Annotated in this window: 44 protein-coding genes and 1 tRNA gene (2 of these 45 cut by a window edge); 31 read left to right on the forward strand and 14 right to left on the reverse strand. The window is 49.5% G+C overall.

Going from position 1 to position 57,671, the window contains the following annotated elements; translation table 11 throughout:
* From H164_RS0104130 to H164_RS0104140, 3 genes are all read left to right on the forward strand, one after another.
* On the forward strand, positions 1 to 177 hold the 3' portion of the coding sequence (locus tag H164_RS0104130) for a DUF1015 domain-containing protein (protein ID WP_019967448.1). It extends 1,071 nt beyond the left edge of the window; 177 of the gene's 1,248 nt are visible here — the last part of the coding sequence; its start codon lies off the left edge, out of view; the stop codon is at positions 175 to 177.
* Positions 177 to 770 carry an IMPACT family protein gene (locus tag H164_RS0104135; RefSeq protein ID WP_019967449.1) on the forward strand — a complete coding sequence of 198 codons (594 nt, stop codon included), beginning with the start codon at positions 177 to 179 and terminating at the stop codon, positions 768 to 770. Before H164_RS0104130 ends, H164_RS0104135 begins: the two co-directional genes overlap by 1 nt.
* A 90-nt stretch (positions 771 to 860) precedes the next feature.
* Positions 861 to 948, forward strand: a tRNA-Ser gene (locus H164_RS0104140).
* A 400-nt stretch (positions 949 to 1,348) separates the two neighbouring features.
* Here the strand turns inward: H164_RS0104140 and H164_RS0104145 are convergent.
* Both H164_RS0104145 and H164_RS0104150 read right to left on the reverse strand, forming a co-directional pair.
* The gene (locus tag H164_RS0104145; protein WP_019967450.1) at positions 1,349 to 2,809 is read right to left on the reverse strand and encodes a PepSY domain-containing protein; all 1,461 of its coding nucleotides are present in this window, start codon (positions 2,807 to 2,809) and stop codon (positions 1,349 to 1,351) included.
* A gap of 207 nt (positions 2,810 to 3,016) precedes the next feature.
* Entirely contained in the window at positions 3,017 to 4,351 is a 1,335-nt protein-coding gene (locus H164_RS0104150; RefSeq protein WP_025830244.1) for an NADP-specific glutamate dehydrogenase, read from the reverse strand.
* Positions 4,352 to 4,706: 355 nt separating this feature from the next.
* Between H164_RS0104150 and H164_RS0104155 the strand changes: the two genes are divergently transcribed.
* Positions 4,707 to 6,188, forward strand: a complete 1,482-nt coding sequence (locus tag H164_RS0104155) for a Do family serine endopeptidase (protein ID WP_025830243.1) — start codon at positions 4,707 to 4,709, stop codon at positions 6,186 to 6,188.
* Between the two features lie 366 nt (positions 6,189 to 6,554).
* On the opposite strand, the gene H164_RS0104160 is transcribed toward H164_RS0104155, so the two are convergent.
* Complete coding sequence (locus H164_RS0104160) at positions 6,555 to 7,775, reverse strand: MltF family protein (RefSeq protein WP_019967453.1); 1,221 nt, start codon at positions 7,773 to 7,775, stop codon at positions 6,555 to 6,557.
* 129 nt (positions 7,776 to 7,904) lie between these two features.
* Between H164_RS0104160 and hisG the strand changes: the two genes are divergently transcribed.
* Genes hisG through hisC form a run of 3 tightly spaced genes read left to right on the forward strand, consistent with a single transcriptional unit; the run spans position 7,905 to position 11,092 of the window.
* Positions 7,905 to 8,756: an ATP phosphoribosyltransferase gene (hisG, locus tag H164_RS0104165; RefSeq protein WP_019967454.1), complete on the forward strand. Its 852-nt coding sequence runs from the start codon at positions 7,905 to 7,907 to the stop codon at positions 8,754 to 8,756.
* Between the two features lie 2 nt (positions 8,757 to 8,758).
* Entirely contained in the window at positions 8,759 to 10,045 is a 1,287-nt protein-coding gene (gene hisD, locus H164_RS0104170) for a histidinol dehydrogenase (protein WP_019967455.1), read from the forward strand.
* Positions 10,046 to 10,057: 12 nt separating this feature from the next.
* Positions 10,058 to 11,092 (forward strand): histidinol-phosphate transaminase, encoded by a 1,035-nt coding sequence (gene hisC / locus H164_RS0104175; protein ID WP_019967456.1) that lies wholly within the window; start codon positions 10,058 to 10,060, stop codon positions 11,090 to 11,092.
* A 495-nt stretch (positions 11,093 to 11,587) separates the two neighbouring features.
* On the opposite strand, the gene H164_RS0104180 is transcribed toward hisC, so the two are convergent.
* From H164_RS0104180 to H164_RS0104205, 6 genes are all read right to left on the reverse strand, one after another.
* Positions 11,588 to 12,634 (reverse strand): zinc ribbon domain-containing protein, encoded by a 1,047-nt coding sequence (locus tag H164_RS0104180; protein WP_019967457.1) that lies wholly within the window; start codon positions 12,632 to 12,634, stop codon positions 11,588 to 11,590.
* Positions 12,635 to 12,659: 25 nt separating this feature from the next.
* Positions 12,660 to 13,358 carry a glycoside hydrolase family 25 protein gene (locus tag H164_RS0104185; protein ID WP_019967458.1) on the reverse strand — a complete coding sequence of 233 codons (699 nt, stop codon included), beginning with the start codon at positions 13,356 to 13,358 and terminating at the stop codon, positions 12,660 to 12,662.
* A gap of 146 nt (positions 13,359 to 13,504) precedes the next feature.
* Positions 13,505 to 14,185 carry a hypothetical protein gene (locus H164_RS0104190; RefSeq protein ID WP_019967459.1) on the reverse strand — a complete coding sequence of 227 codons (681 nt, stop codon included), beginning with the start codon at positions 14,183 to 14,185 and terminating at the stop codon, positions 13,505 to 13,507.
* 17 nt (positions 14,186 to 14,202) lie between these two features.
* On the reverse strand, positions 14,203 to 15,432 hold the full coding sequence (locus tag H164_RS0104195) for a Na+/H+ antiporter NhaC family protein (RefSeq protein ID WP_373278022.1): 1,230 nt from the start codon (positions 15,430 to 15,432) through the stop codon (positions 14,203 to 14,205).
* 73 nt (positions 15,433 to 15,505) lie between these two features.
* Positions 15,506 to 17,002, reverse strand: a complete 1,497-nt coding sequence (locus tag H164_RS0104200; RefSeq protein WP_019967461.1) for a UxaA family hydrolase — start codon at positions 17,000 to 17,002, stop codon at positions 15,506 to 15,508.
* A 25-nt stretch (positions 17,003 to 17,027) separates the two neighbouring features.
* Positions 17,028 to 18,092 carry a LacI family DNA-binding transcriptional regulator gene (locus H164_RS0104205; RefSeq protein ID WP_019967462.1) on the reverse strand — a complete coding sequence of 355 codons (1,065 nt, stop codon included), beginning with the start codon at positions 18,090 to 18,092 and terminating at the stop codon, positions 17,028 to 17,030.
* A 433-nt stretch (positions 18,093 to 18,525) separates the two neighbouring features.
* Between H164_RS0104205 and H164_RS15860 the strand changes: the two genes are divergently transcribed.
* From H164_RS15860 to H164_RS0104225, 3 genes are all read left to right on the forward strand, one after another.
* Complete coding sequence (locus H164_RS15860; RefSeq protein ID WP_019967464.1) at positions 18,526 to 19,176, forward strand: hypothetical protein; 651 nt, start codon at positions 18,526 to 18,528, stop codon at positions 19,174 to 19,176.
* Between the two features lie 154 nt (positions 19,177 to 19,330).
* Positions 19,331 to 21,010, forward strand: coding sequence for a hypothetical protein (locus tag H164_RS14390; protein ID WP_202898939.1), 1,680 nt, complete (start codon positions 19,331 to 19,333; stop codon positions 21,008 to 21,010).
* 356 nt (positions 21,011 to 21,366) lie between these two features.
* Positions 21,367 to 21,801 carry an HU family DNA-binding protein gene (locus tag H164_RS0104225; protein ID WP_019967466.1) on the forward strand — a complete coding sequence of 145 codons (435 nt, stop codon included), beginning with the start codon at positions 21,367 to 21,369 and terminating at the stop codon, positions 21,799 to 21,801.
* Positions 21,802 to 22,093: 292 nt separating this feature from the next.
* Here the strand turns inward: H164_RS0104225 and H164_RS0104235 are convergent, their stop codons facing one another.
* Positions 22,094 to 24,124 (reverse strand): M13 family metallopeptidase, encoded by a 2,031-nt coding sequence (locus tag H164_RS0104235; protein WP_019967468.1) that lies wholly within the window; start codon positions 24,122 to 24,124, stop codon positions 22,094 to 22,096.
* A gap of 17 nt (positions 24,125 to 24,141) precedes the next feature.
* Positions 24,142 to 26,082, reverse strand: coding sequence for an ABC-F family ATP-binding cassette domain-containing protein (locus tag H164_RS0104240; protein WP_025830086.1), 1,941 nt, complete (start codon positions 26,080 to 26,082; stop codon positions 24,142 to 24,144).
* Positions 26,083 to 26,472: 390 nt separating this feature from the next.
* Between H164_RS0104240 and fmt the strand changes: the two genes are divergently transcribed.
* The 15 genes from fmt to tsaA all read left to right on the forward strand — a co-directional run bounded on the left by fmt (position 26,473) and on the right by tsaA (position 43,860).
* A complete protein-coding gene (fmt, locus tag H164_RS0104245; protein ID WP_019967470.1) occupies positions 26,473 to 27,453 on the forward strand; it encodes a methionyl-tRNA formyltransferase in 981 nt (326 codons plus the stop codon).
* Between the two features lie 66 nt (positions 27,454 to 27,519).
* A complete protein-coding gene (locus H164_RS0104250; RefSeq protein ID WP_019967471.1) occupies positions 27,520 to 28,089 on the forward strand; it encodes an L-threonylcarbamoyladenylate synthase in 570 nt (189 codons plus the stop codon).
* Between the two features lie 25 nt (positions 28,090 to 28,114).
* Entirely contained in the window at positions 28,115 to 29,890 is a 1,776-nt protein-coding gene (locus H164_RS0104255) for a chloride channel protein (protein WP_019967472.1), read from the forward strand.
* 101 nt (positions 29,891 to 29,991) lie between these two features.
* Positions 29,992 to 30,972 (forward strand): ROK family protein, encoded by a 981-nt coding sequence (locus H164_RS0104260; protein WP_019967473.1) that lies wholly within the window; start codon positions 29,992 to 29,994, stop codon positions 30,970 to 30,972.
* 65 nt (positions 30,973 to 31,037) lie between these two features.
* Positions 31,038 to 31,730, forward strand: coding sequence for a LysE family translocator (locus tag H164_RS0104265; protein ID WP_019967474.1), 693 nt, complete (start codon positions 31,038 to 31,040; stop codon positions 31,728 to 31,730).
* 27 nt (positions 31,731 to 31,757) lie between these two features.
* Positions 31,758 to 32,309, forward strand: a complete 552-nt coding sequence (locus tag H164_RS0104270) for a DUF4924 family protein (RefSeq protein WP_019967475.1) — start codon at positions 31,758 to 31,760, stop codon at positions 32,307 to 32,309.
* Between the two features lie 30 nt (positions 32,310 to 32,339).
* Entirely contained in the window at positions 32,340 to 33,212 is an 873-nt protein-coding gene (rfbD, locus tag H164_RS0104275) for a dTDP-4-dehydrorhamnose reductase (RefSeq protein WP_019967476.1), read from the forward strand.
* 43 nt (positions 33,213 to 33,255) lie between these two features.
* The gene (locus H164_RS0104280; RefSeq protein ID WP_025830088.1) at positions 33,256 to 34,842 is read left to right on the forward strand and encodes a peptide chain release factor 3; all 1,587 of its coding nucleotides are present in this window, start codon (positions 33,256 to 33,258) and stop codon (positions 34,840 to 34,842) included.
* Between the two features lie 21 nt (positions 34,843 to 34,863).
* Complete coding sequence (locus H164_RS0104285) at positions 34,864 to 35,454, forward strand: UpxY family transcription antiterminator (protein ID WP_019967478.1); 591 nt, start codon at positions 34,864 to 34,866, stop codon at positions 35,452 to 35,454.
* A 23-nt stretch (positions 35,455 to 35,477) separates the two neighbouring features.
* Positions 35,478 to 36,707, forward strand: coding sequence for a hypothetical protein (locus tag H164_RS0104290; RefSeq protein WP_025830090.1), 1,230 nt, complete (start codon positions 35,478 to 35,480; stop codon positions 36,705 to 36,707).
* Positions 36,708 to 37,134: 427 nt separating this feature from the next.
* On the forward strand, positions 37,135 to 39,696 hold the full coding sequence (locus tag H164_RS0104295; protein WP_019967480.1) for a transglycosylase domain-containing protein: 2,562 nt from the start codon (positions 37,135 to 37,137) through the stop codon (positions 39,694 to 39,696).
* 26 nt (positions 39,697 to 39,722) lie between these two features.
* Positions 39,723 to 40,163, forward strand: coding sequence for a hypothetical protein (locus H164_RS0104300; protein WP_019967481.1), 441 nt, complete (start codon positions 39,723 to 39,725; stop codon positions 40,161 to 40,163).
* A 531-nt stretch (positions 40,164 to 40,694) separates the two neighbouring features.
* The gene (locus tag H164_RS0104305; protein WP_019967482.1) at positions 40,695 to 42,506 is read left to right on the forward strand and encodes an LTA synthase family protein; all 1,812 of its coding nucleotides are present in this window, start codon (positions 40,695 to 40,697) and stop codon (positions 42,504 to 42,506) included.
* The gene (locus H164_RS0104310) at positions 42,503 to 43,180 is read left to right on the forward strand and encodes a phosphatase PAP2 family protein (RefSeq protein WP_019967483.1); all 678 of its coding nucleotides are present in this window, start codon (positions 42,503 to 42,505) and stop codon (positions 43,178 to 43,180) included. The genes H164_RS0104305 and H164_RS0104310 overlap by 4 nt, the downstream gene beginning before the upstream one ends.
* Entirely contained in the window at positions 43,177 to 43,860 is a 684-nt protein-coding gene (gene tsaA / locus H164_RS0104315) for a tRNA (N6-threonylcarbamoyladenosine(37)-N6)-methyltransferase TrmO (RefSeq protein WP_019967484.1), read from the forward strand. Before H164_RS0104310 ends, tsaA begins: the two co-directional genes overlap by 4 nt.
* Positions 43,861 to 43,862: 2 nt before the next feature.
* Here the strand turns inward: tsaA and tatC are convergent, their stop codons facing one another.
* Together tatC and H164_RS0104325 are read right to left on the reverse strand one after the other, a co-directional pair.
* Entirely contained in the window at positions 43,863 to 44,621 is a 759-nt protein-coding gene (tatC, locus tag H164_RS0104320) for a twin-arginine translocase subunit TatC (protein ID WP_019967485.1), read from the reverse strand.
* A complete protein-coding gene (locus tag H164_RS0104325) occupies positions 44,621 to 44,818 on the reverse strand; it encodes a Sec-independent protein translocase subunit TatA/TatB (RefSeq protein WP_008566543.1) in 198 nt (65 codons plus the stop codon). Before H164_RS0104325 ends, tatC begins: the two co-directional genes overlap by 1 nt.
* 713 nt (positions 44,819 to 45,531) lie before the next feature.
* Between H164_RS0104325 and H164_RS0104330 the strand changes: the two genes are divergently transcribed.
* From H164_RS0104330 to rhaD, 5 genes are all read left to right on the forward strand, one after another.
* Complete coding sequence (locus H164_RS0104330) at positions 45,532 to 46,416, forward strand: helix-turn-helix domain-containing protein (protein WP_008566545.1); 885 nt, start codon at positions 45,532 to 45,534, stop codon at positions 46,414 to 46,416.
* 19 nt (positions 46,417 to 46,435) lie between these two features.
* A complete protein-coding gene (locus H164_RS0104335) occupies positions 46,436 to 47,974 on the forward strand; it encodes a rhamnulokinase (RefSeq protein WP_019967486.1) in 1,539 nt (512 codons plus the stop codon).
* Between the two features lie 149 nt (positions 47,975 to 48,123).
* Positions 48,124 to 49,377 (forward strand): L-rhamnose isomerase, encoded by a 1,254-nt coding sequence (locus tag H164_RS0104340; protein WP_019967487.1) that lies wholly within the window; start codon positions 48,124 to 48,126, stop codon positions 49,375 to 49,377.
* Between the two features lie 3 nt (positions 49,378 to 49,380).
* A complete protein-coding gene (locus H164_RS0104345) occupies positions 49,381 to 50,412 on the forward strand; it encodes an L-rhamnose/proton symporter RhaT (protein ID WP_019967488.1) in 1,032 nt (343 codons plus the stop codon).
* 29 nt (positions 50,413 to 50,441) lie between these two features.
* A complete protein-coding gene (gene rhaD, locus H164_RS0104350) occupies positions 50,442 to 51,251 on the forward strand; it encodes a rhamnulose-1-phosphate aldolase (RefSeq protein WP_026356234.1) in 810 nt (269 codons plus the stop codon).
* A 939-nt stretch (positions 51,252 to 52,190) separates the two neighbouring features.
* On the opposite strand, the gene H164_RS0104360 is transcribed toward rhaD, so the two are convergent.
* Positions 52,191 to 56,201 (reverse strand): hybrid sensor histidine kinase/response regulator transcription factor, encoded by a 4,011-nt coding sequence (locus H164_RS0104360; RefSeq protein ID WP_019967491.1) that lies wholly within the window; start codon positions 56,199 to 56,201, stop codon positions 52,191 to 52,193.
* Positions 56,202 to 56,630: 429 nt separating this feature from the next.
* Here H164_RS0104360 and H164_RS0104365 point away from each other — a divergent pair, with 429 nt between their 5' ends.
* On the forward strand, positions 56,631 to 57,671 hold the 5' end (the start) of the coding sequence (locus H164_RS0104365) for an alpha-L-rhamnosidase (RefSeq protein ID WP_025830094.1). Its footprint extends 1,659 nt past the window's final position; only the first 1,041 of its 2,700 coding nucleotides appear in the window; its start codon is at positions 56,631 to 56,633; its stop codon lies beyond the right edge, outside the window.

Raw genomic sequence — 57,671 nt, forward strand, 5'->3', positions numbered from 1 at the left:
TTGCAGGAACTTCGCCGTCGAGTAGACAGCGGTGAGATGCGAATGGCATTGGCACTCTATCCCGTCAGCATGCAACAAATCATGGATATTGCCGACAGTGGGAAGATCATGCCGCCCAAAGCCACGTGGTTTGAGCCTAAACTGCGCAGCGGTTTGGTCATACATCAATTGCAATAATGGCGGAAGATCAGTATAAAACCATTTCTGAAGACGGCTTCGGCGAGGGATTTTACAGTGAGAAACGAAGTAAATTCCTCGCTTTTGCGCATCATGTTACGTCTGTAGACGAGGTGAAAACCCTTCTTGCTTCCTACAGAAAGAAGTATTATGATGCCCGTCATTGCTGCTATGCCTACGTACTTGGGCCCAAACGGTCGGTATTTCGCGCCAATGATGACGGCGAACCGAGTTCCACAGCAGGTAAACCTATCTTGGGACAAATCAACAGTTGCGGGCTTACCGACGTCCTTATCGTCGTCGTTCGCTATTATGGTGGCGTGAATTTAGGCACAGGTGGGCTGATAATTGCTTATAAAACGGCAGCGTCTGATGCCCTTGCACATGCCACAATAGAGCTGCGGCAAGTGGAAGAAATCGTTACGTTTGATTTCAGTTATCCAATGATGAACGAGGTGATGCACGTCGTGAAAGAGATGCAGGCACGCATCATCAGTCAGCAATTTGACAATACATGCAGCATTACTTTGCGCATTCGAAAGGGCGAAGCCGACCAGTTGAGGAGCCGATTGAACAAGCTTTCGTTCCAATAACAAATGTATAATGTCTGTTAAATCGCTGTTTTCCGTTTGCATATCATGTGTGTCTTTCATCTTTTTTTATTACTTTTGCAAAGCATTTCAGGAAGATTGGCAGAGTGACCGAATGCGCTGGACTCGAAATCCGGTATACGCTTTCCGCGTATCGGGGGTTTGAATCCCTCATCTTCCGCTTCTTGGGTGAGTGTTATCGTTGTGGGGGCTTGTCTCCTGCAACGATTTTCCATTTTAAAGGCGTTTGATTGCGAGCGGAGTATCAGTGAAATCGGCGATGTAGGGACGCGCGGCAATCCACTTATCCACCCGTTTACTTGTCAACAGTCAACTATAATGTGAGCGGACGCACGAGCCGTGCGTCCCTACATGCATTCGATTGAGCTTCAACGACTTATACCTCGCGTTCTAATCTCAGCTATTTTATCGTGTAATATGGTTGAGATTAGCGTGCAATATGGCTGATATTGCACACTAATATAGCTGAAACAAGAATGCGATTCTATTTTAATGGTCAGATAGAGGCAGTTTGCTTCAAAAACGAAAGTCGTTTTTCAGACAATAAGTTTTTGCAATATCTACTTGTTGCCTTCACTTTCTTCGGGGGCTTTCCTCGCCTGATGGCGTATCTTCCAACCGCTCCAAAGGCACCAGATGATGCCCATTCCGATGATGAAAATGTAGAGTAGGGTACCCGACCCGAGGAAGGTATAGATGCGTCCCGTGTGGATTTCGAGGCAAACATTGCGCAGCGACATCGGCAACGTTCGCATTTCTGGGGGCATGTTCAGGCCAGGACAGCCGTCATTATAGTCCGCAATGCGTTCGTGTTCGCCAAAATCATTGGTGTAACCTGCTATGGCATGCGTTCCGAAAGGCATACCGTTGTTTGGCAAGGCGGGTGCATGAGTGTAGTAATCGGCAATGATATCGGTCGTTCGGTCCCAAATATACATGCCGCTGAACGAGCCTATCAGCCAATAACCGTTGGTATCTTGCGTCTCGACATTGATGCCCATGACGCTCACGGGAGGCTGAACAGGCACGGATTGTGGGGCAGATTGCAGTGTCTGAAGCACATAAAATCCGTCGGAACTGTAGAGCAACCAGTCGCCTTTCACGGCATCATAGCGGAGCGAACGCAGCCGGTCGGTCCAGCTATTTGGGTTGTCTAAGGTCGAAAAAGGCAGGGGCGGAACCCTTCCCGAGGCGATGGCAAGCAGCGCGGGAGGGCGTAACAGCCAGCCCGTGAGGCAGAGAAAGAGCGTGAAGACAAGGCTTATCTTCCCTATTTTGTCGTGCCATTCGGACAGAAACCGCCTCCATCGGGATTTGTTTTGGTGGGGCAGCAGCCAATAAGCAATGCCCGTGACGCAGAGGAACAGGAGAACAAGGACGATGAAGTCGACAAACAAGATGCCGACCGTGCCGAAAATCGCACCGCTATGCAGCAGCCATACCGTGCGAAAGAGTGAAACTTTGCCGTCGGAATGGCTTGCCGGGCGCAGCATGATGCGCCGGAACAGGCGGTAGGGTGGGGTGGCGAGATAGACGAACGAGCGGCTTGTGACAATCAACGAGTCGCCTTTAGCGGTGATATCGCATAGCTTTTCGTCCTCATCTTTGGGCAGACTGATGTGCGTCCAGCGTTGCCCCGTGCGTTCATAAAGTCCGTATTGGCCCGCGGCGAACAGTCTGTTGCCCGGCAATAGGGCCAAGCCTCGAATGTTTCTGTGGTCTGTGCCCGACGGAAACCCTTGGTTGTCGTCCTTGAAAGTCGTTGCCGTGCTGTCCGTCAGCCATATTCCGTTGTTACCATAAAGCATGATGTGGTCGTTCCATTTGAGGCTTCCTCGGAGCAAACCTTGGTTCCATTGATGGTATTGATAGCTTGCGGGAAGGTACTTCCTGCTCACATTGAGGGCGGAAAATAGGGTGGGATGATTGAGAACAAGCCCCGAAAGGCAGAACATCAACAAGAAGAAGCCGAGGACAATGCCCAGCCATTTATGATGTTTGTGCCATGTTGATTTCTTCATGATTGCCGATATACTGTTTCATTGTGCTGCAAAATTACGATATTTCCCTAACATATCCGCATGCTTCGCCCATGATTTTGCTGTCCAGTATGCCTTATTTCGGTATGCAAGACGAGTGGAGGGAGATTGAAATACAGGCCAAATGAAAGCGGATAGAAGCCCGTTTCGGTTTCTATCCGCTTGTCGATGGGGTGCTGAATACTGGGCTTAGACGATGCCCTGCGCCATCATTGCCTTGGCAACTTTCAGAAAACCGGCAACGTTGGCCCCCTTCACATAGTTGATATAGCCATCGGCTTCGGTGCCGTATTTCACGCAGTTGGCATGAATATCGTCCATGATGTTGCGGAGTTTGTTGTCAACTTCTTCACGACTCCACTTCAACCGCTCCGAGTTCTGGCTCATTTCGAGTCCCGAAACGGCCACACCTCCGGCATTGGAAGCCTTACCCGGGCAATAAAGTATCTTGGCATCTTGGAACACTTTCGTTGCTTCGGGCGTGGTAGGCATGTTGGCTCCCTCGGTGACGGCAATCACTCCGTTGGCCACGAGTGCCTTTGCAGCCTCTTCATTGATTTCGTTCTGCGTGGCACATGGCGTGGCGATGTCGGCCTTTTCAAACCAAGGCTTAGCTCCTTCGACGTATTTAACACCGTATTTCTCGGCATATTCTCTGATACGTCCACGCTCCACGTTCTTCAATTCCATGATGTAAGCGAGCTTTTCCTCATCGATTCCGTCTGGATCGTAGATGTAACCGTCGGAGTCGGAGCATGTAAGCGGTTTCGCACCCAGCTGAAGCAGTTTCTCAATCGTGTATTGTGCCACGTTTCCTGCACCTGAAACGAGCACCGTTTTGCCTTTCAGGTCGATGTTGCGTGTCTTGAGCATGTTCTCAAGAAAGTAGACATTGCCGTATCCCGTGGCCTCGGGACGAATCAAAGAACCGCCGAACTCTTGGCCTTTACCTGTGAGAATGCCCACGAATTGATGCGTCAGTTTCTTGTATTGTCCGAAGAGATAGCCCACTTCGCGGCCGCCGACACCGATGTCTCCGGCCGGAACATCTTCGTCAGGGCCGATGTGTCGGTAGAGTTCATTCATAAAAGCCTGACAGAAACGCATGACTTCTGCATTGCTTTTTCCACGGGGTGAGAAGTCGGAACCGCCCTTTGCGCCTCCCATGGGGAGTGTTGTCAGCGAGTTCTTGAAGGTCTGTTCGAAGGCAAGGAACTTCAAAATAGAAAGATTCACCGACCGGTGGAAACGCAGTCCGCCTTTATATGGGCCGATAACATTGTTGTGTTGGATACGGTAGCCCATGTTGGTTTGCACATTGCCTTTGTCGTCTACCCATGTGACACGGAACTCAATGAGTCGGTCGGGAATGCAAAGACGCTCGATAAGATTGCTCTTCTCGAACTCCGGATGCTTGTCATACTCCTCTTCAATGGTGGCGAGTACCTGACTGACAGCCTGGATATACTCCGGCTCATTAGGGAATCTGCTTCTCAGCTTTTCAATAACTTCTGCTGCTTTCATCATCTTTTTCCTTTTAATTGATTAAGTAAATATCGTTCTTTTTATTTGGTTGCAAAGTTACATGTTTTTGATTAAAATGCAAACAAATAGTAAGTTTTTTATTCATAATAGTAGAAAATAGTTAGTTTTTCGTACTTTTGATGTCTTTTAGATAGTCGTATGGATTGCAGATTAACAAGTGTAAAAAAGGAAACGACTCGTTTAAGAGCCGTTAAAGTGTTAAATCAAATAGTTAAAATCGAATAAAGAATTAATGGTTTTCATGTATATTCTTGGTTTTACTTTTATATTTGCAACCAATTACTTGCAGAAGTAAGAAGTTGAAACTTGAAATATAAACTAACAGAATAGGATTATGAAAATGTATGGTAAGTATGTTTTTAGTGCCATGTGCATAGCTGCACTTGGCCTTTCTGCCGGAGCTTTCATCAAAGCGAATGCGACTCCGGCCATCGAATCCGTTGCCGCAGGGCAGCCGGTAGACCTGACTTATGCTGCGGAGAAGGCACTCCCCGCAGTGGTTCATATCAAGTATGTGCAGAATTCCAAGGTGCAAACGGTGGAAGTAGAGGAAGACCCGTTCAGCGACTTCTTCGGTCCGTTCGGCTTCTTCGGCAATCCCGACCGCGGAAACGGCGGAACGCAGAAGCGCAGAGTGCAGACCCCGAAGAAAGAAGCCACGGGAAGCGGCGTAATCATCAGCCCCGACGGCTACATCGTGACCAACAATCATGTGGTGAACGGTGCCGATGAACTGACGGTTACGTTGAACGACAACCGCGAGTTCTCTGCCCGCATCATCGGAACCGACCCCAATACCGACCTTGCACTAATAAAAGTGAACGGCAAGAACCTGCCGACGCTGCCCATCGGCGACAGCGACAACCTGAAAGTAGGCGAATGGGTGCTCGCAGTGGGCAATCCTTACAACCTCAGTTCAACGGTAACGGCAGGCATCGTCAGCGCAAAGGCCCGTTCCATGGGCGGAGAAGGCACCAACGGACCGCAGATATCGAGCTTCATACAAACCGACGCAGCCATCAATCCAGGAAACTCCGGCGGCGCATTGGTCAATGTCAAGGGCGAACTCGTGGGCATCAATGCCATGCTCTACTCGCAGACGGGCTCATACAGCGGCTACGGCTTTGCCATTCCAACCACCATCATGAACAAAGTGGTGGACGACCTCAAGCAATACGGCACCGTGCAGCGTGCTGTGCTGGGCATCAAGGGAGGCGACGTGCTGAACTACATCAACGCACAGAAGGAAGACAACAAGACGGTTGACCTCGGAACGAACGAAGGCGTCTACGTGGCCGAGGTGGTCGAAGGCAGCTCTGCCTCGGCAGCCGGCATCGTCAAGGGCGACGTTATCGTCGAGGCCGACGGCAAGAAAATCACGAAGATGGCCGAACTGCAGGAACTACTCTCCAAGAAACGGCCGGGCGAGCAAGTCACGCTGACCTATTTCCACAACAAGGCAAAGAAGAGCAAGACCGTCACCTTGAAGAACGCGCAAGGCAACACGAAGGTCATCAAGACGGCCGACCTCGACGTGCTCGGCGCAAGCTTCCGCCCCATAACGGAGCAACAGAAGAAGGAATACGACTTGGGCTTCGGACTCGAAGTGACCAAAGTGGGCAAGGGAGCCATCAAAGACGGCGGCATCGGACAAGGATTCATCATGCAATATGCCAACGACACGCCGCTGAAGAGCATCTCAGACCTGCAGGAGCTCGTGAAGAGCGTATCGACGAGCAAAGATCCCGTGCTGATTATCAAAGGCGTTTGGCCGACGGGAAAACGAGACTATAAGGTAGTTAAAGTATCAGAATAACCGCAGATGATTGATTCGAGGGGGCAGGTAGCGATACCTGCCCTCTTTTGTTGTCGGATAACGTCCATCTCTGTGCGCTCCCGCATAGAGGTTTTCTCTTATTCCCTATGTAGATGCCACGTCTTTTACATAGGGAATTCTCCTCGCCTGATAGTAGGATAGCTGGTTTCCCGCCATGGTGGGAATAGCGTCCCGCCATGGCGGGAATAATGTCCCACCGTGGCGGGAATGTTTTCCCACCGTGGCGGGAAGCCCGATATCCTTATAGCAAAGCGCATGGAGATACGCTTTGCTGGGCGACTACTGCTTAAGGAAGAGTGAGGATAGTTATGGAAGTGGAACGGGCGGACAGGCTTTGCCGAGCGGCTACAGCTTAAAGCGGTTGTGATGTTTGGCACGCGAGGGCTTCATGTTGCCGAAACCGTCGCCGAAGCCCTTGAAGCTGCCGCCCATCGTGCCGGTGCTTCCGCCATGCGTAAAGCCGCGGTATTGCGCCCAGCGGTCGATGATGCGGTTGACATAGTTGACGGTCTCGCTGCCCCGCATGTAGCCGTATTTCACGACGGGGTCGTTGTAGTAGGCAGGGGTGCTCAGGCGCAACACATACTCCCTGACGTCGCTCCAGCGGTTGGGGTTCCGGCCTTGCTTGCGCGCCAAGGCCATGGCGTCGCGAATGTGGAAGAAGCCTCCGTTGTAGCTTGCCAGCACGTAACAGCACCTTTCGATGGGGTTGCCAACGTCGGAGAACCGGTCTGACAGTTCGCGGATATATTTGGCTGCGGCGGCGATGTTGCGCTCGGGGTTGTACAGGTCTTCGCGGGGAAGCCCCAAGTGGTCAGCCGTCCGGGGCATGATTTGCATCAGTCCGCAGGCTCCGGCCCACGAGTGTGCCTGTGGGTCGAAGGTCGACTCCTGATAGCATTGTGCAGCCATGAGTCGCCAATCCCAGCCGGCAAGTGGGGCATACTGCTTGAAGTGAATGTCCCAGCGCGAGATGATGCCGCCCGAGCGGTCGAGCATCGGCGAGTAGACGTGGCGCGTCACGCTGCGTGTGGACAAAAGGAAGGCCTCTTCTTTCTTCAGCTCGGCAATCATGCGGGGGCGGAACCAGCTGTTCAGCGAGTCGGCCAGTTCTTCGTTGTGCTGTCTGACGGCCCATTGTGCGTGCTGTGCTTCCATCTTTGCGCCGCAGTATTCGATGTGCTTATAGCCACGTGGCAGCGGAAAGGCTATCAGGTCGCCATCGCCGGCAAGCAAGCGGCGCACGAGCTCGAGCGTGTCTCTGCAGACTTCTACACGGAGCGAAACGCCCAGCTTCTCGGCGAACTTCTCGGCCAGCATGTATTGCAGTCCCATTCCGCGTCCTCTGTAGTCATAATAGGTCTCGGGCCCCGACATCGTGAGCACGATGAGCTCGCCGTTGCTCTGAATGTCTGTCAGCGTGAAGCCGCCTTGCTTGGGCAAGGAGTCTTCGCTGCCGACTTCCTCTCCCCAAGGCGTCAGCACCTTTTCTTTCTTTCCGTTGCATGATGCCAGCATTGCCACCGTCAGCAGGCCCGCCGTCAACCCAATCAATAAATAGCGCATAAACGTTGATGCTTTCTTATAATATATAAGGAATAAGCCCCTATGGGGCACAAAATTACAACATTATTTGCAAATATCTTTAGAAAAGCGTACTTTTGCATCGTATTTTTCATTCAATCACGACGCAACATGTTACGTATTGCTATACAATCAAAAGGTCGTCTCTATGACGACACGATGCATCTGCTGGCCGAGGCCGACATCAAAGTAAATGCCAACAAGCGTAGCCTTTTGGTGCAGGCTTCCAACTTTCCGCTCGAAATCCTTTATCTCAGAGACGATGATATTCCGCAAAGCGTGGCAAGCGGTGTGGCCGATATCGGTATTGTGGGTGAGAACGAGTTCATGGAGCGTGACGAGAACGCTCAAATCATTGACCGGCTCGGCTTCAGCAAGTGTCGTTTGTCTTTAGCCATTCCGAAAGATGTGAGCTATCCGGGGCTCAGTTGGTTCAATGGCCGGAAGATAGCCACCTCTTATCCCGTCATTCTCTCGAAGTTTATGAAGAAGAACGGCATCAATGCCGACATTCATGTCATCACGGGTAGTGTGGAGATTAGTCCGGGTATAGGATTGGCCGACGCCATCTTTGATATTGTCAGTTCGGGCAGCACGTTGGTGAGCAATAATCTGCGCGAAGTGGAGGTGGTTACCAAGAGCGAGGCCGTACTGATAGCCAATTGGCAACTGGACGAAGATAAGCATAAGATACTTAACGAGATGTTGTTCCGCTTCGGGGCTGTGCGCTCGGCGCAAGACAAGAAGTATGTCATGATGAATGCGCCCAAGAGCAACATCAAAGCCATCACCGAAGTGCTCCCGGGCATCAAGAGTCCAACGATTATTCCGCTCGCCGATGAAGCATGGTGCTCCATTCATACGGTTCTCGATGAAAAAAGCTTCTGGGAGATTATCGGCAAACTGAAAGAGTTGGGTGCGCAGGGAATCTTGGTTACGCCTATTGAAAAGATGATTCTATAAGCATGAATATCATTAAATATCCGGCACGTGCCGAGTGGGGCGACCTTGTGAAGCGTCCGCAACTCGACGTCTCGCAGCTCAATGCTGTCGTGGCAGAAGTGCTGGCCCATGTCAAGGAGCATGGCGACGCGGCCGTGAAAGGCTATGAGCAGCAGTTCGACCATGCTGTTTTGCAAGACCTCGCCGTCAGTAAAGCAGAAATGGATGCGGCCGAGACACTCGTCTCGTCTGAACTGAAGGAAGCCTTGGCGTTGGCTCATCGCAATATCGCAAAGTTTCATCGGGCACAGCAGTTTGAAAGCACTAAGGTTGAAACCTCACGCGGTGTCACCTGTTGGCAAAAGAGCGTGCCCATCGAGAAAGTGGGGTTGTATATCCCCGGCGGAACGGCTCCCCTCTTCTCAACGGTGCTGATGTTGGCCACCCCCGCAAAGATTGCAGGCTGCAAGGAGATTGTGCTTTGCACGCCACCCGATAGCCACGGCAGGGTGAACCCGGCCATTCTGATGGCTGCAAAGATTGCCGGCGTTGACAAGATATTCAAGATTGGAGGCGTGCAGGCCATCGGAGCCATGGCCTATGGTACGGAGAGCGTGCCGAAAGTCTATAAGATATTCGGGCCGGGCAACCAATATGTCATGGCGGCCAAGCAACAGGTGAGCTTGCATGATGTTGCTATCGATATGCCTGCAGGCCCGTCGGAGGTGTGCGTCATCGCCGACGACACGTGCAATCCCGCATACGTTGCGGCCGACCTTCTCTCGCAGGCCGAGCACGGCACCGACTCACAAGTGCTTTTGATTGCCACTTCGGAAGAGGCTTTGCTGGCCATCGAAAGCGAAACCGACAAGCAATTGCAACGGCTGCCCCGCAAGGATATGGCCGAAAAGACGTTGGAACATTCACGGTTCGTCTTGGTGCACGACACTGATGAGGCCATGGCCTTGAGCAATGCCTACGCACCCGAGCATCTCATCCTTGCTGTCGAAGATGCCGAAAACCTTTCAAAACAAGTCACGAATGCGGGCAGTGTCTTTTTGGGAAACTATGCCTGCGAGAGTGCAGGCGATTATGCCAGCGGAACCAACCACACCCTGCCAACGCACGGCCATGCAACGGCATACAGCGGCGTGAATCTTGACAGCTATAATCGCAAGATTACCTTCCAGCACCTGACGCGTGAAGGCGTCCGGAGCATCGGAAAGGCCGTGGTGTGCATGGCCGAGAACGAACAGTTGGAGGCCCATGCCAACGCGATGCGCATCAGAATCAATGACACCAACCCCTAAAGCAGGCCTAAGATGAAAGAAATCAAGGCACTTTGCCGCCCCAATATATGGCGTTTGGCCGCCTACAGCTGTGCTAGAACCGAGTTCTCGGGCCGTTCGGCCACCGTGTTTCTCGATGCGAACGAGAACCCCTTCAATAAGCCGTTCAACAGATATCCCGACCCTTTGCAGCAGGAATTGAAGCAGTTGCTCTCTGCCGTAAAGGGTGTTCCGGCAGAGAATATCTTTCTGGGCAACGGGAGCGACGAGGCCATCGACCTGCCTTATCGCATCTTCTGCGAACCCGGCATCGACAATGTCGTGGCTATCGCACCCACCTACGGCATGTACGAGGTGTGCGCCGATGTCAACAACGTGGAATACCGGCCCGTGTTGCTTGATGCCGATTATCGGATAACGGCAGACAAACTTTTAGGAGCCTGCGATGCGCACACGAAACTGATGTGGATTTGCTCGCCCAACAATCCGACGGGAAACCTGATCGACCGTGAGGCGATAGAGAAAGTGTTGCAAATGTTCCAAGGCATCGTCATCATCGACGAAGCCTATAGCGACTTTGCCAACGCCCGCCCGTTCAGACATGAATTGGCGAGCCACCCCAACCTCATCGTGCTCAACACGATGAGCAAGGCGTGGGGGTGCGCGGCCATCAGACTGGGCATGGCCTTTGCCTCTAAGGATATTATCGGCCTGTTCAACAAGGTGAAATATCCCTACAACGTCAATGCGTTGACCCAGCGACAGGCTATCGATGCACTGAAAGACCCGTTCGCCGTGGACAAATGGGTCTCCATCATCAAGCAAGAGCGAACGCGCGTCATGCAGGCCTTTGAAGACCTTCCCATTTGCAAGAAGGTTTATCCCACGGAAGCCAACTTCTTCCTTGCACGGGTGACCGATGCACAGGGCATCTATGATTATCTCGTCGACCGAGGCATCATTGTGCGCAACCGTACACGCATCACGCTTTGCGACGATTGCCTGCGCATCACCATCGGGACGAAATCCGAGAATCAGGAACTGCTGGCCGCGCTAAGAAAGCTGTGAGTGGCTTTCCCGCGGCATTCGGGGCATCTGATATGAGTTCTTAAGGGAAGAATTACCCCCAATCAGTCATAAAAAAGATTGCGCTCCGGGGCGCAATCAATATTTCTTTCGTTTTGGCACTTGCGCGCTGTGCGCAGTTAACACAGCTTAACGGGCGAGACTTCTGTACCCCTACGATGTTAACGCAGCTTAACAGGCGAGACTTGCGTACCCCTACAATGTTAACGCAGCTTAATGGGTGAGACTTGCGCACGTTGCGCACTTAACATAGCTTAACAGGCGGAACTTGCGCACATTGCGCAGTTAACACAGCTTAACAGGCGGGACTTTCGTACCCCTGCAATGTTAACGCAGCTTAACGGGCGAGACTTGCGCACGTTGCGCAGTTAACACATGTTTACGTTTGAGACCTTCGCCCGGGTGCGCAAGCTATATTTTATTCGTTTTGAGGCTTGCGCATGCGGGAAAAGCGAATAATCGGTTTAGATTCGAATGTTATTCGAGTATCTTGACCATGTTGAACGAGCTGATTTTGTCGTTGGGGCTAACTTTTGCGCTGATGCGGAAAGTGCTCTTGCCGCTTTTCGATGCGTCTTCGGACTCTTTCAGCTGGACGGCGGAGAATTTCACGGTGTATTCGTATTCGCCCTCGCCCACTTCTTTCTTGTCGATGGAATAGTCGTTGTTGATGCGCCAGTTCATGTTGGTGATGTCGTCTTTCCACAGTTTGTTGAGGAATGTTGACACGTCGCTTCGGGTGGCGTCCGACTTGCCGAGGAACGAGGTCATGATGCTTTCGCAGGTGCTTGTCAGTGCGGTTTCGTCGCGCGAGTTGATGCTTTGGAAGAAGTGGCGGAAGAGGCTGGCGATCATAGTTTTCTCTTCGGGTTGCACGGTCTTGGCATTCACGTTTTTGATGCCGTCTTTAGCCTCGTCCACGTATTCTCCGTTGGGATGGCGTTGCAGGTAGCTGTTGTAGGCATCGGGCGTGTTGGTCGTTGAGGCGGTGATCCAGTCGAGCGAGTCGATCTTGTGCTCAGCCTCGGCTTTGTGGGGAGAGTTGGGATGGTTTGCAAGATAGTCTTCGAAGACCGACTTCGAGTTGCTCACCAAGGCGTTTGTCCAGTCTCTGTCGCTCTGCATGAGCAGCGTCAGGTGGGCCTGAATGCTGTCGATGTGCGCTCTCGGGGCATCGGTGAAGGTGTCCAAGTAGGCCTGCAGCACGGCAGGGTCAGACGACCTCATGGCATATTCGTATTCGTCTTGCTCCTTGCCGGCCTGTGCATCGTGATAGAAATAGAATCCTGCGGCGCAGGCGACCAGTGCGATGACGAGGCAAATGATGAGCAGATTCTTCGTGTCTTTTTTCTTTTTTTCGTTGTCGGGCCGTTGCGGTCTGTCGGTTTCCGACGTTGGGGGGACAGGTGGAGGAGTTGTCGTTGCGGGCTTGACTTTCCCTGCTATTTCCACACCACATTTGGGACAAATGGGAGCCTTGTCGCTGACAGGGTTCCCGCATTCCGGACATTTTATTATTGCCATACTGTTGTTGTTATAAAGGTTATTGTCAGTGTTTGAATCTTATTTCACGCAGGCTGTGGCGGTCCATAAACCGGCTTTTGTCCACATAGCCGTTGATACCGTTGATGCGGCCTTTTCCGGTGTATTGCCACAACGTGTATTCGCGGTCGTCGGCAAGGACGGGCGTGCGGTCGGTGTATTGTGCAATCATCAGCTTGTAGCCGTCGATTTTGCCTTGCAGATAGTTGTTGTAGAAGTTGACGAACGTGTAGAGCAGCGGCCTCTGGTTGTAGGCCTTCTCTACCATGGCGATGAATTTGAACAGCGAGTCGCAGAAGGCTTCGGTGTCGAGGCCGCCCTTTGTCTCGATGTCGATCATCGGGATGAGGTCTTGCTTGGCTGGCTGGCATTGGGTGGTGAAGTTGCGCAGTTGGAGAGCAAGGTCGGTCTTGGGCCGGAAAAAGTGGTATGAGCCAACTTTCAGTCCGTATTTGTGTGCCAGTTCGATGTTGCGCTCGTATTTCCGGTCGATATGGTCGCCGCCCTCGGTGGCTTTCAGATAGACGTAGGCCATCTTGGAGTTCTCGCCCAGTGTTTCCCAGAACACGTCTCCCTGATAGTGGCTCAAGTCAATGCCATGCACATGGGTGCACGTGTCTTCACATTGAATGTAGTCCTGCGCCTTCATTGCCGTTGTGGAGAGGAGCGTAAGTAGGAGGGCCGTGTATGTCTTCTTGAAACTCATGGCTGCAAAATTACCCTAAAAAGGCATAATGGCAAAATAAATTAATTTTATTTTGCTTATTCTGCACGTGCATTTGTTATAAAACTCCGGGAAGAAAGTAGGGAAAATTGAATCGGGAGATCAAAATTCTCATATCAAAACTCGCGTTATTCCTCAATTTTCGGAAGACTTTTTGAGAAATTCGACAGCAGATTGCCGATGGTCTCCATGGGGGCATAAGTAAGATAGCTTATATTTCGGCATAGTAATCTTCGGGTGTTGTGTGGAGGGAGGCCATTATCTTGTCCGGCGTGTTGCGCTTCGTCACGTTCGATGTTGCTGATGGAACGGAGGGTTAGTGGAACGGCATTCCGCTCTATCCGCTTCACGAAAGGAAGTTCGTCTTTGCTGAATCCCAAAAGACAGGTGAGGACGCTTCCTTGAAGCTGTGCCAAGCGCGCGATATGCAGTTTTGCCAGCCAATGTTCCAGTTTCACGAAGTTGACCTTGTCGCCGCGTGAGCGCAAGTATTGCCCCAGTTGTATAATGCCGCGGACAGGCATTCCGTAATTCATCGTTGCATTGACATTGCTGACGATGATGCGCAGGAGGTAGATGGTTTCGATGGAAGTGTCGATGGCGTGTGGCTCCTCTCGCTGTATTTTCTTCAATCGCCTGTTCAGTATCGGATTTGATAAGGCAATTTCTCCGGCCGGCATGTCGGCGATATGCTTCATGATTGCCATGAGCTTTCTTATCTTGAACCTTGACATGGGTTCCAACCGTTCTTGGGTTTGGAAGTTGTCAATCCTGAGTTTCGTAAAAAGATTGCGATAGATGATGTGCATAGAACGGACGGGACAGGTTAGGAGAACTTCTTGGGATACCGCAGCAGAATTGACATCAATGCTGCTACGCCAATGGCCATCGGATAGTAAAGGTAGGAGAGGATTTGTATAGGGTTCACCCCGGCCAATCCTGCGGCCAGCAGCATCTGGACGCCGTAGGGAATAAGTCCTTGTACGCAGCAGGAGAAGGTGTCCAGTATGCTGGCGGCCTTGCGGTTATCGACACCGTATTTGTCTCCTATCTTCTTTGCAATGGAACCTACGGTCAAAATGGCCACCGTATTATTGGCTGTACAGATGTTGACAAACGAGACAAGCGTTGCAATGGATAATTCTGCTCCGCGTTTGCCGTTGATTTTTCGGGTCATCTTATCGATGATATAATCAATGCCACCATTCTCACGGATTATCTCCAACATTCCGCCAGCCATCATCGCAATAATGACGAGCTCGCCCATGCCGAGGACGCCGTCGCCCATGACCGAGAACCAGCTGTAGACATTGTAGTCACCGGTTGCCATGCCGATGATGCCGCACAAGAAGAGCCCCAGTGTAAGCACGGCCATGACGTTCATGCCTGCAATGGCTGTAATCAAAACTATAAGATAGGGGAGCATCTTGATATATTCAACTGGAGGAACCGTGGTTGGGGCACTGATTTCGTTTCCCAAAAAGAAATAAATAATGAGGATAATAAGGGCTGCCGGTGCCACGATGGCGAAGTTCACGCGGAATTTGTCTTTCATAGCACAGCCTTGCGTCTGTGTTGCAACTACCGTTGTGTCCGAGATAAACGAAAGATTGTCGCCGAAATAGGCTCCACCAACAATGACTGCCGTCATCAGGGCTGTGTTGAAGCCTGTGGAGTGGGCTATGCCGGCTGCAATGGGAACCAAGGCCACGACCGTTCCCACACTGGTGCCGATAGACACGGATATGAAACACGCCGCCAAAAATAGTCCCGGTAACAGCATGTCCGACGGCAGATAATGAAGCGTGAAGTTTACGGTCGTATCAATGGCTCCCATGCTCTTTGCCGATGCGGCAAACGCACCGGCTAAGACATAAATCCAAAGCATGAGCATCAGATTACCGGCCCCGGCACCCCGGCTGAACATGTCTATCCTTTTCGTTATGGGAAGACCACCCGATATGATGATGGCATAGATACTCGACAGCATGAAAGCGACAGAGAGCGAGAGATTGGGCTCGTTTTTCCCTTTGTCGACGGAATAGATTGTAAACATCACGATGAATGCAATCAGCATGAAGAGTGGCGATAGGGCCAGTAATCCTTTCTTATTACTCAATCTCTTTGTTTTATAAAGTTACACCGTTTTTGAAAATGGCTATCTCTCTGTAGTCGTTGATTTCGTTTCTGACCAAATCGCCGCTTACAGTAGCGATAATCTTGTCAGTAAAGCGGTTCCTGAGACTGTCCATGTCCGTTCCCTCCACGAGCTCTCCCGCATTGAAGTCAATCCAGTTGCGCTTCGTGTTGTAAAGATTAGAATTGGTGCTTATCTTCATTGTGGGGACGAAAGTGCCGAAAGGCGTACCGCGCCCCGTGGTAAACAGCACCAACTGGCAACCCGACGCAGCCAGCGCCGTGGCGGCGACCAAATCGTTTCCGGGGGCAGACAGCAGGTTCAGTCCGTTATGTCGCAGGCGTTCTCCATATTCAAGAACACCGCTGACAGGGGCACGTCCACACTTCTGTGTGCATCCCAAAGCTTTATCTTCTAAGGTAGATATTCCGCCGGCCTTGTTTCCGGGAGAAGGATTCTCGCCGACGGGTTCGCCATGACTGAGAAAATAATCTTTGAAATCGTTGATCAGGCTTACGGTCTTCTGAAACAGCTGCGGTGTCTTACAGCGGTTCATAAGAATGGTCTCTGCCCCGAATATTTCCGGAACCTCCGTGAGAATGGTCGTACCACCTTGTGCAACTAGCCAGTCTGAGAATTCGCCGACAAGCGGATTGGCCGTTATGCCACTGAAACCGTCGCTTCCTCCACATTTCAGACCAACGCGCAGTTTGCTGACGGGAACTTCGCTACGCTTGTCTTGTGCGGCTTTCGCGTAGAGCTGTCGTAGGAGCTTCATTCCTTCTTCCATCTCGTCGCCCTCGACCTTCTGGGTTATAAGAAGCTGAATTCTGTCGGCATCATAATCTCCTAACAGTCGCATGAAGTCTTCGGGTTGATTGTTCTCGCAGCCCAACGACAATACCAGTACGGCACCGGCATTAGGATGCAGACAAATGTCGCGAAGTATTTTGCGCGTGTTCTCGTGGTCGTCACCCAATTGCGAGCAGCCATAGTTGTGGTGCCAAGCATGCACGGCATCGATACCTTCGAGCCGAGTCTCTTGTTCCAGTTGCTTTGCCAAACGTTCGGCTATGCCATTCACGCAACCCACCGTCGGGACTATCCAGACTTCATTCCGCACACCCACTTCACCATTCTTCCGGACGTATCCCTTGAAGGTCCTGTGCTCATCTTTAATGTCGAGCACCTCTTCCACGGGTTTGTATTCATAGTTCAGCGTGCCCGCAAGATTGGTCCCGATATTGTGCTCGTTGACCCATTCGCCCGCTTCGAGGTTCTCTTTTGCATGGCCGATAGGGTAGCCGTATTTGATGATGTTCTCTCCTTTTGCCGTGTCACGCAGTAAAATCTTATGTCCGGCAGGCGTGTCTTGGCGTACCGTGATGCGTCGCCCGCCGATTTCCAGTGTCTCTCCTTTGTCAATAGGGCGAAGGCAGACGACGACCGTGTCGGCCTTGTTGATTTGTAAGTAAGCAGTTTGTTTCATGTTGATTGGTTGTAGTATATTTGTTTTATAGTTGTGTTCTTCGATAAAAGTCGATGTTTTCCTTCATAATGAGCTCGATGGGCATGTAGTTCACGGGCTGAACCTCCTTTTTCAGCACGATAGCCCTGAATAGTGCCTCGACGCAGGAATAACCTTGCTGGTAGGCGTGTTGGGCAATCAGAAAGGAGATGCTGCCTTTCTTGAGGCACTCCGCGTTCTTGCCCACCATGTCGTAGCCCATGATGTGAACGTCCGTGCGGTTAGTCCTTTGCAGGAACTCGCCTACGAGGTGCGCCTTTGAGCCAAACGTGATGCAATGCCGGGTGAGCGTATGCCGGGTGAAATAGTCTTCGAGGATTGCGGCGTAGGTATCTTTCGTATCGTCGAGCGGTAGATTCACTTCGTTGATGCTCACTTCCGGGTAATGCGTTTCCATATAATGTCTGAACCCCACTTCGCGGTTCGCCTGTTGCTTGCTGACCACGCTCCCGTTCTTCGTCTGTTTCATCAGCATGATTTCCTGCGCCCCGGCAGCTTCCATCATCAGGACTCTTGCCGCAAAATATCCGCTGCTGAATGAGTCTTGACCGTAGAACGACAGTGGACGGAGTGCCGGCAGGTAAGAGTCGAGCATAACGAAAGGAATGCCTTGTTCATGCATGGCGTCCGTGAACTCTTGTGTGACTGCAGGCTCGGCCGGCACGATAATCACGCCGTCGGGCTGCAGTGCAAGGCATGCTTTGCTTTCCTGCCTGAACGACGCATCGTCGAAGCGTTCGTAATAAACGAGCCTTACGTTGATGTGGAAGTCGCGCCGCGCCTCCATGGCCTTGTTCGCGCCTTCCTCGATTTCCTCCCAGTAAGCCTCCTGTTCGTGCTTAGGAATGAAAAGATAGAAAGTGTAGGATTTGTTGTGTGCCAGCGCACTCGCATACATGTTCGGCTGGTAGTTCATCTCCTTAAGGGCCTGCTCCACTTTCTCCCGTGCCGGGGCCGACACGTTGGGACGCTTGTGGAGCACTCGGTCTACGGTTCCCACTGAAACGCCCGCCCGTTCAGCAATGTCTTTGATTCTAATCATCTCGTTCATGTTCCTTTTTTATATGTGGGGGTCCCACGGGTGCAGTCTTGTTGCTGCAAAATTAGCAATTAAAGTTGAATTGCACGAAAGTGTGGCCGTTTATTTCATCAAAATGAAATGAGTGTCTCTAATATTTCTTGACCGATTATTTGGCCGTTCCGAAATTTTGCCTTACCTTTGCACGCGATGATAAAAAGTAATCCTATATATTATAAAGGTGTGGAGCCGATGCAAAGAAACTTTGATTTCTCTGCATCTTTTAACGCTTATTATTTGGCTAATCCAAATAATTTGCTAACACACACACACACACACACACTTAGCGCACCTGGCGTTTAAACGTCTTCACGTACGCGCGCGCGGAGAGCGCGTAACCCCAATAAACAAAGGGCTTCTCGGAGTTCCCTTTGTTCATATTTTCGTGTCCCTTTACGAGCAAAAAATGAACGAAATAACGTCACAAAATATGCGGACGCACGAGCCGTGCGTCCCTACATACATTCGCAAACGAGAAGACGCAAAAGGAGGCAAACGAAAAGACGCAAGAGCATGTAGGGACGCACGGCTCGTGCGTCCACTTACCACGGTTGACGAGTTGGCAATTAGCAGGGCATTGGAGCGGACGCACGAGCCGTGCGTCCCTACATGCATTCGCAAACAAAAAGACGCAAAAGGAAGCAAACGAAAAGACGCAAGAGCATGTAGGGACGCACGGCTCGTGCGTCCGTTCGCCACGGTTGACGAGTTGGCAGTTAGCGGGCCATTGGAGCGGACGCACGGGCCGTGCGTCCCTACATGCGCCATGCACGCAACGAGACAAGGAAAGCAAATATATTCACCCTATAAATTAGAGATTATGAAAGAACAGAAAGAAAGACGACATTACATTGCCCCTCGGTGCACCGTCGTACCGGTGGAGGAGGACCATCTCTTGCAGGCTGCCAGCGGCAATGCAGGAAAGATTGGCTATGGCGGAGACGGTGGAGACGCCAAACGCAACACAGGCGTAGAGGAGTGGGAAGAGGAAGCCTCCCCCAACCCCTCCGAAGGAGGGGAGAATACCCTGCCAAGCTATAATGTGTGGGAAGAGTAAACAACTAAAAAGCCCACCCCCAGCCCCTCCCAAGGGAGGGGAGGAGCCTCTCCAATCCCTCCCAAGGGAGGGGAGAGCGAACTGCCCGCAAGCTCGGGCTCCCCTCCTTTGGAGGGGCTGGGGGAGGCTCTTAATAATTATAAAACAAATGAAGATGAAAAGATTGATAAAGTCAAGCATGTGGCTCGTGGCAGCTGGCCTATTGACCGCCTGCGCGAGCGAAGACACGCAACAGAAGCAAGATGAGAGGAAACAACCGGAGACGAAGTTCATGGCGACGTTTACGGGTGCCCATCTGGTCAAGAGAAACAGTCAGGCAAAGAGCCGCACCACGGCCACGCACACACGGGGCAGCGAAGCCAAAGTGTTTTGGACGGCGACCGACAAGATTTGGGTAAAGGCCGACGACGGCCGGTTCTACCAGAGCGAGGCCGCCGACTTCGCCGCATCGGCCACACCGGCCGACCACTCGCGCGCCAACTTCCACCTTAGCGCAGGCTTCTACGCAACGCCCACTGCCGAAGTGCGCTACACGGGCGCGAGCACCGACGTCGACCACGTGACAATCGCCGCCGCACAGACACAAGCCTCGCCCAACGACTTCAGCCATCTCGGCGCAGCGGGCGACTGCGGAACGGCCACGGCCCACAGCGGTGCCCTCGCAGCAGGCGACTACGAGTTCACCCTCGACCACAAGGCCAGCTACCTCTGCTTCGTGCCCCGCTGCATGCACACCGGCCTCGGCCCGAACGTGAAGCTGACAAAGATTGTAGTCACGGCCGACAAGCCCATTGCCGGCACCTACGACTTCAGCGACGGCACACTCAAGGACAAGACACCCACCGGCGGCTCCAACACCATCACCCTGAACCTCGGCAGCGCCAACGACTTCTCGCTGAACACCACCACCGACAACCTCGCCATGAACGCGGCCTACATGGTTCTCGCCCCCGGCACCTACAACCTCACGATAGCCTACACGCTCAAAGACGTCAACGGCGTCAGCGGCGACCTCATCAAGACCGAGACCGGCTTTGCATGCCCCGAGGGGCAGATACGTGACATCACGGCCAACCTCACACCGCCGCCCGCACCACCCTTCAACGCCCCCAAATACTATATGTGGGACGCACAGGAGGACTATTGGCACGGCTACGAGAGCGAGCAGCCCACCGCCAACGAGGAAAAAGGAGAGCATTACCCAAAGAACAACACCGACCCACGCTGGTACAGCGAACGCAAGACCCCCTTTCATGTCCCTAATGACGCGCAGACTGCGCTCTTCAAGAAGCTTCCCAACGCGAACGAGATCGTATGGTATATCCGCAAGGGCAATCCCCATTGGGAGGAGGGCATCTATGTCAAAGACAACCATCTTTTGAGCATGGGCGGCCTATGGCTTAAAAAGAAGAGCGTCATCGTGGCCGACCTCATTGCGCACGAAGGCTATCCCGCCACGCTCACGTGGGAAAAGATGAAAGAGGTCTATGGTCCTGATCCCGGCACTGCCGCTGATCCCATAGGTGGTAATTTTGGTGACAAAATGGATTACCGAAAGGATGACAATCCCGCTCGTCCAAACTCCGCAGCAGGGGCGACCCCTATTCTGGGCCGGCCGTTGGCTACGGAGATAGGCAACTATTTCTACCTTCCCGCATTGGGCTGGACATGGAGGGGTGAGCTACGCAACTATGGAAACTACGCCCAGTATCAGACCTCGAGCGGGGAACCAGGCACCACTGATAGGTCGTACCTACTGACATTTCAAAGAATCGGTATTGACGCTAGATACGTGACCCGCGAAACGGGAGCCTTGGTGCAGGAGTTCGAGTAGCGGCGCGTGGCGGCACATCTCCCCCCTCGGAACGAAATGAGAGGTGGATGTCACGAGCGTGAGACCCGGCGAAGACAGGCCGCCAAGCGTGTTCCGTGCTCACGATGAGACGAGTGTTCCGTACTCGTTGTAGCGAGTGTTCCGTACTCGTTGTGACGAGTGTTCCGTACTCGTTGTAGCGAGTGTTCCGTACTCGTTGTGACGAGTGTTCCGTACTCGTTGTAGCGAGTGTTCCGTACTCGTTGTGACGAGTGTTCCGTACTCGTTGTAGCGAGTGTTCCGCACTCATAATGATGCGTGTTCCGCACCCTTCGAAAAGGGTGCTTCATATATGTTAAACTTAATCAATTACAAACATGATCGAATTTGAAATCAAATCGAAGAAACAGACGATTGGTGCAAAGAAGGGCCAAACGGTGTACTACGCCGTGGCCAAGAACAACAACCGCATGACACTCGACGCCGTGTGCCAGCAAATCGTAGACGAGACGTCGCTCTCCTACGGCGACGTGATGAACGCGCTCACCACGCTGGCCCGCCTCGTGTGCCGCGGGCTGAAGATGGGCTTCAGCGTAGACTTGGGTGAACTCGGTGCCCTGCGCGTCTACTACCCCTCGAAGATGGTGGACAAGAAGGAGGACGTGACTGCCGCCTCGCTCAAGACCCCGAAAATCGTGTTCTCGCCGAAAGGCAAGATGCGCGAGGCTGCCAAGACGGCCGAGGTGAGCGTGAACAACCCGGCGCGGAAGAAGAAGAAAGAGGAAGGAGGAATTGGGCAGCACGGGAATTAAAGCCCTCAAACCCACCCCCTGACACCCACCCCCGGCCCCTCCCGAAGGGAGGGGAGGAGAGCCTCCCCCCCCCAGCCCCCTCCAAAGGAGGGGGAGAAGCCCACCCCTAACCCCTCCCGAGGGAGGGGGAAATATGCAAATAGACCTTGCGAACACTTTAGTTCACAAGGCCTATTTTTGTTTATTATGTATTGTTCATCATTGCCCGCAAGCTCGGTCTCCCCCTCCTTCGGAGGGGGTTGGGGGGAGGCTCTCTCCCCTCCTTTGGGAGGGGTTGGGGGTGGGCTTTTTATTACCAAAGCTGCAAGCGTGCAGACTCCGGCAAATAAAGCTTGTCGCCCGGCTTCACGTTCCACACTTTGTAGAAGGCGTCGATGTGGGGCAACGCACCATTCACGCGCCATTCGCCCAATGAATGTGGGTCGCGCTTCACGCGGTTGCGTATCTCTTTCTCGGTGATGTTCTGTCCCCAGACGCCGGCATAGGCCAGGAAGAAGCGTTGCAAGGGTGTAAATCCGTCTTTGTCTTTTAAATGCTTCTTCGCCATGACATTCATCAACGCATGGTAGGCAACCTGCAGACCGCCGTGGTCGGCAAGGTTCTCGCCCAACGTGAATTTTCCGTTGGCGTGGAGCCCGGGTAGCACTTCTATGCCGTCGAAGAAATCGGAATATAGCTTTGCCCGTTTCTCGAAGCCCTTGGCATCGTCGGCCGTCCACCAGTCTTTCATGTTTCCGTCTGCATCATATTGCCGACCTTGATCATCAAATCCGTGGGTCATTTCATGTCCGATGACCACGCCGATGGCACCGTAGTTGAAGGCTTCGTCGGCCTTAGGGTCGAAGAACGGATATTGCAGAATGCCGGCGGGGAAGCAAATCTCGTTTGTCGTCGGGTTGTAGTAGGCATTCACCGTCTGGGGTGTCATTCCCCACTCTTCGCGGTCGACGGGCTTTCCGGCCTTGTCTGCGATTTCTTTGTCGTGGGCAAACTGGCGGCAGGCCATCACGTTCTCATAATAGCTCTTCGCCGGGTCGATTGTGAGTCGGCTGTAGTCGGTCCATTTATCGGGATAGCCTATTTTCACGTAGAATTTATCCAACTTGGCATGCGCATTGCGCTTCGTTGCGTCGCTCATCCATGTCTGTGCATCGATACGTTCGCCGAGGCTCACTTTGAGATTGTTCACGAGTTCGAGCATCATCTTTTTAGACGATTCGGGGAAGTAACGCTTGACATACATTCTGCCCAAAGCTTCGCCCATCTGTGCCTCCACCTGATTGGTGGCGCGCTTCCAAAGCGGATAATCCTCCTTGCGTCCGCTCATGGTCTTGCCAAAGAAGTCGAAGCTGGCCTCGCGTATCTCGTCGGTGAGATAATTCGCACTCCTGCTGATGACGTCCCACTCCATGAGTGCCTTGACATCATTGACCGATTGAAGCGAAACGAGTTTGTCGAGTCCGGTCATAAACGCAGGCTGGCCGACGATGACATGCTGGATATATTCAGACTTGATGCCCTCGGCATTGGCAAGCTGCTCGATGGGAATATTTGGGTAATCGGCTTTGAGTTCTGCCAACGACATCTTGTTGTAGTTTGCCTGTGGGTCGCGCAGTTCGGTCATGCTCTTGGAAATCAAAGCTACGAGCGTTTCCTGACGGAACAGGTCGTTGCTGCGCTGCTCGGCTTCGGCCTCACTGAAACCGTAAAGGCGGAACATGCGGTCGATATATTTCTTATACGCCTCACGGATAGCTACGGTTGCAGAGTCGTTATTGAGATAATAATCCTTCTGGCCGAGCGTCAGTCCACTCTGATAGATATTCAGAATATTGTTCCTCACGTCTTTCTCATCGGCTCCAAAGCCTGCAGCATACTGCACGCCATAGCCTTGAGCGGCATATTTCAACTGCAGCGCACGGAGTTCTTTAATGGTTTTGGCGCCTTCGATTTCCTCCAACAATCCCTTGACGGGTGCGATGCCGGATTTGTTTCGACGCTCGACGTCAAGAGCCAGCTTGTAGAAATCAGAAAGTTTCTGCTCAATGGTTCCCTGCTTGTACTTCTTTTTCTGCAGTTCTCCAAGAATGGTGTTGATACGTTTGTTGTTGTCCTCTTGTAATTGGTCAAAGCTGCCGAAACGACTATATGCCGCAGGGAGCGGGTTGTTCTTTTGCCAACCACCGGTGGCAAATCGATAAAAATCGTCTTGTGGACGCACCGACCTGTCGAAGTTCTTTTCGTAGAGTCCCGATTGGTCTTGTGCCGTTCCCATAATAGGAGCAATTGCCATCATCATCGGAATAATTTTCTTTATTTTCATGCTTATAACTTAATATGTTAGACATTATTTTTCAATTCACTTAACGATTCGGAGAGCATGAACCATCGTTCGTTCTCTTCGTCGATTTTCTGTTTGACGGAAGTATATTCCGTGACCAGTTCCATATTAGAGGCGTTCTTTGCGTCCATCAGCAAGCTATCAAGTTCTTTGATTCGCTTTTCCATGGCTGTGATCCGTTTCTCGCTTTCCTTCACGGAACGTTCCACCTTATTGATTTTCTTTTGCAGTTCTTTGCGCTCCAGATAACTCGGTTTACCAACCTTTTCTGCCGTCACTTTGTTTTCAGGCACCTTTTCCTCGACCTGCCCGTCCACGGCTTGCTGAATGGTATCTGCATGATGCACACGCAGGTAATCATAAATTCCGCCCAAATGTTCAATGACCTTGCCGTCGGCGAATTCAAACACCTTGTCAACGAGTCCATCCAAGAACTCACGGTCATGGCTGACAATAATCGCCGTTCCGTCAAAAGCCTTGATGGCTTCTTTTAATACATCTTTGGAAGGAAGGTCCAAATGGTTGGTAGGTTCATCAAGTATCAGCAGGTTCACAGGCGCGAGCAACAGCTTTATCATTGCCAAACGACTACGTTCTCCACCGCTCAAGACCTTTACTTTCTTATCGGAGACCTCACCGCCAAACATAAAGGCACCAAGCAGGTTGTTAATCTTCAGCCGCATGTCGCCCGTTGCCACTTGGTCTATTGTGTCATAAACGCTAAGGGTATCATCAAGGAGCTGTGCTTGGTTCTGGGCAAAATAGCCGATTTGCACGTTATGTCCTATCTTCAGTTTCCCCGTGAAAGGGATTTCGCCCATGATGCATTTCACAAGCGTAGACTTTCCGGCACCGTTCTTCCCGACAAAAGCCACTTTCTCGCCTCGCTTGATGGTAAGCGTCACATGCTCAAAGACAACGTGGTCGCCATAGCTCTTCCCGACCTCGTCGCAGATGACGGGGTAATCTCCGCTGCGCAGACAAGGGGGGAATTTCAAGTGCATCACCTTATTGTCGACCTCGTCTACCTCTATCGGGACAATTTTTTCCAACTGCCTGATGCGTTGCTGCACTTGCACGGCTTTCGTGGCCTGATATCTGAACCTTTCTATAAAAGCCTTCGTGTCCGCAATTTCCTTTTGCTGATTCTCATAGGCACGCAGTTGCTGTTCGCGACGCTCCTTGCGCAATACGAGGTATTCGTTGTACTTCACCTTATAATCTTCCACATGTCCGCAGGTGATTTCCAATGTTCTGTTGGTCACGTTGTTGATGAAGGCACGGTCGTGGCTCACCAGCACCACAGCGCTTGCGCTCTGCGCCAGAAACTGTTCCAGCCATTGAATGCTCTCAATGTCGAGATGGTTGGTCGGCTCGTCGAGCAGCAGCACATCCGGTTTGCGGAGCAGTATCTTGGCCAGTTCGATTCTCATGCGCCATCCGCCCGAAAACTCTTTCGTGGGACGCTCAAAGTCATCGCGTGTAAAGCCGAGCCCCGTCAGCGTGCGTTCGATTTCCGCCTCATAGTTCTCGCCGCCCAGCATCATATAGCGTTCATGCTCCTGCGTGAATCTTTCTACCAACGCAATGTATTCGTCGCTGTCATAATCCGTGCGGTCGGCCATCTCCTGTTGCATCTTTTCCAGTCGGGCCTTCATTCTCATATTATCAGAAAAGGCCTTGCGCGTTTCTTCCCTTACGGTAGTGTCGTCCTGAAGTTTCATCACCTGTGGAAGATATCCGATCGTGGTGTCGTTGGGAATGGAAACGATACCGTCCGTCGGCTGTTGAAGGCCGCTGAGGATTTTCAGCAAGGTGGATTTCCCGGCACCATTCTTCCCGACGAGTGCTATTCGGTCGCGGTCGTTCACGACAAAGCTGACATCGACAAACAATGGTTTTACACCAAATTCAACCTTTAAACCTTCTACGGAAATCATTTCAATCTCATTTGTTATGCGCATGCAAAGGTATGCATTATCAATAATATGGCAAAGAAATCGTCTTGTTTTTATTTTTCGTTCGTCATCCATGGAGGAAGATAGTTTCCTTTTACATTTTTTAGCTTCGCCCGCGGGCGACGAACGTTTCTTTCACTTTTTTTTATCATCGCCCGTGGGCGACGAGCGTTCCTTTTACATTTTTTATCATCGTCCGCGGGCGAAGAACGTTCTTTTTGCATTTTTTAGCTTCGCCCGCGGGCGAAGAGCATTCTTTTTCTATTTTACTATCATCTGCCGTGTTGGACGATCGTAGTTTTAAAAGTGACGAATGAATGTTAGGGATATCAGAAGAATTTTATTACTTTTGCGTGACAAACGACGAATGGAATGGAAAAAGAAGAATTGAGATTAGTCTTTATGGGCACACCTGAATTTGCCGTGGCAACGCTTCGACGACTTGTAGAAGGCGGATATAACGTGGTGGCCGTAGTTACACAACCCGACAAACCGGTAGGTCGGCATCAAGAACAGCTACAACCTTCGGCGGTGAAGCAGTTTGCTTTGGCACATGGGTTGCCGGTGTTGCAGCCCGTGAAAATGAAAGACCCTGCTTTTGTCGAAGAACTGCGAGGCTATAAAGCCGACTTACAAGTGGTGGTTGCATATCGCATGCTGCCCGAAGTGGTATGGAATATGCCCCGTTTCGGCACATTCAATGTGCATGCAGCACTGTTGCCGCAATACAGAGGGGCTGCGCCGATCAATTGGGCTGTCATCAACGGGGAGACCGAAACGGGCGTCACAACCTTCTTCCTTGACAAGGATATTGACACGGGACGCGTCATCATGCAAAGGCGTTTCCCGATTCCTGACGAAGCAGATGTGGCGTATGTGTATGACGGATTGATGACTTTAGGAGCCGATGTTGCAATTGAAACCATTGATGAAATACTTGAATGTGGTGGCAAAATAGATGGTATCGAGCAGGCAGATTTGGCATTGTCTGCCGGGAATGAATTGAAACCGGCACCAAAAATATTCAAGGAAACCTGTTTGATTGACTGGAATCTGCCGGCAAAGAGAGTTTATGATTTCATTCGGGGACTGAGTCCTTATCCCGGAAGTTGGACGAATATGGAAGAGAATGGGAAACAATCCGTGCTCAAGATATTCAAGACCGCGAAAACAAGCGAGGACATGGAAGCCGAAGTTGGCACGGTGAGGAGCGAGAAGAATCGTCTTTACGTGAGATGTGGAGATGCGTGGTTGGAGATTTTAGAACTGCAGATGGCCGGAAAGAAGCGTATGTGTGCACGTGATTTCCTGAATGGAATGCGCGATAAATCTTTTCGGATACTTACAAAGTAGGACGTGGAATTTGGAAAACCGGAAAATAAACGTTACTTTTGCGAATTGAAGAACAAAACCCGAATAATGACAAGAGAAGAAGATATCAAGAAGGCCATTCAGTGTATGCGAAAAGGCGGCGTGATTCTTTATCCGACAGATACGGTATGGGGAATTGGCTGCGATGCAACTAATAAGGAAGCGGTGGCCAAGGTCTATTCCATTAAACAGCGCGATGATTCAAAGGCACTGATTTGCTTGGTTGACTCGGAAGCACGCTTACAACGTTATTTCAGAAATGTGCCCAATGTGGCTTGGGATTTATTGGAAGCTGCCATGAAACCTACGACTGTGATTTTGGATGATGCGGTGAACGTGGCTGAAAACTTAGTGGCAGAAGATGGAAGTTTAGCCATGCGCATCACGTCGGAGCCTTTCAGTAAAGAACTTTGTTATAGATTCCAAAAGCCGATTGTCAGTACCAGTGCCAACGTGAGTGGCGAACCTGCTGCCTCTAATTATGAAGATATCAGCGATGTTATACTCAATGCTGTCGATTATGTGTGTTGGAGTCGCCGGCAGGAGCATAAGCCTCATACGCCGAGCTCGATCGTCAAACTGGGAAGAAACGGAGAGGTTGCTGTAATCCGAAAATAGTTTTGTAAACAAACAGGTTTTAGAATTGAAGATTTCTGATTTGAGAAAATGGAGCAAGGAGCATCTGTCAGACAGACAGCTGACGCTCATCTTGTCCTTTGTCATAGGGCTTTTTGCTTCAGTGGCAGGTTTTGTGCTGCATAGTATCATCAAGGAAATTCAGCAGTTGCTTACAGCTGGTTTCGATACTACGACCTTTAACTGGCTTTATTTGATTTTCCCTATTGTGGGTATCTATTTGACATCACTGTTTATCAAGTATGTTGTCAAGGATAATATCTCGCATGGTATCACACGGGTACTTTATGCCATTGCCACCAAGCGATCTCAATTGAAAGCGCATAACTGTTGGACATCGGTCATTGCTTCCAGTATAACCATTGGATTTGGTGGTTCGGTGGGAGCTGAGGCTCCTATTGTGCTCACCGGGTCGGCCATAGGTAGCAGTTTGGGAAGGCTCTTTAAGATGGAACCTCGCACGGTGATGTTGTTGGTGGGTTGTGGTGCTTCAGCTGCAATAGCGGGTATTTTCAAGGCACCGATAGCAGGTTTGGTGTTCACGCTTGAAGTATTGATGCTCGATTTGACAATGGCGTCATTGCTTCCGATATTGATAGCGAGCGTCACTGCCACATGTTTTAGTTATATTTTCGTAGGTAGTGATTCGCTGTTCACTTACCATATGGATATGGCATGGGATATCCAACGCGTCCCACCATATATTATATTAGGCGTTTTTTGCGGGCTTGTCGGTCTTTATTTCATGCGTACAATGACGGTGTGTGAAAACATGTTTGCAGGCATGAAACGTTTTCCTTATCTGCGACTTATCATTGGTGGGGTAATGTTGAGCGTGCTGATATTCATGTTTCCGTCGCTCTATGGCGAGGGATATAGTGCTATCAATATTTTTTTGGACGGGAAGACCATAGACGATTGGGGACAAGTGATGAACGGATCAATGTTTTATGGGCATGGCAATCTGTTGGTGGTGTATGTAGGACTGGTAGTCCTCACTAAAGTATTTGCAACGTCGGCAACCAATGGAGCTGGAGGTTGTGGAGGAACTTTTGCTCCTTCATTGTTTATAGGGGGCTTTGCTGGTTTCTTCTTTGCCCGTATTTGGAATATATATCAAGTGGGAGTTTATGTTCCAGAGAAGAATTTCGCACTCATGGGTATGGCCGGGGTAATGGCCGGAGTAATGCAGGCTCCTCTTACCGGTATATTCCTGATTGCAGAACTGACGGGAGGTTATCAGCTTTTCATACCATTGATGATAGTTTGCATCTGTGCTTATTTAACGATTAATGTTTTTGAGCAGCATAGTATTTATGGAATGCGTTTGGCCCGTGAAGGTAAATTGCTGACACATCATACGGATCAGGCTATTCTGACATTGATGAGTTTAGATAGTATCATCGATCGGCAATTTACATCGGTTACCCCTGACATGCCACTTGGCAAGTTGATCAATGCCATCAGTAAAAGTCATACTAGTTTTCTGCCTGTCTTGGATAATGCAGGGACTTTGCTTGGAGAAGTGGATATTACCAAGATACGCCATATTATGTTTCGGTCGGAATTGTATAATCGTTTCACGGTCAAAGATATTATGACTCCGGTGCCAACAACGCTGGTGAAGGAGGATAAAATGATAGATGTGATGCATAAATTCGAGGCTGCCAATTGTAATTATCTGCCCGTAGTCGATTTAAATAATCGTCTGAAAGGCTATGTGTCAAGGACACGTATGTATAGCATGTATAGACATCTAGTGGCAGACTTTAGTTCCGAGTGATAAATTTGTCAAGGAAAAATTTGCAAAAATCATGGAAATATGATATCTTTGTCTGTAGTTTATCACTATCAATTTTGAAAAATACTATTTAATGTAAGAATATGGCTACGAATGAAATTATTAAACCGTATGTAATCGGACTTGATTTAGGCGGTACGAACTCTGTATTTGGTATTGTGGATTCCCGTGGAGAGATTAAGGCGACCACTGCAATAAAGACACAGGGCTATGAAAAAGTAGAAGATTATGTTAATGCTGCTGTTGAAGCACTGAACATCATTATAGATCAGGTTGGCGGAATTGATACAATCAAGGCGATGGGCATTGGTGCACCAAATGGCAACTATTATACGGGCACAATAGAATTTGCTCCAAATCTTTCTTGGGGGCATAGTGGTATTGTTCCTTTGGCTGAGATGTTCAGTAAACGGTTGGGTGGTATTCCTGTGGGACTTACCAATGATGCGAATGCAGCGGCTATCGGAGAGATGACTTACGGTGTAGCACGTGGTATGAAGAACTTCATCGTTATAACTTTGGGAACAGGTGTTGGCTCGGGTATTGTTATCAATGGTCAGATGGTTTATGGCAGCGATGGTTTTGCCGGTGAGTTGGGACATACGACAATGCGACCTAATGATGGCCGCCTTTGTGGTTGTGGGCGTAAGGGTTGCTTGGAGGCTTACTGTTCAGCAACGGGCGTTGCTCGTACGGCACGTGAATTCCTCAGTACCAGCGATGAACCCTCTCTGCTTCGTGATATGAATGCAGATGACATTACATCCTTGGATGTCAGTATAGCTGCGAGTAAAGGTGATGCTTTGGCAAATCGTGTCTATGAATTTACAGGAGAAATGCTTGGAGAGTCTTGTGCGAACTTTGCAGTGTTCTCAAGTCCAGAGGCATTCATTTTCTTTGGAGGTTTGACCAAAGCGGGTGATTTGCTGATGAAACCGCTTGTTGAAAGTTATAACAGACATATACTTCCAGTGTTTAAGAATAAAGCTAAGTTTTTGATCAGTGGCTTAGAAGGTTCTAGTGCGGCAGTTCTTGGTGCCAGTGCAATTGGTTGGGAATTATAATTTTTTCATATTTAGGCAGATGACTTTTGTAATCTGCCCTTTTTTGTTTAACTTTGTACCCTGTTATGGATATGTCATTTCCTTTTCAGATAAATATTTTGGAATTCATATTCAAGGGTATCTTGATAGGAATTCTTACATCTGCACCAATGGGACCAGTAGGTATACTTTGTATTAATCGCACTCTTAAGAAAGGTCGTTGGTTTGGTTTTGTCACAGGGGTTGGTGCAGCTATGAGTGATTTAATCTACGCGGTATTAACGGGGGTGGGAATGAGTTTTGTTATTGATTTTGTTAATAATCCTAACACAAAATTCTATCTTCAGATTTTTGGTGGAGTGCTAATATTGCTATTTGGGATTTATAGTTATCGCAGCAATCCTATGCAAAACGCTCATCCAAGTAATGGGAACGGACGAGGTACGTTGTGGCATAATGCTTTGACAGCTTTTGCAGTTACATTTAGTAATTTATTAATTGTTCCATACTTCATGATGCTCTTTGCTCTCTTTGCTTTTGTAATACCTGACCATAAGATAGAAATGTGTATAGGGTATGCAAGTGTGTTATTTGGTGCATTGTTGTGGTGGTATGGGTTAACATGGCTTGTCGATAAAATTAGAACGAAATTTGATGATAATGGAATCGTCATTATAAACAAGGTAATTGGTAGTGTAGTCATCATCTTTTCGCTGATAGCTCTTATCGGTACAATCTTTAATTTATATCATCTTCCAGAGTTTGCATCTTTAAGATAAGCTTGTTAAACAACAAAAAGTAAAGAAATGTTTATAGCAAAAGAATTAAGAAAGAAGTCTATTGCTGAATATCTATTATATATGTGGCAGATGGAAGATATAATTCGTGCAATGGGTTGTTCCCTTCCATTGATCCGAAAAGCATATATTAGTAAGTTTTCCGGTTATACAAATGAGCAGAAAGAGGCTGAATTAGATTGGTTTGGTAATCTTATTCGCATGATGAATGAAGAAGGAAAGCGTGAGCAAGGTCATTTAGATGTCAATACAATCATAATCAAAGATATGCTCGACCTTCACAATCGACTATTGCAGAGTAATAAGTTTCCTATCTATAATGCTGAATATTACAAAGTCCTTCCTTTTATTGTTGAGTTACGTAATAAGGAAAATAAGGAAGTGAGTGAGATAGAAATTTGTTTGGATGCACTTTATGGAATAATGATGTTGCGAATGCAGCAGAAGGATGTGTCACCGGATACGGAACATGCTATCAAGGAAATCTCTACTTTTATTGGTCTTTTGAGTGATTATTATATAAAAGATGAGACAGAAGGTCTGAATTTTGGTGATGAATAATTTTGTATCATAACGTAAAATGGCTGATATATGAATATTTTAGTTACGGGTGCAAATGGACAGTTGGGCCATAAGATACAGCAGGTCTCTAAGAATGGGCACGACAATTATATCTTCACAGATATTTGTGAGGGCTATCAGAATTTAGATATAACTAATCTTGGTGATATTCGTGAAACTGTGAGGTTGTATGATGTGAAATGTATCATTAATTGTGCAGCATGGACGAATGTCGATGCAGCAGAAACAGCTGGTGACATAGTTGAAATATTGAATGCAACGGCACCTGAGAATCTGGCAAAAGTAATGAAAGATGTTGGTGGATCTTTAATTCATATCAGTTCTGACTATGTTTTTGGAGGTAATCCCTATAATACACCCTGCAGGGAAGAACAAAAAGGGACTCCTACGGGTATTTATGGTTTGACCAAATTGCATGGAGAGCAAAGAATTCAAGCTACTGGTGTAAAACATCTTATTATCAGGACAGCCTGGCTTTACTCTGAATTTGGAAATAACTTTGTCAAGACAATGCTGAACTTGACTGCGACAAAACCTCAGTTAAAAGTAGTTTTCGACCAATGTGGGACACCGACTTATGCCGGTGATTTGGCAGATGTAATTTTCTATATCATTGAGAATCGTAAACTTGATGGCAATGAAGGAATATATCATTTCAGCAATGAAGGTGTTTGCTCATGGTTTGATTTTGCAAAGAAAATTGCAGAAATTGCAGGTCATATAGATTGTGATATACAGCCATGTCATAGTAATGAATTTCCGAGTCAGGTTATTAGACCTGCCTATTCAGTGCTTGACAAGACTAAAATCAAAGAGACCTTTGGCATTAAAATCCCATATTGGACAGATAGTCTGAAGAAATGTATGGCTGAGCTGGTCTGAAATGTCAATGTAAAAAGTTAAGCAGATTATCAGGATTATAGCTATGAACGAAATACAAAGAAGACGAACTTTTGCTATTATTTCTCATCCGGATGCCGGTAAAACGACATTGACAGAGAAGTTTTTGCTTTTCGGTGGGCAGATACAGGTTGCCGGTGCTGTAAAAAGTAATAAGATTCGTAAGACAGCCACCTCAGATTGGATGGATATTGAGAAGCAACGTGGCATCTCAGTGTCTACATCTGTAATGGAATTTGACTATCTTCCTGATGACGAAACCGGAGATACCTATAAGGTCAACATCCTTGATACACCTGGACACCAAGATTTTGCCGAGGATACTTATCGAACATTGACGGCTGTTGACTCAGCCATCATTGTAGTTGATAGTGCAAAGGGAGTAGAGGCACAAACTCGGAAGCTGATGGAGGTGTGTCGTATGCGTAATACTCCGGTAATTATCTTTATTAATAAGATGGACCGTGAAGGTCGTAATCCATTTGATTTGCTTGATGAGCTCGAAGAAGAATTACAAATCAAGGTACGCCCGTTGTCATGGCCCATTGGTCAAGGTCAACGTTTCAAGGGTGTATATAATATTTATGAGCAGCAGCTTAATCTCTTCATGCCAAACAAGCAGCGTGTAACAGAGAAAGCAACAGTTGATATTGCATCGGGTGAACTTGAAGAGAAAGTAGGCGGACGTGAAGCACAACAACTGCGCGACGACCTTGAATTGGTCAATGGCGTATATTCGGCTTTTGACAAAGAAACTTACCGTAATGCCGAGGTCGCACCTGTTTTCTTTGGCTCTGCTTTGAACAACTTTGGTGTCCAAGAACTATTGAACTGTTTTGTTGATATAGCTCCGAGTCCAAAGCCAACCAAGGCCGAAGAGCGTATGGTTGAGCCGACAGAATCGAAATTCACGGGATTTATCTTCAAGATAACAGCCAATATCGATCCCAATCATCGCAGTTGCATCGCCTTTTGTAAAGTATGTTCAGGCAAGTTTGTCCGTAATCAACCTTATCTGCATGTACGTCAGGGGAAGACGGTTCGGTTCTCTTCGCCTACTCAGTTTATGGCACAACGTAAGAGCACTGTCGAAGAAGCCTATCCCGGTGATATCGTTGGTCTCCCGGATAACGGTATCTTTAAGATTGGTGATACGTTGACAGAAGGCGAACTGCTTCATTTCCGTGGCTTACCCAGTTTCTCTCCATTGCTGTTCAAGTATATAGAAAATGATGACCCCATGAAGAGCAAACAATTCCAGAAAGGACTTGAGCAGTTGATGGACGAGGGTGTTGCTCAGTTGTTCGTCAATCAATTCAATGGTCGCAGGATTGTCGGAACGGTAGGTCAGTTACAGTTCGAAGTTATTCAGTATCGTTTGGAACATGAATACAATGCCAAATGCCGTTGGGAGCCCGTTCACTTGCATAAGGCTTGTTGGGTTGAAGCGAGTGACGCAGAGGACTTGGATAATTTCAAGAAGCGAAAATATCAATATATGGCCAAAGATACGGAAGGACGTGACGTGTTCCTTGCCGATAGTGGCTATGTCTTGTCAATGGCAAAGCAAGATTTCAAAAACATCAGGTTCCACTTTACGAGTGAATTCTGATTTATTTCGGGTGGATTACATATGATGGAAGAAAAGAAGCTGACTACTGAATGCTTAGATGATGCTGCGCAATCCGTATCAGAGTTACGCGATTATTCGCCGTGGTATGCAATCAAACTCTATACCACACGTCAGAAGGAGGCGGCTGATTACTTCCAGAATAAGGGACTTGAAACGTTCATTCCCGAAGAATACATGGATGTAGAAGATAAAAACCATGGTGTCAAGCACGTCTTGCGGCCCGTTGTACGCAATCTCATTTTCCTTAAAAAGGAAGGAACTGAGGCAGAGATGCGTAATCTTGTAACAGCGTCGACACTCAAGATGAGTGTTGTTACAAAAAGCAAAGAAGATAAAAGCTATTATGAAATTCCTGCAACGCAGATGTATGAATTCAGGGCGATGTGTAACCCTCAACTCACCATGCGAAAGTATCTGAGCGAAGAACAGGCTCATCTGAAAAAAGGAGATAAAGTTCTTGTGAAACATGGCCCATTGAAAGGACTCACGGGAAGACTCGTACGTTCAAACAAGATGTATTATCTGTTGAAGGAAGTTCCCGGCATGGCCATTATGATCAAGGTGACGCGATGGTGTTGTGAAAAGATATAGTTAATTTCTAAAAAATACCATATATGAAAAACAAACAGTTTATTTTTTTAGTGTTTTCCCTCGTGTTTTCCCTTTGTTCATGGGGACAGTCATCTGCAGAAGTAACTGCCGTGGAAGTGGAGAATGAGAGCCAACTGGTGGATGGCGGTCTGTATATCATGACAGGATTTGCTGATAACAGTTACCATGCTATGGGGTATCAAGGTATAAAAGGCGCCTTCTATTTCTCTTCTTTGCGAGATGGTTCTGTTTCTGCTCATACTTTGGTTTCCGACGTCCAGCCTCATTGTGACATATTGCAATTTCAGAAAAAAGAAGATGGCTGGTATATCAAAGACTTGACGGCGGAGCAGAACGACGATTCGCATTGTTATTTATGTTATGACAAGGCAGAAGTCGGGTATCTGAGAACAACCTACTTGCCATCAGAGAAGTGTTTGGCCACTTTCGAAAAAGAAAGTGGCGGTTTCCATCTTCTCATCGGTGGGTATGCAGTGCGATATGATGATGTGGAGGGTAGGTATCGCTTATGTGATGATGCGAAGAAATTCAACCCCGTCCGTCTGTATCATGTCCAGAACACTAAAATCTCATTGTCCGAGCAGATTGGTTTGGACTGTATTGATGCCGATATTGATGTCAGTTTGCACAGAGTCTTCAAACCCGAATGCTATAACACCTTTATTGTTCCGTTTGATATCCCGAACTATAAACAGCTGTTTGGGCAGGAGGCCGCGGCTTATATTCCTACGGCTTGCAAGGAAGGCTTGATTTATTTCACCGAGGTAAAGTCCGACCTCAAAGCAAATACGCCCTATCTGATTTTCGGCAAGATAAACATTCCTGCAAATCATGTTTATGAAATAGGTCTTGTCAAAGCCTCTCATAAAAGCAATGAAACCTTAACGTATCATATTCCCGGCCTGACTTGCTATGGAACATACAAAGTGGACAAGTTTGCTTCGAAGCGCAACATGTATATCTTCGGAGATAACAATCTTGTCAAAGTGAAGGTTAAGGGCAAAGCGAAAGCCTCTTTGAATGCTTTCAGATGGTTGCTTGTCTGTGATAAGGCACCGAAAGCCGACGCTTTGCGCTTTGAAAAAGTGGCAACCGAGGTCAAGTCTTTACGAATATCGAGAAAGAATGATGATAGGATTTATACCTTGGGCGGTCTTTACATGGGTTCTTCCATTCAATATTTACCAAAAGGAATATATATACAGAACGGCAAGAAGATTGTTGTCCGATAGAAAGAGCCTCACGCTCACGATGTCAATGCGGTTCGGGGTAAGAATAGGGGCTTCCGCCAACACATTTTTTAACTTTTACTCTCGGTGGAACTTCCGCCGATACATTTCTTAACATTTAACCTTCGACGGAATTTCCGCTAATACATTTCTTAACGTTTTGCCTCCGGTGGAACTTCCGCCAATACATCTTTTAACTTTTAACTCTCGGCGGAACTTCCGCCGATATGTATTTTACCTCTTGGCTTCCAGCGGAGGTTCCGCCGACATGTTTTTTTTATTTTGACTCTCGGTGGAATTCTCGCCGGCGGACATTCTTTCGTTTATCTCTAAGTTTTATAATGCCCTTAACTTTTTTCATGCAACCGGCGTGGAATTCGAGAAAATTATGTAAGTTTGCACCATACAAACCCTGATATAACATAGGATTATGGACAAGATAAAAAGATTATTCAATTGGTGCATACGCTATCTGCGTAACTTTTGGCCATGGTACAAGTCATTATACCACGGGCGTGCGTGGTACACAAAGACCGCCATCGGACTCCTGTCATTCTTCATCACCTTGATTGTCTATCTGGGAATGGTCGACATGAACTTCCTTTGGCTCTTCGGAAAATCACCGGGCTATTTCTCGGGCATCATGGATCCGCAGACGAGCGAGGCATCCGAGATATACAGCGCCGACGGCAAGTTGATTGGAAAGTATTTCAACGAGAACAGAACCCCCGTCAAGTATGAAGAAGTCAACCCTAAGTTCTTCCGTGCACTGGTGGACACCGAGGACGAACGGTTCTATAAGCATTTCGGCATCGACCCTATCGGATTGTTCGGTGCGATGAAAGATGCCGTGTTCCATCATGACGGCCGCGGTGCCTCGACGATTACCCAGCAGTTGGCCAAGAACATGTTTCGGGTCCGTTCGCAGTATTCCACGGGACTATTGGGCAAGATACCCGGATTGAAAATTCTGATTGTGAAGAGCAAGGAGTGGATTATTGCCACGAAACTCGAAACCGTGTATTCCAAGAAAGAAATCATCACGATGTATGCCAACACGGTGGACTTCGGCAACAACTCTTTCGGTATCAAGACGGCAGCGAAAACTTATTTCAACACGACTCCGCTTGACCTGACGACCGAACAGGCTGCCGTCTTGGTGGGCATGCTGAAAGCTACGTCTTATTACAATCCGAGAACCAATCCGCAAAACGCTTTGGCGCGCCGCAACACGGTGCTTGAGAATTTATATCATCACGGTGACTTAAAACGTGAGGAATGCGACTCACTGAAAAGCATTCCCATCAAGCTCGATTTCAAGGTCGAAGAGAACTACGACGGGCAGGCCAAATATTTCAGAGAGGCCATTGCGTCTTATCTGAAAGACTGGTGCAACGAAAACGGATATGATTTGTATTCCAGCGGTCTGAAGATATACACGACCATCGATACCCGAATGCAGAAGTATGCCGAGGAAGCGGCAAGAAAGCAGATGAAGCAGGTGCAGCAGAACTTCAATAATCATTGGGGTATCTACAGAAACCAATCCGGCAATTGGCTCCGTCAAGAACCATGGCAGGACGAGAACCATCAGGTGATACCCAACTTCATTCAACAGATTGCAGAACGGCAACCTTTCTATAAGGCCTTGCTGGCCCGTTTTCCCAATAATCCCGACTCCGTCAGCTACTATTATAAAGTGTGGAAGCACCCCGTAAAGGTGTTCGACTATGCCAAAGGCTCCGTCGTCAAAGAAATGACCTCCGAGGATTCCATCAAATACATGACGACGTTCATGCACTGCGCCTTTGTTGCCATGGAACCGCAGACGGGAGCCGTGAAGGCATGGGTGGGCGACATCGACTTCAATTCGTGGAAGTATGACAAGGTGACGGCCATGCGCCAACCCGGCTCAACGTTCAAGCTGTTCGTCTATACGGAGGCCATGAACCAAGGACTCACCCCATGCGACAAGCGACGCGACGAATATATCTCGATGCAAGTCTATGACAAGAAGAAACAAAAGGAAGTTACATGGACGCCGGGCAATGCCAACGGCTCTTTCAGTGGCGACTCCATGCCTTTGAAGAGTGCCTTCGCCCGAAGCATCAACTCGGTTGCTGTCAGACTCGGTCAGGAGATGGGCATCAAGCGCATCATCGAGACGGCCAAGAAGATGGGCATCGTGAGCCCGTTGGACGATGCGCCTTCCTTGGCACTGGGTTCCAGCGATGTCACGCTGTTGGAGATGGTGAATGCCTACTGCGTTGTTGCGGATAACGGCAAGCACCACGACCCCGTGCTGGTCACCCGCGTCTTGGATAAAGACGGAAACGAAGTGTATGTAGGCCCAACCAAGTCCGAGCAGGTTATTCCTTATAAGAGTGCATTCCTCATGCAGCAGATGTTGCAAGGCGGCATGCGTGAACCCGGCGGAACGTCACAATCGCTTTGGGGATATGTGGGAGACTTCCGCGACACCGAGTTCGGCGGAAAGACCGGAACGAGCAACAACCACTCCGATGCGTGGTTCATGGGCGTCAGTCCCAAATTGGTGGTAGGAGCATGGGTCGGTGGCGAATACCGAAGCATCCATTTCCGAACCGGGGCGTTAGGACAAGGCTCGCGAACGGCACTACCCATTTGCGGCTACTTCCTGCAGGCGTTGTTCAGAGATCCGGCCTTCAAGCAGTATCACGCCAAGTTCGACAAACCGCACGATGATGACATCACGAGCGACATGTATCTCTGCCCCAGCTATAGTCCGCAAGCCAAGCGTGACACGACGGCCAACGACAGTATCATCGGTGAAGAGGAGGTCATACTCGACGAAGAAGGCAATCCGGTCACCCGTCCGATAGAAGAATCCGAAGGAAGCAACAATAAAACTCCGGAAAATTCGAAGGCCGCAAAGCCTGCCAATGAACCTAAAAAAGAGAAGGACAAGAAACGAAAGCCGGCTGAACAGCAAGTCAACTTAGATGACCTCTGACAATAATCATTTAATCCGCACAACGCATGAATACAATCGAACAAACCACACAACAAATTGAACGCTTTATCCATAAAATCGGGCAAAAGTTTCCGGCGTGCGACGAATGCGACATCGTGACCGACATACACGTATGCGCGAACCAAGACACCGGGGAGCTGTTGGCCTACGACGACAATGAAAACGAGATTACACGGTGCGTGATTGAACAGTGGATCGGCAACACCGACGATAACTTCTACGACCGGATTACGCTGCAACTGAGAAAAATTTTCAAACGCGAGGCCGAAATCGTCGACCATCTGGGCATTCTGAAGCCCTACAGCTTCGTGTTGGAGAGCGACGAACGCATGCCCATTGCCGAGCTCTATCTTGCCGACGACGACACGGTCATCATCGACGGCGACCTGATGCCGGGATTGGACAAAGACTTTGACGACTTCCTTTCAAAGCTCATGCAGGAATAACGCTGCCCGCCGACAATTCATTTTCAGCCCAAATCGTTATAAGCCCCGGGGCGCAAACGCCAAACCGAAAGAAATATTAGTTGCGCCCCGGGGCGAAAGTACCAAACGTAAACGTATATTAACGTCGCCCTAGGGCGAAAGCTCCAAACGTAAACATGTGTTAACGTCGCCCCGGGGCGAAAGTCTCGATGTAAACATATATTAACATCGCCCTAAGGCGAAAGTTTCAAACGTAAATGTGTGTTAACATCGCCCTAGGGCGCAAGTTCCAAACGTAAACGTGTGTTAACGTCGCCCCGGGGCGAAAGCACCAAACTGAAGTGGAAGGTGACTGTGCTCCAAGGCGCAAGCATCAAACCGAAAGAAAAAAGGTTGGTCCAATTGAGAGCAGACCTCCCACGGACCGGTGTGGGTTTATAGTTGTCTATAAACGTTAATGTGTCTAAAAGTAGGGCGGGACGGAAGATGGTGTCCGCCCTTTTTGCGTACTTTTGCATCGTTTACAAACGGAATGGGCATTCCAATCAACTGATGAAAACCAATACACTGAAGTTTCTCGCGGTCTATACGGCATGGGTGATGCTCTTTGCCTTGCAAAAACCTTGTTTCATGCTTTGGCATCATGCGTTGATGCCGACGGCAGGGGTGGGCGACGTGTGGCAGGTGATGCTTCACGGACTGTCGCTCGATCTTTCTGTGGCAGGCTATTTCAGCGTGGTGCCGGGGCTGCTGATACTGGCTGAGACGTGGTGTCGTGGGCGTGTCACGAGGTGGATTGGCCGTGGCTATGACGCGTTGGCCGCGCTGTTGTTTGCCGTGACATTCTGTCTCAACCTCGTGCTTTATGGCTATTGGGGCTTTCCGCTTGATGTTACGCCGCTGTTCTACTTCTTCTCTTCTCCGGCCGATGCCGTGGCGAGTGTGAGCGTGTGGACGGTGGTAGTGGGCTGTGCAATGGCGTTGCTCTTGGCGGCGGGCGTTTTCCTGTTGATACAAAAGGTGGAACACGGGTTTGACGGTCTTTCCCCAAACGGTGGTGGAAGGATAGGACGGTCGGTGTTGCAGCTTGTGCTGACGGGGGCGTTGCTCCTGCCCATCAGAGGTGGTGTGGGCGTGTCGGTGATGAATGTGGGCGAGGCCTATTTCAGTAAGGACATGCGGCTGAATCATGCGGCCGTGAACCCGGTGTTCAGCTTGATGGAGAGCCTGTCGAAGCAGGAGGACTTCGCTTCGCAATATAGGTTTATGGACGAGGGCGAGGCGGAGCGCGTCTGCCGGCCTTTGCTCTACACGCGGAGCGACAGCACGGAACGGTTGCTCACCGTGCAGCGGCCCGATATTTATATCGTGATATTGGAGAGCTTCTCGCGTGAACTGATGAAGACCCGTGCTGTGCCTAACATGAACCGATGGGCCAAAGAAGGCGTTTTCTTTGAGCATTTCTATGCCAACAGCTTCCGTACCGACCGTGGCATTGTGTCTATCCTGAGTGGCTATCCGGCTCAGCCGACAACCAGTCTGATGAAATATACGCGGAAGGTCAATCATCTTCCTTCTATTGCAGGCACGTTGAATCGGCAGGGATATGGATTGAAATATTATTACGGGGGCGACGCGGACTTCACGAATATGCGTGCTTATCTGACAGGAATGGGTTTCACGGACATTGTGTCGGACAAAGACTTCCCGTTGAAGAGTAGGCTGAGTAAGTGGGGCGTTCCCGACCATTTGGTGTTTGAGCGATTGCAGAACGATTTGAAGGGTGAGACAGGCGGTCCGCTGTTGCGTGTTATCCAGACAAGTAGCTCGCATGAACCTTTCGATGTTCCTTTCCGGCGGCTGGGCAACAAGGTGTTGAATGCCTTTGCCTATACCGACGACTGCGTGGGACGCTTCATTGCCTTTCTGAAACGTACGGGACGTTGGAAGCGTTCGCTCGTTATCTTGGTGCCCGACCATCAAGGTTGCTATCCCGAACACTTGAGCGAGTTCTGTCTTGCACATTATCAGATACCGATGATATGGATGGGCGGTGCTGTTAAGTCACCTTTTACGGTGGAGAACTACGGCTCGCAGCATGATTTAGCAGCTACATTACTGGGGCAGATGGGCATCGGGCATGAGAATTTCCGCTTCAGTAAAGACATGCTTGACCGCAAGGCTCCACACTTTGCATTCTTCACGTTCCCCGACCTTTGGGGCTTGGCAACGCAAGAACGGCGAATGATTTATGACAATGTCTCGAAGAAGGTGATGCTCGATGAGGGCAATGGCCGGCATGATTTAGAAAGGCAAGGAAAGGCCTACTTGCAAGAACTCTATAACGACATAGCGCAACGATGATGACAGAACTATCGGAACTCTTTCAGACGCTTAAAACTGTCGATACAACAGTCTTTCTCGCGGTGAACGGTTGTCACAACGACTATTTCGACAGTGTGATGTGGTTGGTGAGCGACAGGTTCGTGTGGCTCCCGATGTATGCTGCGTTGCTCTATGTGTTGCTGAAGAACTATTCTTATAAGGTAGTGCTGTCTGTTCTTTTGGCTATCGGTGTTGTCATTCTGTTCACCGATAGCTTTACTTCGCAGGTTGTCCGACCATGGATAGCGCGGCTTCGTCCCGGTAATCTCGATAATCCCCTAAGTGCTTGCGTGCATGTTGTGGACGATTATCGTGGTGGAGCGTATGGTTGTCCGTCCAATCATGCAAGCAATACGTGGGGCTTGGCTTTCTTCTTTACCTATCTATTCAGACGCTATTGGCTTTCGGTCTTTCTCTTTTCGTGGGCGCTTTTGCAATGCTATAGTCGCATGTACTTGGGCGTTCACTATTTCGGCGATCTGTTGATAGGGGTGCTGTTTGCCTTGTGTGGTTCTTCAGTTGTTTATTATATGTTTAGTCGGATAAGTGGTCCGCAGTATGCACAAGACTTGAAAAACCTTTATATGCCGGTGTGGGTGGGATTGTTCATCTTGGCAGTGATTATGGTTTCCTCTATATTCTATCGCGTATGACCATAGCGCCCGTTGCCGTTTTCCATTCTCCTTTCAGTTCAAAGTTCGGTATCCCAAAGCAGAGTGGTGTTGTGGAGATATTGAAAGGAGAGATTGTGTTCCTTCCAGCCTATCGTAATCCTGATGCGTTGCGTGGATTGGAGGCCTTTGATTATTTGTGGCTCATTTGGGATTTCAATGCCAACAGGCATCATGCGGGTAGTTTGATGGTACGCCCTCCACGTCTCGGAGGGAATAAGAAGGTTGGAGTGTTTGCCAGTCGCAGTCCTTTTCGTCCTAACGGTTTAGGTCTTTCTTCAGTGAAGATTGAAATGATAGAGTGGGCGAGTAATCGTGGTCCGGTCATTCATGTATTGGGTGCGGATTTGATGAATGGAACGCCGATTTACGACATCAAACCTTATGTGACCTATACCGATGCACATGTCAATGCGCGCAGTGGATTTGTAGACACTAACCAATGGCAACGCTTGCAGGTAGTCATGTCCGATGAAGTGCATGCCTTTTTGTTGTCTCGTGGCTTTGATGAGGAACGGATAGCAGCGTTGAAGCAAGTGTTGGAGCAAGACCCTCGTCCCCCGTATCAAGACAATCCCGATAAGATTTACGGCATGCCTTTCATGGGAGCCGATATTCATTTCCGCGTGAAGGGCGATGTGCTGACAGTCTTAGCTTTGTAAATCTATCCGTTTGGGCGTTCGGTTGCTTTTACGATAAGAATACTGAGTTCGTAAAGCAGCCAGATGGGGAGGGAAACAATGAACAAGGTGAAGATGTCGGAGGTAGGCGTAATGACGGCTGCAAGGATAACAATGCCCACGATGGCATGCTTGCGGTATCGTGTCATCCATGAATGCTTGAGCAATCCCGCGAGTGCGAGTAACCAGCTGATAACCGGAATCTCAAAGACAAGGCCGAAGAGGAGTGCCATCATGAGCAGCGTGTCCATATATGACTGTATGGTCAGCATGTTTTGGACTTCGGGGCTCACGGAATAAGTGCCGAGAAAACGCAGCGTCAAAGGGAAGATAAGGAAGTAATTGACGAGATTGCCCATGAAGAACATAGCGTAGGCACTGCCGACGATGCGCCCCGAATACTTGCGTTCTCTGGCATACAGCGCCGGGCTAATGAACTTGTATAGCTGATAGATGATGTAAGGCGAAGCGCAAAGAATACCGACAAACACAGCGACTTTTACGTGGACAAGAAATTGCTCCGTGAGTCCGGTGTTGATGAGGCTGATGCCGAAAGACTCGGTCCGCAGCATCTTGTAGGTGATGAAACCGTGGTCTTTCGGTGCCAAAACAATCTTGAATATCGGCTCTTTGAAGTAAAAGGCCAGCAGTGTGCACGCTCCGCCCACAATGATGACCTTGAGAATGATGCTCCGCAGAATGTCCAAATGTTCCCAAAAGGAGAGCTCTTCGTTCTCAGCCATCACTTGTCATTGGCGTTTGTCGTGTCCTTTTCCGTATCTTTTGTGTTTGGATTCGCTTCATTCTCGATGCCGTTGACTCCGTCCTTGAAACTCTTGACTCCTTTGCCAAGTCCTTTCATCAGCTCTGGAATCTTCTTGCCGCCAAACAAAAGCAGGATAATAAGTGCAATGATAAAAATTTCTTGTGTTCCTAACATGTTCTTTGGGTTAATGGGTTTATTGCATGCAAATATAATGGAATTGGCCGGAATATCAAAGAGAATATGTAAATATTACATGGGTTCGCTGTTAAGAAGATAGGCAGAGCCGTAGGAGTAAACAGCCTTCCGTTGGCCCCTTCGGCGCTTTCTGCCCGGAATGCACGACGCTCTGAGGCCCGCCCTTGCCCTTTCTTTATGAGGAGGAGCCCGAACAGCTTGTCCCAAGGGTATACCGTACCTACTACCAAGGGTATACCGTACCCACTACCATAGGTATACCGTACCTACAACCATAGGTATACCGTACCCATGACCATAGGTGTACCGTACCCGTGTTCAAGGGTGTTTAACACCTATCCCTGTAAGTGTTTAACACTTGTCCTTGTAAGTGTTTAACACTTGTGATTGCGAGTGTTCCGTACTCATTGTTGTGAGTGTTCCGTACTCACTGTTGCGAGTGTTCCGTACTCACTGTTGCGAGTGTTTAACACTCACGACCGCAGGCATTAATTCCCCTCCTCTTGAAGAAGGAGAGGGGTGAGGCTTCCGAGGACTTATATCGGACGCATGTTGGTTTCGTAGCCAAAATCGCACATATAATTCACCAATACGTCAAATATCAAGTATTTTATGTCAGAATAGGCACTCAACTGACATTGAAAATTATTATTTTTGCAACAAGAACCTATTAACTAATACGAATTGACGCTATGGGTCATAACCAGACATTGCAATATCTTATCGATAACGAGCAGGATGCGCGTTGGGGACTGACGGTCAACGGTGTCGGTTTCCAGCATATAGATTCCGACGAGCCTTATCCCCCGAAGAACCATCCGCAAGAATATTCGTTCCTGACGGACCAAGGTAGGCGGCTGAATGAATATCAATTCATCTACATTACTGCGGGAAGAGGCTTCTTTCAATCCGAGCACTGTGCGCAGACAGAAATCAAGGAAGGAGACATGTTTCTGTTGTTTCCACGAGAGTGGCACAGTTATCACCCCGACCCCGGAACGGGCTGGAATGAATATTGGATAGGCTTCAGAGGGCAGAACATAGACAGCCGTATTGCGAACGGCTTTTTCTCTCCGCGGGAACCGGTGTTCCACGTCGGGCTGCACGATGAACTTGTGCAGGTGTTCCGGAACGCCATTGCGATAGCCAAGGAGCAGTATGTCGGCTACCAGCAGATGCTGGCCGGGGCCGCGAACATGGTGATGGGCCATGCTTACGCCTTTAACCGGCACAACGAATTCGAAAACCGTGAGGTGGTCGAGCAGATGAGAAAGGCGAAGGTGATCATGACGGAACGGCTCGCAGAGGGTATCACCCCGATGGAAGTGGCGGAAGAAATCAATATGGGCTATTCGAGGTTCCGTCAGGTGTTCAGGAAATTCACAGGCTATGCACCGCTCCAATATATTCAGGAGGTGAGGCTGACGAAATGCAAACAACTCTTGGCAAACACCAATCTTTCGCTGACGGAAATTGCCTATCAGGTGGGTTATGAGTCGGTAGACTATTTCGCAACCACTTTCCGCAAGAAGAACGGGGTCACACCGACGGCCTATCGGAAATCTGTAAGACGATAATCACTAAACCATATAACTAATGAAACAACTAAAATCTCAACAAGCAGACAGCGTCTTCTTCGCCGTAGACTTAGGCGCCACGAGTGGCAGGACTATCATCGGTACGATTTCAGGCAAGGGTGCAGACGGCTGTGCAGCTGACAAGCCGACCATCACGTTGGAAGAACTGACCCGCTTCGACAATGCACTGATACAAATCCGCGGGCACGTCTGCTGGGATTTGGCCGCCCTCTACAACGAAATCATCGCCGGACTCCGTCTTGCTGCCCAAAGAAACTACCCTATAGAAAGCATAGGCATTGACACTTGGGGCTGCGACTTTGTGTGCATCGGAGCCGACGGTCTGCCGTTGGGTAATCCGTTTGCCTACCGCGACCCGCACACCGTAGGGAAAATGGATGAATATTTCGCTGAAGCGATGCCGAAAGCGCAGGTGTATGAGAAGACGGGTATACAGCTGATGAACTTTAACTCGCTTTTCCAACTCTATGCGATGCGCAAGGCTGGGAGTCCGGCACTGCAAAATGCCGACAGAATCCTGTTCATGCCCGACGCGTTGAGCTATCTCCTGACAGGGGAGGTGGTTTGTGAGTATACCATATCCTCTACGTCGCAGATGCTGAATGTGCATACGGGAAAAATCGACGAGGCATTGCTTCGGAGTGTGGGACTACGACGGACACATTTCGGTAGGGCGGTCGGACCCGGTACCGTTGTCGGGACACTAACCGAAGAGGTCCGCAAACTGACAGGACTCGGTCCGCTTCCCGTCGTTGCCGTGGCGGGGCATGACACGGCAAGTGCCGTTGCAGCCGTCCCTGCCGCAGGTCCGCACTTTGCTTATCTCAGTTCGGGCACATGGAGCCTGATGGGAATCGAAACGCCGCAGGCTATCGTCAATGAGCAGTCTTTCAGTCGTAACTTCACCAATGAGGGAGGAGTTGCGGACACCGTCCGCTTCCTGAAGAACATCTGCGGCATGTGGCTGTATGAGTGCTGTCGCCGCGAATGGAAGAAAGAGTCCGGCGACGTGAGCCATGCAACGCTGATCGAAGAAGCCATGAAGGCCGAGGGCTTCAGGAGCCTCATCAATCCCGATGACCCCATGTTTGCCAATCCCGACTCCATGACGGCGGCCATTCAGACTTATTGCCGCAGGCACGACGAGCCTGTTCCCGAGAGTCGGGGGCAGTTCTGTCGCTGCATATACGACTCGCTCGCACTGCGCTATCGGCAGGTGTTCGGCTGGCTGAAGGAATTTGCTCCGTTCCCGATAGATGTACTCCACGTGATAGGTGGCGGTTCGCAAAACAGTTTTCTCAATCAGTTCACGGCCGATTCATGCAACATCACTGTTCTTGCCGGTCCTCAAGAGTGCACGGCCATCGGCAATGTCATGTTGCAGGCAAAGGCCGCCGGATATTTCAAGGATGTGTGGGAAATGCGGCAAGTCATCGCAAACAGCATTGCACCGGCAAGATTTATCCCTCGGGATACGGCACCGTGGAAGGCTGCCTATGAGAAATACCTGTATGTAACAGGTGGGAGTGAAGAGTAAACAATCATAAGCCCCAATCAGCCATTAACCTTGTGACATGTGAGCAAATGCCACGGTAAACGACGGGAGACTTGTCACACTATGGTAAAACCTCCCAATGACCAACTTAGGACAAATTAAATATAGAAACCAACTAAAAACTTAAAGTTATGAAAACAGAAAGTATTGAAAAGGCTTATGCCTATGCAAAAGAACGTTATGCAGCTGTGGGTGTGGATACCGACAAAGCTGTTGAACTGCTGAAGAAGACCCCGATTTCCCTACATTGCTGGCAGGCCGACGACGTGATCGGCTTCGAGCGCAACGAAGCGCTCTCCGGAGGAATCCAGACAACGGGGAACTATCCGGGGCGTGCCCGAAACATAGAGGAAGTACGCCGGGACATCCTTTTCGTAAAGAGTCTGTTGGGAGGGAAGCACCGGTTGAATCTTCATGAAATATATGGTGATTTCGGCGGGAAGTTCGTAGACCGTGACCAAGTGGAAGTTGGCCAATTCCAAAGTTGGATAGACTGGGCAAGAGAGAACGACATGAAACTCGACTTCAACTCTACCAGCTTCTCACATCCGAAGAGCGGCAGCCTGTCATTGGCTAATCCTGACAAGGGTATCCGCGAATTCTGGATTGAGCATACCAAGCGTTGCCGCAGGATTGCCGATGCTATGGGCAGGGCACAGGGCGACCCTTGTATCATGAACATTTGGGTGCACGACGGCTGCAAGGACCTGACCGTCGAGCGTATGCGCTATCGCCGGCTCATGGCAGAGAGCTTGGACGAGATATTGGCCGAGAAGCTCGACGGCGTGAAGAACTGTCTGGAGGCAAAACTCTTCGGTATCGGGCTGGAAAGCTACACCGTCGGTTCGCACGACTTCGTAGCCGGCTACTGCGCTACGCGCAACTTGATGTACACCCTCGACACTGGACATTACGAGCAGACCGAGAACGTCAGCGACATGGTAGCGTCGCTCCTGCTCTTCGTGCCCGAGCTGATGCTCCATGTGAGCCGCCCCGTGCGCTGGGATTCCGATCACGTTACTATCATGAACGACCAGACGCTCGACCTCTTCAAGGAACTTGTGCGGGCCGACGCGCTTGACCGTGCGCATATCGGGCTGGACTACTTCGATGCCTCCATCAACCGCATCGGCGCATATATCGTCGGGACGCGCGCCACGCAGAAATGTCTGTTGCAGGCTTTCTTGGAACCTATCGACCGGCTCCGTGCCTACGAGGATTCCGACAAGGGGTTCGAACGCCTGGCCCTGTTGGAAGAAGCCAAGAGTCTGCCGTTCGGCGCCGTCTATGACTATTTCAACCTGACAAGCGGTGTACCTGTCGGCGAGGATTTTATTCCCGTAGTCGAGCAATATGAAAAGGATGTACTGTCTAAACGCGGATAAAAAATGAATATCATCATCGGACTTCTCATCATCGCCATCGGCGCTTTCTGTCAATCGAGCTGCTACGTCCCTATTAACCGCATCAAAGCGTGGAGCTGGGAGAGCTACTGGCTCGTGCAGGGCGTGTTCGCATGGCTGTTGCTCCCGCTACTTGGTGCATTGCTTGCCGTGCCTTCGGGACACTCGCTGACGGATCTCTTTACCGCCGATCACATGTTCGACATCAACATGACCATTCTTTTCGGCGTTCTTTGGGGCGTGGGAGGGCTAACCTTCGGACTTTCCATGCGTTATCTCGGAGTTGCGCTCGGACAGAGCATCTCTTTGGGCACTTGCGCGGGATTGGGAACGGTACTCGGTCCTATTATGCTGAACGTCATCTATCCCGAGGGGCACCACTTGGAAAAACTGACGGTCTCGGTGCTCATCGGAGTAGGAGTGACGCTCGTGGGCATTGCCGTCATCGGCGTTGCGGGCTCGATGAAGGCGGCTCAGCTTAGCGACGAAGCGAAGCGCGCAGCCGTCAAGGATTTCAATTTCCCGAAAGGAATCGCCATCGCACTCTTGGCTGGCTGCATGAGCGCGTGCTTCAATGTGGGGCTGGAGTTTGGGAGCGGCTTGCATTTTGCCGCGACGTCCGGCCTGTTCAAGACGCTGCCCGCCACCCTGCTCGTTACGGTCGGCGGCTTTGCTACTAACGCCGTCTACTGTCTCTGGCAGAACCAAAAGAACCACACTTGGAGTGATTACGGCAAGCGAAGCGTGTGGGCTAACAACATTCTCTTCTGCCTTTTGGCGGGAGCGTTGTGGTACAGCCAGTTCTTCGGATTGGCTCTGGGCAAAGGCTTCCTTACCGACTCGCCCGTGCTGATTACGTTCTCGTTCTGCATACTGATGGCACTTGACGTAGTTTTTTCCAACGTTTGGGGCATACTACTGAAAGAGTGGAAAGGCTGCGGACGACGAACGATAGCCGTGCTCGTCGTGGGCATCGCGATTCTGGTTGTTTCTTCGTTCTTGCCTCAATTGTTATGATCGTACTGAATTAAAACAAGCAAATGATTATGAAAAGTATTTTAGACGGCCGTCCCCGATTGGAAAACGAGGTCGGCAAGATTTCGGAAGTGGCCGGATATCTCTGGCAGAAAGGGTGGGCCGAGCGCAACGGCGGGAACATCACCGTTAACATCACGGCGTTCATCGACGACGAAATCAAGGCGCTCCCAGCCATCAGCGACATAAAAGAGATAGGAGCGACGCTGCCAGCCTTGAAGGGCCAATATTTCTTCTGCAAGGGAACGGGACGACGCATGCGCGACCTTGCTCGCTGGCCGATGGAGAACGGAAGCGTCATTCGTGTGCTCGACGACTGCAGCAGTTATGTCATCATCGCCGACAATCCCGTGCTTCCGACTTCTGAATTGCCGAGCCACCTGATGGTTCACGCTCGAGGGCTCGAGCGAAAGATGGAAATCAGGGCTACGCTGCACACACACCCGATTGAACTTGTGGCCATGAGCCATGGCAAGAAATTTTTGGAGAAAGATGTGCTCACACGTCTGTTGTGGAGCATGATTCCCGAGACGAAAGCCTTCTGTCCGCTGGGGCTGGGCGTCGTTCCTTATGCCATTCCGGGCTCGAACGCCTTGGCCGAAGGAACGCTGAAAGAACTTGAGGACTACGACGTGGTGCTATGGGAAAAGCACGGTGTCTTTGCCAAAAGCACGGATATCATGGATGCGTTCGACCAGGTTGATGTGCTGTCGAAGAGTGCCGCCATTTATTTGGACTGTAAAGCCATGGGCTTCGAGCCGGACGGAATGAGCGACGCGCAGATGAAGGAACTCTCGCAGGTTTTCCATTTGCCGAAGTAATGATTGTCACCTAACGAATGGGATACCCACCCCAACCCTCCCGAAGGAGGGGAGAATAGCTGAGAGCCTCTCCCAGCCCCTCCGAAGGAGGGGAGAACGAGCTTGCAGGCTAATCTGCTCCGGTTTTTTCTCCCCTGTTTTTGGTGGGCGGCGGGAGGCTCTCATTTTTCTTCAGAAAATAGCTGATTCTGATAAAAAACACACGTTTCTGAACAAAATACGGCGATTTCTGATGAAAATTTGTGAATTATTTGTAGAAAACGGTGCGTTTTGTAAATAAATCGCACTTTATTTGCAGAACTACGCTAATTTTGTAAATAAAACGCAATTTATTTGCAAAATACAGCTATTTCTGCTAATCCGTCGGACTTTTTTTGTAGAATACAGCGATTTTCATCAAAAATTCGCGAGAAATTTGCAGAACGCGGCTAATTTCGTCAATAATTCGCGAATTATTTGCAGAACACAGCGAATTTCGTCAATAATTCGCGAAAAATTTGCAGAACGCAGCAAATTTCGTCAAAAATTCGCGAATTATTTGCAGAACGCAGCGAATTTTGTCAATAATTCGCGAAAAATTTGCAGAACGCAGCGAATTTCATCAAAAATTCGCGAAAAATTTGCAGAACGCAGCGAATTTCGTCAAAAATTCGCGAATTATTTGCAGAACGCAGCGAATTTCGTCAAAAATTCGCGAATTATTTGCAGAAAACAGCTAATTTCGCTAAAAATTCGCGAATTATTTGCAGAACGCAGCGAATTTCGCTAAAAATTCGCGAATTATTGACAGAAAACAGCGATTTTTGATGAAAAACATGCGTTTCTGCTCCCCTCCTTTGGAGGGGCTGGGGGAGGCTTTCGTTTTTTGCTCCCCTCCTTCGGAGGGGCCGGGGGAGGCTCCGATTTTTTTTGCAGAAAACAGCGATTTCCGCCAAAAAATCAGAGTTGATGTTCGGAATTTGCTGATTTTGCTCGATAATCTTTGGGCGAAAGTCCGAAATGCTTCTTAAAGGCCTTGGAAAAGTAGGAATATGAGCTGAAACCGGTGAGGTCGGACACTTCGCCGAGCGGCGAAGAGGAGGCGAGCATCTCGGCTGCGCGTTTGAGGCGGTAGGTTCGCAGAAAATCGTTGGGCGCGATGTTGGTAAGTGCCTTGATTCGGCGGTAGAACACGGAGCGTGAGTAGCCGAGTCGCGCGGCGATGTCGTCGATGTCGAGTTCCGGATTGCTTAGCTCAGCTTCCAATAGCGTGTTGAGTTTGTTTAGGAAAATATAGTCGGCCGAAAGGAAGGGCTGGTCGTCGGCTGCCTGTCGGCTTGCTCCGGGCGTCGAAAAATAGCGTCGTATGCGTTCCTTGTGCTGCAGAAGGTTCCTGACGGTGAGCAGCAGCTCTTCGGTGTCGAACGGTTTGCAGATATAGGCGTCGGCCCCACGGTCGAGCCCCTCGATGCGGTCGGCCGTCACGGTTTTTGCCGTGAGCATCACGACGGGAATCTGGCAATAGTCGATGTTGTCTTTAATCGCTGCGCAAAGTTCGTGGCCCGACATGGCGGGCATGATGACGTCGGTGATGACGAGGTCGGGCGTGTGCTGGCTGACGATTTTCCATGCTTTTTGGCCGTCCGACGCTTTTAGGACCGTATATTCTTGCGACAATAGGTCGGCGAGGAAGTCGAGCAGTTCGAGATTGTCTTCGGCCACGAGCAGCGTGTAGGTGTGCGCTTTTTGCGTTGTGTTTTTTGGCGCATCGTCGGTCGTTTCCTTTCGTCGCGCCGATGTGACGAAGAGATTTTCGGTGTGTTCTTGTTTCTCGGTGTCGGTGTAGATGTCGTCGAGCGGTAGGGCGAACGTGAAGCGCATGCCGCCGCCGGCCACACGCTCGGCGCTGATGTTCCCTTTGTGCGTTTTTACCAACGCTTTCGTGTAGTGCAGTCCGATTCCATTTCCGCTGTAGTCGGGCTTATATCCCGACGCTGTTTCTATCTGTTGATAGCGCACGAAGAGGTTTTGCAGCTTGTCTTCTGGAATTCCTTCGCCGTGGTCGGTTACGTCGATTTCGAGATACTGACCGACGTTCTCCCTTTGGCTGTGTGCGTGTTGCGCGTCGATAATCCGCGTAGACAGCGTGATGCTTTTGCCGCTCGGTGTATGTTTTACGGCATTCGAGAGCAGGTTGTAGAGGATTTTTTCGATTTTATCCGTATCGGCCAATATCCATGCTTCCTTCGCGTGGGGGCGAAAGGCGATTTCGATGCCCTTGCGCTCTGCAATGTAGATGAAATTGTCGAAAATGGCCTGCAGTATGGCGATAATTTCCACGCGCTGCACGCGCAGACGCAGTGTTCCGTTCTCCAACTTACTGAAATCCATGATTTGATTGGCCAGTTGCCACAGCCGCTTGGTATTCCTTGCGATGGTGTTGAGGAGGCGCATGTTTTTCTCGTCGTTTTGGCAGGCCATGACCTTTTCCAGCGGCGCGGAGATGAGCGTTAGTGGCGTGCGGAGCTCGTGCGAAATGTTGGTGAAGAAATTCATCTTCATTTGGGCCATTTCCTGTTCTCGCTTGCGTTCGTTGTGCTCCAGCGCTGCGAGTTGCTCGTTCAGTCGCAGCCGAATGGCGAAACGAATGATGAAGATGGCAATCGCGATGGTGCAAAGTGCGTACGCAAGCCACGCCTGCCAAGTGAGCCAAGGCGCTGGGCGGACAATGATGTCGAGGCTTGCCGGGCGGCTACTTTCTACGCCGTCACCGTTGATGGCGTACACGCGGAAGGTGTATCGGCCCGCAGGAAGGTTGGAGTAGGTAGCCCGTCGGAAATTCCCGACGTAATTCCATTGTTTCTCGAAGCCCTCGAGCTTATATTTGTAGGTGAGCTTCTCGGGCGAGAGGAAATCGATGCCGGCATAGTCAATGGATATCGTGGTCTGTCGGTGGTCGAGCGTGATTTGCTTGGTGAGGAGTATGTCCTTCTGCAGTGGCGAATTTTTTCCGGGCCTGACGCGTTTGTTGAAAATCTTCAGGTCTTCGATGTTGACAGCTGGCGCGTGGCGGTCGGGTTTGATGTCGGAAGGGTTAAAAAAGGTGATGCCGTGGTTTCCGGCGAAGAATATTCTCCCGTCGTGTCCTCTGCAGCCGGCCTTTTCGTGATATTGGTCGCCCGGAGGTCCGTCTGTCTTGAAAAAGTTCTTGATTTTTGGGCGGCGATGGTCGAATGCGATCTTCGCTATGCCGTGAGAAGTGCTCAGCCAGATGTTCCCGTCTGCGTCTTCCTCGAAACAGAGTGTGTTGTTGTTGGGGAGTCCTGTTGCGGCGGAAAAATGCAGAAACGACCTGCCTTTGCAGCAGAGTGCGCCGCTTCCGTACGTCCCGAGCCATATTCTGTGCTGCATGTCCTCAAAAATGGTCACACAGTTTTTGGCCGTGGGAAGAAATCGCTGCGGAAAGTCAACGGGGAAGGGCGTTGTCGTGTTCGCCTTTATCCGAAATACGCCCTTTCCGAATGCCGAGAAGAAAATGTCGCCGTCGTGCAGCACTCTGATGTCGGGGATATTCGCAGTATAGATTTTCTGTGGAATTTCCGCGTCGCCGTTGTTCGCCAGCCTGTAAAGTCCGCCCCATGAGCCAATCCAGATGTTCCCCTGCCGGTCTTCTTTCACCACTCTTACGTTCTCAATGTCGAAGTGCCTGTCGGGGCAGACAGTTCCGTCTTTGGTGATATTTCCTCGCAGCAATTTGTGCTCGAAGGCCGTCCATAGTCGGTTTTTTGAGTCGATATAAATATCCTCGAGAAATCCCTTCTCTTGGAGTTGAATTTTTTTGAGCCTTTCTTGTCGGTCATAGAGAAACAGTCCTTTATATCGGGCCGCTATCCACAGGCGCTTGTCCCGGTCTTCCAGAATGCGGGTAACGAACATTCCCTTGAAATAATTGCTGAGCGCTTGGTTCGTGTTGAAGTAGTTCCCGTTCCTACTTACGACGAAACCCTTATCGTAAGAGCCTATCCACACATTTCCCCGCCTGTCGCTGTAGCATGTATGCAATTGCGAAGAAAGTTGCGGGTTGAAACGTAGCGGAGAGTTGTTTTGTAACGTGTGAGATAAAATGTCATAGTAAAAAAATCCGTCGGTGGTCGTCCCGATCAGAAGTTTCAAAGGCTCGACTTCTTTTATGAAAGTAATTTGCAGTTTATTCAATTGCTCATTTCCTGCATGCGGAATAACCGGTGTTTCAAATGTCCGAGTATTAGGATTGAATAAAATAATTCCGTGATCAGTGCCCAGCCACCATTTATCTTGCGGGTCAACGTAAACACATGTGACCTTTCGACCTTCGGGCAAGACGAAATACTTCCAATCCTTGTCGCTCTTTCTGACGGCCAGCCCCTTTTCTCCGTTTAATCCCATCCAAAGGCGTTGGGATTTGTCTTTCCAAAATAGATTGACCGTTTCTGGTTTATTGGGGAACACGATATTATGCCTGGCTTGGTCTATATATCCCGCCCCTAAAGGTGTTGCCAGCCATATCTTTCCTTTCGGTGCTTCGAACATGGAATAAACGGGAACGGTGTATTTACCGGAGTATCTTTCAAAATATTGCTTTTCATAGTTGTATTTGTTGAGTCCGGAGGAAGTTCCTACCCATAGCTGATGTGAGGAATCGATGAACAGGGAGAAGACGAAATCATTCAATAATGACTTGGTATCTGTGGCTTGGTGCGAGAAGTGTAGAAAATCGTACCCGTTATATCGGTCCAAACCTCCCAATGTCGCAATCCACATATATCCTAAGGAATCTTCTGCGAAATCGTTGATATCAAGAAACGATATATCCTGCGAGGTAGTCGGTTCGTAACCAGCAGGGTCCGCATTCGGTTTGTTTTCTTGTGTGGTACATGCCCATAAAACAAAACACACAACAGATATGACAGTCGCATAATAATGTATCTTCATATATTCTCACGTGTATTTAGTGGAAATTATGCTGTTAAATTAAGCATAATTCTTGACTTACCGGTATCTGTTTGACTAAAAAACGCCAAAACGGTAAAATAAGATTAGCTATGACAAAAAATCGAATAGATTTTACAAAAGATAAATGCCGTCGGTTTGTATCTTTGCAATGATTTAATGCCAAATCGGTCTTTAGTTCTGCTCTATGTGGGCAAATGTCACGGTAAACGACGGGGGCCTTGCTGAACCTCAGCAAATGTCACGGCAAACGACGGGGGCCTTGCTGAACCTCAGCAAACGCCACGGCAAACGACGGAAGCCTTGCTGAACCTCAGCAAACGTCACTGTTAAAAAAAAGAGATTTGCTGAGCCCGTGGCAGACTTTTAGACGGCCGGTTGTGGTTAATACTAAAAACATAACAACGTATCATGAACAGACAAAAAGAAGTAAAGTTTTGTTTTCTGTTGCTTTTGTGCAGCATGCTCTCTATTCCTGTGAAAGGAAAGGAGAAAGCGACCGCATTCCGTGTCTTTGACCTTCGGTCGGAATACCAGACAAATCCTATCGGAATAGATGTGTCTCCGCGATTGAGTTGGCGCGTGCAGTCTAAACAAAGAGGATTTTCTCAAGCGGCCTATCAGGTGCTCGTTGCCTCGTCATTGAAGCAACTGAATGTAGAGAATGCAGATGTTTGGAACAGTGGTAAAACCTTTTCGTCACAATCTGTGGGCGTGGCTATATATAATAAGGTGCTGGAAAGCCGGCAGCGGTATTACTGGAAAGTGCGGGTGTGGAAGAATGCCCGTGAGGTTTCGGATTGGTCGGCTCCTGCATCTTTCGAGATGGGGTTGTTGTCGGCCGATGATTGGAAGTCGGGCTGGATAGGTTATGTGCCGGGTATGCCGGGCAGGGTGTTGTATTTCAAGGGAACGTTCACTCCCCGGAAGTACATCAAACAGGCACGTGCCTATGTGTCGGGATTAGGTTTTTATGAACTTTACATCAATCGGAAAAAAGTGGGCGACCATGTGCTGGATCCTGCCCAAAGTAGCTACAGCAAGCGGGTCTATTATGCAACTTATGATGTGAGCCGATGTTTCAACCAGACGGCAAACAGCATCGTCGTTCCGGTTGCCCCGGGTTGGCTGGGTACTCCCCGGCTGCGTATGCAGATAGAAGTGACCTATCAGGACAATACGACAGAGACATTGAATTCTGATAGCTTTCGTTCTGTAATTGGTGGTCCGATAGTCTCTTCTACCATATTTGATGGAGAGAATTATGATGCCCGTTTGGATACGGATAAATTGTATATGCCAGGAATACCACAGGGATTGATGAATGAAGAGTGGGCATGGGCACATAATACGGATGACCCTACGGGGAAGATGGTTGCACAAAAGATAGAACCTATAAAGGTTGTCGAAGAAATCACGCCTACACTCAAACAAGAAGTTCGTTCTGGGGTA

The organism is Segatella maculosa DSM 19339 = JCM 15638, assembly GCF_000382385.1.
Lineage (GTDB): Bacteria > Bacteroidota > Bacteroidia > Bacteroidales > Bacteroidaceae > Prevotella > Prevotella maculosa.

What these genes read in the sequence shown, in the direction of transcription:
- H164_RS0104135 (WP_019967449.1), top strand. Translation starts at nt 177, where the DNA reads ATGGCGGAAGATCAGTATAAAACCATTTCTGAAGACGGCTTCGGCGAG.
- H164_RS0104145 (WP_019967450.1), bottom strand. Translation starts at nt 2,809, where the DNA reads ATGAAGAAATCAACATGGCACAAACATCATAAATGGCTGGGCATTGTC.
- H164_RS0104150 (WP_025830244.1), bottom strand. Translation starts at nt 4,351, where the DNA reads ATGAAAGCAGCAGAAGTTATTGAAAAGCTGAGAAGCAGATTCCCTAAT.
- H164_RS0104155 (WP_025830243.1), top strand. Translation starts at nt 4,707, where the DNA reads ATGAAAATGTATGGTAAGTATGTTTTTAGTGCCATGTGCATAGCTGCA.
- H164_RS0104160 (WP_019967453.1), bottom strand. Translation starts at nt 7,775, where the DNA reads ATGCGCTATTTATTGATTGGGTTGACGGCGGGCCTGCTGACGGTGGCA.
- hisG (WP_019967454.1), top strand. Translation starts at nt 7,905, where the DNA reads ATGTTACGTATTGCTATACAATCAAAAGGTCGTCTCTATGACGACACG.
- hisD (WP_019967455.1), top strand. Translation starts at nt 8,759, where the DNA reads ATGAATATCATTAAATATCCGGCACGTGCCGAGTGGGGCGACCTTGTG.
- hisC (WP_019967456.1), top strand. Translation starts at nt 10,058, where the DNA reads ATGAAAGAAATCAAGGCACTTTGCCGCCCCAATATATGGCGTTTGGCC.
- H164_RS0104180 (WP_019967457.1), bottom strand. Translation starts at nt 12,634, where the DNA reads ATGGCAATAATAAAATGTCCGGAATGCGGGAACCCTGTCAGCGACAAG.
- H164_RS0104185 (WP_019967458.1), bottom strand. Translation starts at nt 13,358, where the DNA reads ATGAGTTTCAAGAAGACATACACGGCCCTCCTACTTACGCTCCTCTCC.
- H164_RS0104190 (WP_019967459.1), bottom strand. Translation starts at nt 14,185, where the DNA reads ATGCACATCATCTATCGCAATCTTTTTACGAAACTCAGGATTGACAAC.
- H164_RS0104195 (WP_373278022.1), bottom strand. Translation starts at nt 15,432, where the DNA reads ATGTTTACAATCTATTCCGTCGACAAAGGGAAAAACGAGCCCAATCTC.
- H164_RS0104200 (WP_019967461.1), bottom strand. Translation starts at nt 17,002, where the DNA reads ATGAAACAAACTGCTTACTTACAAATCAACAAGGCCGACACGGTCGTC.
- H164_RS0104205 (WP_019967462.1), bottom strand. Translation starts at nt 18,092, where the DNA reads ATGAACGAGATGATTAGAATCAAAGACATTGCTGAACGGGCGGGCGTT.
- H164_RS15860 (WP_019967464.1), top strand. Translation starts at nt 18,526, where the DNA reads ATGAACGAAATAACGTCACAAAATATGCGGACGCACGAGCCGTGCGTC.
- H164_RS14390 (WP_202898939.1), top strand. Translation starts at nt 19,331, where the DNA reads ATGAAAAGATTGATAAAGTCAAGCATGTGGCTCGTGGCAGCTGGCCTA.
- H164_RS0104225 (WP_019967466.1), top strand. Translation starts at nt 21,367, where the DNA reads ATGATCGAATTTGAAATCAAATCGAAGAAACAGACGATTGGTGCAAAG.
- H164_RS0104235 (WP_019967468.1), bottom strand. Translation starts at nt 24,124, where the DNA reads ATGAAAATAAAGAAAATTATTCCGATGATGATGGCAATTGCTCCTATT.
- H164_RS0104240 (WP_025830086.1), bottom strand. Translation starts at nt 26,082, where the DNA reads ATGATTTCCGTAGAAGGTTTAAAGGTTGAATTTGGTGTAAAACCATTG.
- fmt (WP_019967470.1), top strand. Translation starts at nt 26,473, where the DNA reads ATGGAAAAAGAAGAATTGAGATTAGTCTTTATGGGCACACCTGAATTT.
- H164_RS0104250 (WP_019967471.1), top strand. Translation starts at nt 27,520, where the DNA reads ATGACAAGAGAAGAAGATATCAAGAAGGCCATTCAGTGTATGCGAAAA.
- H164_RS0104260 (WP_019967473.1), top strand. Translation starts at nt 29,992, where the DNA reads ATGGCTACGAATGAAATTATTAAACCGTATGTAATCGGACTTGATTTA.
- H164_RS0104265 (WP_019967474.1), top strand. Translation starts at nt 31,038, where the DNA reads ATGGATATGTCATTTCCTTTTCAGATAAATATTTTGGAATTCATATTC.
- H164_RS0104270 (WP_019967475.1), top strand. Translation starts at nt 31,758, where the DNA reads ATGTTTATAGCAAAAGAATTAAGAAAGAAGTCTATTGCTGAATATCTA.
- rfbD (WP_019967476.1), top strand. Translation starts at nt 32,340, where the DNA reads ATGAATATTTTAGTTACGGGTGCAAATGGACAGTTGGGCCATAAGATA.
- H164_RS0104280 (WP_025830088.1), top strand. Translation starts at nt 33,256, where the DNA reads ATGAACGAAATACAAAGAAGACGAACTTTTGCTATTATTTCTCATCCG.
- H164_RS0104285 (WP_019967478.1), top strand. Translation starts at nt 34,864, where the DNA reads ATGATGGAAGAAAAGAAGCTGACTACTGAATGCTTAGATGATGCTGCG.
- H164_RS0104290 (WP_025830090.1), top strand. Translation starts at nt 35,478, where the DNA reads ATGAAAAACAAACAGTTTATTTTTTTAGTGTTTTCCCTCGTGTTTTCC.
- H164_RS0104295 (WP_019967480.1), top strand. Translation starts at nt 37,135, where the DNA reads ATGGACAAGATAAAAAGATTATTCAATTGGTGCATACGCTATCTGCGT.
- H164_RS0104300 (WP_019967481.1), top strand. Translation starts at nt 39,723, where the DNA reads ATGAATACAATCGAACAAACCACACAACAAATTGAACGCTTTATCCAT.
- H164_RS0104305 (WP_019967482.1), top strand. Translation starts at nt 40,695, where the DNA reads ATGAAAACCAATACACTGAAGTTTCTCGCGGTCTATACGGCATGGGTG.
- H164_RS0104310 (WP_019967483.1), top strand. Translation starts at nt 42,503, where the DNA reads ATGATGACAGAACTATCGGAACTCTTTCAGACGCTTAAAACTGTCGAT.
- tsaA (WP_019967484.1), top strand. Translation starts at nt 43,177, where the DNA reads ATGACCATAGCGCCCGTTGCCGTTTTCCATTCTCCTTTCAGTTCAAAG.
- tatC (WP_019967485.1), bottom strand. Translation starts at nt 44,621, where the DNA reads ATGGCTGAGAACGAAGAGCTCTCCTTTTGGGAACATTTGGACATTCTG.
- H164_RS0104325 (WP_008566543.1), bottom strand. Translation starts at nt 44,818, where the DNA reads ATGTTAGGAACACAAGAAATTTTTATCATTGCACTTATTATCCTGCTT.
- H164_RS0104330 (WP_008566545.1), top strand. Translation starts at nt 45,532, where the DNA reads ATGGGTCATAACCAGACATTGCAATATCTTATCGATAACGAGCAGGAT.
- H164_RS0104335 (WP_019967486.1), top strand. Translation starts at nt 46,436, where the DNA reads ATGAAACAACTAAAATCTCAACAAGCAGACAGCGTCTTCTTCGCCGTA.
- H164_RS0104340 (WP_019967487.1), top strand. Translation starts at nt 48,124, where the DNA reads ATGAAAACAGAAAGTATTGAAAAGGCTTATGCCTATGCAAAAGAACGT.
- H164_RS0104345 (WP_019967488.1), top strand. Translation starts at nt 49,381, where the DNA reads ATGAATATCATCATCGGACTTCTCATCATCGCCATCGGCGCTTTCTGT.
- rhaD (WP_026356234.1), top strand. Translation starts at nt 50,442, where the DNA reads ATGAAAAGTATTTTAGACGGCCGTCCCCGATTGGAAAACGAGGTCGGC.
- H164_RS0104360 (WP_019967491.1), bottom strand. Translation starts at nt 56,201, where the DNA reads ATGAAGATACATTATTATGCGACTGTCATATCTGTTGTGTGTTTTGTT.